Below are 54,798 nucleotides of genomic sequence, written 5' to 3' on the forward strand. Positions count from 1 at the left end.
TGGCGGGCCGACGTGCTCCTAAGCAAAGGGGCTGCTCGCATCGCCATCGAGGTACAATGGTCAAAGCAGAGCCAAGAGGAGACGGCTCGCCGACAATCCCGCTACGCTTCGTCCGGGGTCCGCGGTCTCTGGCTTTTCCGGCAATCGCGTTTTCACGCATCAAAGGACATTCCCGCTGTCCGGGTCAGTGGCGCCCCGCTCGATGGCTACGAGGTCTTCGTACCGACCGGTGCCGGCGAGCAGGCCTTGCCGCTGGCATCATTCATTACAGCAGCTCTGAACCGGCAGTATATGTTCGGCCTGCCGCTCGGCGCGCCGGCGGACGTTGAGATCCGGTGCGGCAACTTGGATTGCTGGAAGTGCGGGGCCGAGACGCGGATCATCACCGGACTCGATGTCAGCATTGGTCCCCATACGCTTTCGGCGACCATCCCCGATCTCAGCGGTTGCCCTGATCTCGTGCGGAGGACCTTGCAGGCGATCCCTGCACAAGCATCACTTGGCCGGATCACGCACCGCGACAGCCGAGAGTCTGGTTCTCGTTACCTGAGCAACGGATGTGCCCACTGTGGCGCTCTAATCGGCGCTCACTACGAATATCAGGCCTGGGACCACCAGGATGTCGTGGCGAGGTTCCGCACCGTTGTCGATGATCGGATGCGGCAATTGGCGATCGACCTTGGTGAAGAGCCGGGATGGGGCGTCCACATGGAAATTTCGTTGACCTGAAACATCCCATTTCAATCCTCGGCAAATCGCCATCCGTCAGCGGCAGTTACGACCGCTTTTGACGGACGACTGAAATATGAGACGATGATGAGCGAATTGTTCCTCCCAGGCGTGCCAGCCGACCTGGTCCGCCTGTCCCTAGATAGAGCTGGTGGCAACGAATTGGCCTCTGGCAAATTTGCTAGTCCAGAAAGTAGCGCCGCATTGGCGGCGAATGGGTTTGGTTGGTTCATCGAAAGACCAAGCCTACTTCCGGCTTTCCCTGGCCTCGATGACATCGAATGGCCAGCTGCGTCGGTCGAGATTGAACGGCAAATGCGCTTTCCCTGGCAAGGCGGTCGTCACCCATGGCTTGATGCAGCGGTTGTTACCGGCACCCATCTCATTGGCGTGGAGTCCAAGCGGTTCGAACCATTTCGAGATCAGAAGCAAGCCGTTCTGGCCCAAGCGTATGATCGCGATGTTTGGGGCGAGACGATGGAGCCTTGGCTGGTCATGCGCGATGCCTTGCGAGAGGATCCGCTTTCCTATCGCTATCTTGATGCCGCGCAGCTCGTGAAGCACGCTTTTGGGCTCTCGACCGAAGCCAGGCGGGTCAATCGGGCGCCGGTCTTGCTGTACCTCTACGCCGAGCCACCAAGTGTGCCTGCCTCTGCTTGTTCAGGGCACCGCGCGGAAATCGAGAACTTCTCAGCCGCGGTGCGCGGCGCGCGTGTCCGATTCGCCGCGACGAGTTGGGCTGACTGGCTGGATCGCTTTGCTGTGGCGACCGCGCCCCCTGCGGTAAGGGCGTATGCCGAAGCTCTGCGTCTCAAATTTCAGCCATAGATCGACGAACCAAGTGGCATCCTAGGTGCCAAGACCCGTGTTCGCGCCGATGCTGCTCTTCCTGCCCCCCCGCGACGCCAGACAGTGGGTCATTGCGATGCCGGGATTCTCTCGCGCAGCCGCAACCGAAAAAATATGCGACAGCTGGCCGTGCTACCTAGCCTGCTACCTAGGCGGAAGACGGACCGTCGCGACCCAAATTTCAGGCCACGTAAGTTATTGATTTTATGGAGGAAGGTGGTGGACGCACTAGGGCTCGAACCTAGGACCCGCTGATTAAGAGTCAGCTGCTCTACCAACTGAGCTATGCGTCCACATGCCGGTTTGCGGCGTTCTTCATCAGTGGCTCTGGAGCCTTGCGCTGCGAAGAGAGCGGCCCGCTATCATGGTGCTCAGCACATGGCAATGGCCTTCGCCGATATTTTTTCGGCCGAAAGCGCATGAACGTTCCTGGAAATGCTGGACACGCCTCTGGTTCCCTATGAAGCGCTGCGCGAGCTTTTGACGCGCAAGGCTCCTTGGAAGCGCTGACGATTCCATATGGGCAGCGGCGGGATCACAGCGCCTGCGCGCCTTGCCGCAGCGCATGAACTCTCTGATTTCACGGATGGCCGGCATCCATCGCTGGATAATTGGTTGCGCGAGCGAGTCCTGGTTAGCGAAGGTGTTTCTGCCCGGACATATGTGGTTTGCGATAAGGAGCGGCCACAGAGCGTTGTGGGTTACTATGCGATCTCCACCGCCATGGAGCAAAGGGCTGTTCTACCTAGTGCCGGACTCCGGCGAGGACAGCCGGATCAGGTTCCCTTGTTGCTCATCGGACGCCTCGCCGTAGACGCATCTTTTCAGGGGACAGAGTTGGGAGCCGCCTTGTTGGCCGATGCCATGCGACGATGCCTTGCCGCTGCCGAAATCGCCGGGGTAAGGGCGGTCGCTGCCCACGCAATCGATGATGAAGCGGTTGGCTTCTACGAGCATCACGGCTTTCTCCGTTCGCCGCTGGGCGACCGAGTCATGCTGTTGCCGCTCGAAGCAGCCCGAACGCTCATGCCGGCCTGATTGACGCTAATGGAATTGGCATCGACTTCGAGAAGCTGAACAATGCTAACGACCTGAAAGCATCTCCTCTTGCGCGCCAGGCACGAGAACCCCATCGTCGCACTGCCTCAACTAAAGATCTCGAAATGCGAAAAACTCTAACGACCAAGGCCATAGCGGCTCTGGTTCCGGACAAATGTGGCAAGCGCTACGACGTCATGGATGCGGCTGCCCCCAATCTGGGGTTCGCGTCATGCCGGCCGGAACCAAGACCTTCGTGTTCGTCTCGGGGTTTCCGGGAAACCGCAATACGACGCGTCGGATGATCGGCGATACCTCCGAGATGTCCCTCGCCGTGGCGCGGGAACCTATCGGGCAAGCTTGGCAGATGAACGAGCCATAGCCAAAAAAGGGGGCTCAGTGGGCGATGCGGCCCATGTCCGCTATTGGTAACCCGGGAGCCAAAACCGGACTGTCTGAAAGCGGCCATTCTTGGCATCGGCATTGTCAGATTTCGACAGCGACCCGAGCGGTTAGTTCAGTGCGTCAGCCGAAAGAGTCCGACAATTGACGGAGCCCGGCTTTGGAAGTGGCGCGTCGGCGGTCGGATCCTTGCGCAGCCCAAGCGCCGTGCCGATCGAGCGTCCGACGGCACCCAGCAGGCCGCCGGTCTTGCCGCCCCTGTTCGCGGGGGCGAAGCTGATTTCGGGCTTGGAGAGGGTGCCCTGCACTTTCAGGGGATCGACGAGTTTGAGCGCGGCCTTTTCGCTTCCCGCCCCGGTCATCGAGAGCGCAACCGTTTCGCCGTCGAGATCGATCAGCCCGCGACCGCGGGCGCGCGTGATAGCCGTGTCGATGACGAGGGGAGCAGGGGCGAGCTTGCCATCCTTCGCCGAGAAGTTGAAGATCGCGCAGCGAATGGGCGTCATCTGCTCGTCATCTCCGAGCTTCTGGCCGATCGCGCCACCGAGATCCTGCCCGATGACATAGGCTGCGGCGCGGTTCATGGCCCCGGCGTTCGCGACGAACGCGATCTTGCCGCTGCCGCCGGCAAATGCGTCGCGGACCGTGTCGCCGCGGCCAGTGATCCGGATCAGCCCCTGGATCGGGCCGCGTATCATGTCGGGCTGGCCGATGAAGGCATCGAGCGTCGCGTTCTCGATCCGGAGCTCGGTGGTGAGAATTGGCGATGCGTTTCGGGAGTCTACCTTGACCCAGCCCGTCATCTTTCCGCGTTCGAGTCTGGCAACCGCATTGTCGAGGCGAAGGACACGGTGGTCGAGCTTGAGTGTGCCGCTCAGGCTCTTGAAGACCGAACTGCCCTTGACCAGCAGGCTCGCGATCGAGACGCGGATCGTACCGTCGGTTGGCCCCATCTTTTCGAGATTGATCCGCGTGTCGGGGAGGATGCGCGGACCGATCCGGGCTTCCTTCGCACGAGCGGCAGCGAGACCTGCGTCGTCGGCGAGGTCGTCGAAGTCGAGCTGTGGCGCGTCGATGGTCGCGTCGATTTTCGTTCGGCCGTCGCGCTTGAGGACGGTCGCCTTGGCGCGGATCGCCGAGCGGCCGATGCTACCCTGCAAGCGGTCGATGAACCAGTCTTCGCCGTCGCGGCGAACGTCGCCACCCAGATCGATGGCTTGCGTGCCGAAGAGCCCCGCCTCGACGATATGATCGAGCTGTTTGAGGCTTGTTCCCCGCGCACGCATGGTCATTGTCATCGCGCTCGTGTCGAGCGGGGCCGCCATCGTGCCTTTTGCGGTCAGGTCGAGAAGATCCGAGGAGAGGCGCGCCGTGAAGGGCCAGCCGGTGGAAGCGTTGGGTGGGCCTCCGCCCGTGGCCCGGAGCGTGGCCGGCGCACCGTTGAAGCGGCCGCTCGCCGCAATCGCGAGGCCGGTTTGAGGACCGGCTTCGATGGTTCCACTGACGTCGAGGCGCCGTTTCGCGTCCTTCAGTGTGAAGCGGCCATTGCGGATGCTAAGCTGTGCAAGGCGGAGCGGGCCGCCGCTTTCGCTCTTCCGGCCGGCCCGGCCGCTCCAATTGCTGTTACCCTCGGCGTCGCGAACAAGGGCGAGGTCGAGCCCGTCGATATCGAGGCTGCGCGGCTCGACGTCGCCCGTCAGCATCGACAGGATTGGTACGCGCGCGCTCGCGCGCCCTACTCTCACCATATCGCCTTTGCCCGCCCACGCGGGCTGCCCGATGTGCAGGTCGTGCACTGTGATGAGGGGCGTGAAGGAAAAGACGCTGTTTCGTTCGAGTGCGCCAAGTTCGACGCGCGCGCCGAATTCCTGCGACAGGCTGCGTTCGGCCGCTTCGCGCAACATCCCGACCGGAAACGCCCCGAGCAACAGGACGAGCGCCGCCGACAGTCCGGCCAGCAAGGCGAGCGTCATGCGCGCCCAGCGCGGTAGCGTCGCGAATTTGTCCACGATGGCGGCGCGCCGCCGCGATCCTGGCGCCATGGCTAATCCCAGGTTTGATCGCGACGTGTCGATCACGCGGGGGGCAGCTTGACCTCGGGCAGGTTTGCAAGGTCGGCCTTGGTCATCGACGTCTGAAGATCGGTGTCGTCTCCGCGAACGACGACCTTGAGGCCGGTGATCGGGACATGGACATAGCGATCCGGCCCCGCGCCATCGAGTTCGACGAGCAGGCGATCGACCTTGTTGTCGGCCCCGCGTTCGACCTTCGCGACGTCGGCAAGTTCCTTGCCGTCGGGACCGACGATATCGGCATCGAGCAGCTGTGCTTCGCTGAGGCCGAGGGCTGCGGGTACGGGACCCGCGACGGTGGCGCTTGTCTCGGCGGAGCGCTCAAGCTTGTCTTCGGCTGCTTCATTCTTGTCGGAGCAGGCGGCGAGGAGGATGGCCGGGGCGGCGAGGGTGAGAATCATGCGCATCGTCATTCCTTTGCTTGCGAACAAGTTGAACGTCTCCCCGCGAAGAGGGTTGCAGGCTTTGCCGTTTCCCTGTCAGGCCTGTTGCGGGCGGATTTCGAACCCGATGATATCGGCGTCGGCCGACCAGTCTGTTGCAAGCTCCTCCGCGCGGCTTTCGGTGTATCCGCCCGCGATCGCGGTGAAGCTGTGCTGATCGCCGTCGAGCGCCTGGTCGATCGTGATCGACTTGAGGTGCTTCGCTGCGAGCAGGTCGCCAAAGCCGCCCAGCGTCATGGCGCTGCCGCGACGATATATGGCCCTGATATGCGCGATCCGTCGCTGAGGCGCGTAACGTTCGGTGACCGAGACCGCCGCCAGCACGGCGAGCGTGGCGGCGCCGCCGAAAATCGCGAGCTGATAGAAGCCTATCCCGAACAACATGCCGAGCGTTGCCGTGGTCCAGAGCGAGGCGGCCGTCGTCAGCCCGCGCACATTGAAGCCTTCGCGGAAGATGACGCCGCCGCACAGGAAGCCGATGCCGGTCAAGATGCCATGCGCCATGCGGACCGGGTCGATGCGGATGACATCGGACGGCGCATCGTTGAGCCACGCCATCTGATGCACGGCGGACAGCATCAGCAGGCAGCACGAGAGCGAAACGAGGATGTGCGTGCGGAGACCCGCAGGGCTGGCTCGATACTCGCGTTCGGCGCCGATTATCGCGCCGGCCAGCGTGGCGCCGGCGATCGGCCAGATCAGGTCGGGGTCAAAAAGGTCCATGTTCGGTTACTGCTCAGGGCGAACTTAGGTTCCTTGGCACGAGTATAACGCATCGTGGTGCCCGGCCCAAAAGGTAAAGCCCCGCTGCACGAAGCGGCGGGGCTCTCCTGAAGTCCGATCCGGAGATCGGGACTTGCAGAAAAGAAACCGGTGAGAATGCGAAAGGTTGCATGACGCGTCAGAAACTTTGCGTTCGGAGGGGAAGATGGCGCGGCCTGCTCGGCTGCACGACGGCCGCATGATGGCGATGGCCAAGAAAACGGCCCGCCGAAGCGGGCCGAGGACGCAGCGCCGAGGTCGGCTGCGAGGGGAAAGGTTCAGTTTTCGGTGCCGGGCTTGCCGGTTTTGGGCGGCTTGCCATCCTCGATCCGGCCTTCGTTGCGAAGGTCGCGGCCTTCCTGCGCCTTGCGCTGGCTTTCGGGGGAATCGCCATTTTCGTAGGCTTCTTCCTTCACATAGCCGGCGGCTTCCTTGGCTTTACCTTTGATGCTCATGATGATCTCCTCTTGCAGGGGCATGAGGACAACTGGCGTTGCCGTTGCGAGTTGCGTGTCGACAGGGAGTCGCACGAGAGAATTTGCATTCGTCCTAACCTAGATCAGGTCGGCGCCTGCGGAGGGAACAATGATGGCTTTCATGCGTCGTTGCCGGTTCCGTTCTTCCGACTTGATCCAGGTTGTGTCGCGAGACGCGCGATGCGCTTATCACCGCTGCTCTTCATGCGTTCCTGGCGACCCGGGAGCGTTCGAGGGGGGCTTCCGGCGCATAGCGATATGCCTCTGGACCCGGAAAGGCTCCGCCGGAAGGCGGGGCCTTTCTCGCGGGGTCAGACGCCGCGCATCAGGCCGGGGACGAGCGGCAGAATTTCGCGCGCGAGATAGCCGATCGGCCCCATGGTTTCGGAAAGGCGGCGTCCGGCCTCGCCATGCAGCCATATGCCCCATGCGGCCGCTTCGAGCGGCGGCAACCCTTGGGCGCCGAAGCTCGCGATGAGCCCGGCAAGGATATCGCCTGAGCCGCTGACCGCGAGGCCGAGGCCGCCGCCGGCATAGCGGAGGCAATGTCCGTCCGCCATCAGATGGCTCGTAGCACCCTTGACCATGATCGCTGCGCGAAACAGGTTTGCGGCCTTGTCCAGCGCCGTCAAAGGTCATCCGCTACCTCTTTGCCGAGCAAGGCCCTGAATTCGGCTTGTGGAGGTCTCCCGCGGCGTCGGCGGCATCGCGCGCGACATTGCCCGCGCTTTGCTCATGCCGGACGACCCAAAGGATCGAGGGCCAGCGCGGCGTCATAGGGGGAGACTGAATGCCGTCACCGAGCTTCAACGCTGCGTATCGGTGAGGCGTTGGGTTTCGGCGCGTGTGCCCGGTTGCCAATCGACGCTGATCGCGTTGAGGACGATTGCGAAGCGGAGGTGGCCGTCTTCGGCAGTGACGTTGATGCGCAAATTCTCGTCGGCGAGGAGCAGGTCGGGGTCGTCGCCGAGCAATCCGCAGCAATAGTGAACCGCCTCTCGCCGGGCGGCCAGGTCATCGGCAAGCTCATGACCCTGCTCGTCGATGTCCTGCGTGCCGTCGCAAACATGAAAATAATATCGGGGCATCGCAGGCTCTCTCCTGATGTCTTGCCGCCCCGGTTGCTAAACGAGCGAATCCAACGTTCGATGCAGGTAAACATCAGAAAAATCGGCTATTCGTCGCAACGTGTCGACATCGCCGATCGTGAGGCGGCGCGATACGCGTTTGACCGCGCCTTCCTTCTCCAGAATCTTGATCGTGCGGTTGATGTGAACGGGCGTCAGGCCGAGCAGGTCGGCGAGTTGCTCCTGAGTCAGCGGAAATTCAAAGGCGCCAACTTCTTCGAGCGCGATCTGCTGCACGCGATAATAAAGCTCGCACAGCAGGTGAGCGAGGCGCCCGAGGGCGTTGCGGCGGCCGATATTGAGCAGCCACTCGCGGCCGATCGAGCCTTCGATCAGAATGTCGACGATGATGGCGCGCGCGATATTGGGCCTTGGCGCGACGAGCGCTTCAAAATCCTTCTGGGCGAAGACCGCAAGTTCGACAGGGGTGAGGGCCTGGAGGTTGTGGTCGGCGATATCGACGTAGAGGGACTGGAAGTCGAGCGCATCGCCCGGAATCTTGAGCGCGACGATCTGGCGTCCGCCATCGGCCGAGGTCTTCTGGCGATACGCAAAGCCGCTGAGAAGCACGGGGCAAACTTTCGCGAGGTCGCCTTCGCGCAAGATATACTCGTTCGGTTCGAGCCGTCGCAAGCTGAAGGGCAAGGAGGCTATCGCCTGCTGGTCGTCGGCCGACAGCCGGCTGTGGCTGAGCAGTTTGCGAATGAAGATACCGAGCCGGTCCTCCTTGGACTTGAAGGGATCGTCACCCATCCAGCGTACCGATGAGGGCATAAGGCGTTTCGAACCCGTTCCAGAATTTCCGATCGTGCATGCCATAAGAACATCGGCAGGGCCGATGCGGTTCCGGCCCGCAGCATGGCGGACCATGCCGACACGCTATGGCCGCGTATGCGGAAGGGCGAAGCAACATGGGTTAAGTCGAAACCGACCTCCCTCGATATTATCCCAACCGCGCAGCATGAATGGGCGAGGGGCTCTGATGCACGAGGACGACGAGACGCTGTGGAATGCGGTCATCGCAGCCGAGGTCGCCCATGGCGAGACCGCGTCCGGATGTGGTAGCTCCCGGCAGCGCGGATCGCGGGTCGCCGGAGTTCCCGGACTGATCCGCTTCATTCGCAGAATTTCCGGGATCGCTCGCTCAATAGGTCGCGGGCGGATCGCTGGCCGGGAACGATTCATCGGCCGCCTGATCGACCCGGTTCCAGCTGCGACGCGGCGTGTCGCGCATGCCGCCCGGGCCGGCGCTTCGCGTCTGATCGAAATTTTCCGGATGCGTCTCGCCGTCGGAGAAGGCGGCTGAATGGCCGTCGTCTTTCGCGGTCCGCTTCTGACCGCGGTGTGTGAACCAGACGAGCGCGCCGAGCACGCCGACGCCAAGCAGCTTTCCGAACCCCGATGTCCTTGCCTGTGATATCATGTTCCTGTCCTTATCGCCTGTCGTTGCTGCATGCCTGCGCGCCGCCCGTTCAGAATATCCGACGGAATCCGAAAAGGTCGCTGTCGGGATCGCGCGCCCCGCAAATTTCCGAGCGCAATATCTGAGCGGCCATCATCGAGAAGGTGATGCCATTGCCGCCATATCCCATCGCCGAATAGCAGTTCGGCATCCGCGGCACGCGCCCGACGGTCGGTGTCCCGAGCGGGCTATTACCGAAGCTGCCTGCCCAGGCGAAGGCGGGCGCGGGATCGATCGCGGGAAGCAAGGCCGCGAGCTTGCGCGTCAGGATTTTCGTCTTGGCCGCAAGCCTGGCGTCGCGTTCGCCGGCGCTCGCGATTTCCTCATCTTCCCCGCCGCAGATCACCGCGCCCTCGGGCGTTGTCCGGATATAGAGATAAGGATCGGACGCCTCCCAGATCATCGCACCGTCCCGCCAGAGGGCTTCGGGCTGTGGCCGCGTCGCGATTACCCAGGTCGACATGATATGGTTGCCGAGCCTCGGTACGCCCTTCATCATCTCATATCCGGTCGCAAAGACGGCATGCCGAGCCTGCACATGTGCGCCCCGATCACTCTCGAGCGTCACGCCCTTTTGCGCCGCGTCGACGCGCACGATCTCGCTATGCGGATGGATCCGTGCACCGCGCTTCGCGGCGACTCCCAGATAGGCTGCTGCCATCGCGCGCGGGTCGGCGCTGTAATTGCCGAAGCCGACGATCGCATGGCGCCGCCTGATCCCGTAGCGCCGCTCGGTCTCGGTGGGTCCGATGAGTTCGACCTCGAATCCGGCCCTGCGCCTTGCGTCGGCCTCGGCCGCCAGCTGTGCGGGATCGAGGAGGTTGCCGTCGAGATAGAGCGAGGGACGCGTCGCAGCACCGACCTCGAGTCCGAGCCGCTCTGTGCGCGCGCGAAGGGCCTCGACGGCCAGGTAGGAGCGCCGCCAGATGCGCATCGCCCGCTCCCAGCCGATGCGCTCCGCCATCTGCGAGAGCGGCGTATCGAGTTCATATTGGAGTAGCGCGGTGGAAGCCGGGGTCGATCCCTCCGCGATGCCGCGCCGGTCGAGGATCATCACGTCGAGCCCCGCCTCGGTCAGGGCCTCGGCAATCAGCGCGCCCGATATACCCGCGCCGATCACCGCGACGTCGCAACGCGAGCGGGACGGGAGGGGAAGGGTGGGAACCGGGGGGCGGCGGTGCTCCTGCCAGATGGTGCGCCCCGTCCTGAGGTTGCGCTCCTCGCTTGCCGACCTGCCGTCATCGCTTTTCATGATGGTCTCGGAAGAATTGTCGGTCCTCTATCGGCAATCGTCTCGTCCTCGATTGGATCGCCATTTTGAGCACGGTGAGGGCAGCAGAAGCATGATTGGGCCGACCTGTCACAGCAAAAACCGGGTCGCGCGGGAGCGACGACCCGGTCCGGAGAGCGCGACCAGCGCGCCCGCCTGTTGTGCCAGGGGTTAGCGGTTCTGACGATTCCCGTCGTCGCGGCCACCCTGATTGCCGCTCTTGTCGGCGTCGCGATCGTCGCCCTGCTGGCGGCGAGCCGGATCCTGCTGTTCCTGCTGACGGTCCTGGCCGGGGTTCGGATTCGGCTGGTTGCCGCCCTGTTGATTATTCTGCGCCATGATGGCCTCTCCTGATGATGATCTGCCCGGGGGTGGGCATGGGAGAGACGCTTGGATATTCCAGATTGTTCCTCTAATTTCATGTACTTAACATAGGTTATGACGTTCGTGAATTTTATCGGGGCTGGAACCCCGCGGCCGGAACCTTTCACTCCAGATGCTCCAACCGCCATAAGACTGCGAATGCTCTTTGTGCGGAGCGGCTCGCCGGCTTGCTTCCCGACGCTGGTCAATGAGACCTATCTCCGGGCGGTCATCAGCGGCGCAGTCGTGCCGCGATGGATCGTCATGGTCACGGCGCCGAGACCCGCGGCGGGAATCACCCTCATCCTCTCGTTGGCGATCCCGCGATCTTCGAGGAGGCGCGCGAGCGTGGTTGCCTGCGCCTCGTCGCCTGCGAGTTCGATCGTCGCGGCGGGCGCGGCGCGCAGGATCGTCGCGAGATCGGCGGCACGGCCGAGGCCCTTGCTGGTGAGTGTGGGCTGCGTCTCGTGAAATCCGGTGAACTGAAAGTCCGCGCTGCCGCCCTCGCGGTTTGCCAGCCATTCGGAGACGCGCCGGGACAGCGAACCTGTCGCCGCGGCCATGGTCGACCCGTCGGGCAGGACCACTAGACTGTTGGCCGGACGAACGGAGGGCGCGGCCTCGACGCTTTCCGCGCCACACGACTGGAGAGCAAGTGTGGCCGCGGCGATCGAAAGTGCGGAGGTCATGAGAAGTAGAAAACGCGTCATCTGACTATCCCGTTGATACGAGATTTGAAACGCACGGAATCGCTCGGTGTTGCGCCGAGCGCGGGGCGTTTTTCGGTCTTCATGTCCCGCTATGGGCCGCTAGGCGAGATCGCGCACTTTCGGCTCGCGGTCCCAGTGGCGCTGCGTCCCGGTCTTGATGAAATCGGCAAGCGCGACGATACCTTCGTCAGGCTCGACCCCGGCCTTGTCGAGCAGAACCTGGCTCGCTTCGTCGTGCGCGATGGTCTTGCAATGGCCATAGGCGTCCATGAACCATTGGACGGCGGCACCTTCATGCGTCAGCTTTTCGGCGGCGGCTGCGGTGAGCACCGAGGCGACGGCGTCGAACAGCACCGATGGCGATCCCGCCAGCTGACCATCGGCCTTGAGCAATCCGGTCGAGACCGGAATGCCCCCGACCTTAGGAGCGACGAGGAAGGCGCTTCCGCCCACTTTCTCGATCTGTTTCTTGAGCTTGTCGATGGCAGAAGCGTCGGAGCCCTCTGCGAACAGGATCGCGACCTTGCGCCCCCTGATGTCGGGCCGTGCGTCCTTCTGGATCGAGAGCGCGTCGGAAGGTGCCATGTCGATGGGCGTCTTTGCCGGCTTGATTCTGGCAGGCAGATCGATCGCGAGTCCGTTGGCGACACGCTTCGCGAGATCCTCGTCGATATTGCGGAGCTGACCGATGACGCGCGCGCGAACATGATCGAGCGTGACCTTCGAGAGTTCGAATACCAGCGCCGAGGCGATATGCGCCTGCTCATTCCCGGTCTGCGAGCGGTAGAAGAGCCGCGCCTGGCTGAAATGATCGGCGAAAAGGGCTGCGCGGACGCGCAGCTTCTCGGTCGGGTCGTTGCGCTCGCCGTTGGCCGGGAAGGTGGTGAAGCCCGTTTCCGGGCAAGCGCGCGGCCCGGCATCCTCGCCGGCTTCGGCGAGGCTGTTCGGCTCGTAATTCGCGCGACCCTTCGGAACGAGCGTCTGCATCATCCCGTCGCGCTGAAAATTGTGGAACGGGCATTTCGGCGCGTTGATCGGAATCTGGTGGAAGTTGGTCGTACCGAGCCGCGACTTCTGGGTATCGAGATAGGAGAAGAGGCGGCCCTGCAGCAGCGGGTCGTTACTGAAATCGATGCCGGGGACGATGTTCGAGGGAAGATAGGCGACCTGCTCGGTCTCGGCGAAGAAATTGTCGGGATTACGATTGAGCGTCATCCGCCCCACGATTTCGACCGGGACATCTTCTTCGGGGATGAGCTTGGTCGCATCGAGCACATCATAGGGCAGCTTGGCGGCAAAAGCCTCGTCGAAGACCTGGATGCCAAGATCCCATTGCGGGAAGTCGCCGGCATCGATGGCCTCATAAAGATCGCGGCGCAGATAGTCGGGGTCGGCGCCTGCGATCTTGACCGCCTCGTCCCACACCGTCGACTGCAACCCGAGCACCGGCTTCCAGTGGAACTTCACGAACCTTGATTGGCCCTTCGCATTGACGAAGCGGAAGGTGTGGACGCCGAAGCCCTCGATCGTGCGGAAGCTCCGCGGGATCGCTCGGTCGGACATCGCCCACATGATCATGTGGAAGCTCTCGGGCATCAGGGAGATGAAATCCCAGAAAGTGTCGTGGGCGCTCGCCGCTTGCGGATAACCCCGGTCGGCTTCCATCTTCACGCTATGGACGAGATCGGGGAATTTCATCGCGTCCTGGATGAAGAAGACCGGGATATTATTGCCGACGAGGTCCCAGTTCCCCGCCTCGGTGTAGAGCTTTACTGCAAAGCCGCGCACATCGCGCGGCGTGTCGACCGAGCCGGCGCCGCCAGCCACGGTCGAGAAGCGCACGAAGACCGGGCAGGTCTTGCCGACCTCCTGAAAGATGTCGGCCTTGGTGAGCTCGGGGATTGCGTGCGTGCATTCAAAGACGCCGTGCGCGCCCGAGCCGCGCGCATGCACGATACGCTCGGGAATGCGCTCATGATCGAAGTGGAAGATTTTCTCGCGGAGGACAAAATCCTCGAGCAAGGTCGGGCCGCGTTCGCCCGCCCTGAGGCTGTTCTGGTTGTCGGCAATGCGGTGACCGAAATTGTCCGTAAGGTGCGCGCGGCCATCGCGCTCATCGTCGGCGGTGATATGCTGGTGAAGTTCACCCGCATTCCCCTTGTCGACCTTGAGCGCCATCTGGCCGCTTCCGGGCTGGTGCGCGGCAAGGCTATTGTCGGTCGCGGGCGAGGGGCGGGGCTTCTTCAGCATCGGGCAGGTCCTTGATGGTTTCTTTGCCAAGCCAACGCCTGTTTTCCGCACTGGTTTCATCGCCGCGCGAATTGCGTGAGCGGCACATAACATATGTTAAGGAGCTTGATGCCCTTGCTTGCCTAAAGGCGGATTTTAAGACATCGATCAGGCCGCAAAGGATCGGGCCGAGGGGCAGCCAGATGGAATCGGCCAGATTATCGGCGCTTGGGCGCGACACGCGCGCGAGCCGCCTCATCATCCTTCTTCTGTCGGTCGGCTTCGCGGCGTTGCTCGTCGCGGCTGCGACCGCCTTTTACGTCCAGCGCCAGAATGAAGCTGACGCGGGGATGGTCGCACACACGCTGGCCGTCGAAGCCAGCCTCGGTGCCTTCGCGAGCGCCACCGAGCGAATGGAAACCGCGCGCCGCGGTCTCATCCTCACACAAAATGCCCAGTTCGCGACGATCATTGAGGAAGCGGAGGCTCGTTCGCGGGCGCAACTGGCTACGCTTGAGAAACTGATCAGCGACAACCCCGAGCAGCAGATGCGTGTCCGGACGCTGCGCGGGCACCTTGATGCCTACGCCGAGCATTATAGCAAGACGCTCGGACTGCGCGGTGCCGACCGGCAGTCGCTGATCGACAGCTTCTCGAACGACCGCGGGGTGCTCGAGGTGCGCGCCTCGCGCGTGGTTGTCGAATCGATGCTTGCCGACGAGTTTGCCCTGCTTCGCGAGCGGGAGGAGCGGCAGCAACGCACGCAGCGTCTTTTCACAACGACCCTGATCGCGACAGGCATCCTCCTGCTCGTGGTTGCGGCGGCGACCCTGCTTCTCGTCCGGCGCAATCTGGCGGAGCTGCGTAGCTCGCGCATGGAGCTTCGACGTCTCAACGAAGGGCTTGAGGAACTGGTCGATGCCCGCACCGGCGAGCTCCAGCGCGCCAATGCCGAAATCCAGCGCTTCGCCTATATCGTGTCGCATGACCTCAGGTCGCCGCTCGTCAACGTCATGGGCTTCACCGCCGAACTCGAGACCGCGCGCAAATCTATCGCGGGCTATCTTGAGAAGGGCGAGTCCGAAGGCTGGCAAGCGCCTGACGCCGCGACGCGTCTCGCGATCGAGGAGGATCTTCCGGAATCGATCGGGTTCATTCGCACCTCGACCCAGAAGATGGACCGGCTGATCAACGCCATCCTCAATCTCTCGCGCCAGGGGCGGCGCACGCTGGCTCCGGAAACGCTCGATCTTGGCGGCGTCGTGCGCGCGATCGTCGGGAGTTTGCAGCACCGGATCGACGAGACCGGCACTGTGGTGACGGTGGAGGAGCTTCCGGTAGTCGTGAACGACCGTGTCGCGGTCGAACAGATCCTGTCGAACCTCGTCGAGAATGCGCTCAAATATCTTCAGCCGGGGCGCGCCGGGACCATAAGCGTGACGGGCGGCACCGACCTTGGGCGCGCCTGGGTATCGGTGACCGACAACGGTCGCGGCATCGAGCCGCGCGATCACGAGCGCGTGTTCGACCTCTTCCGCCGATCGGGCGTGCAGGATCAGCAGGGCGAGGGGATCGGCCTTGCGCACGCTCGTGCGCTTGCCTATCGCCTCGGCGGAAATATCGAAATCCAGTCCGAATTGGGTGTGGGGTCCACCTTCCGGCTGATCCTGCCACTCGTGTGGCAAAGTGGAGAAGAGGATGACTGACCAGCAGCCCGTCAATATCGTGATGATCGAGGACGACGAGGGCCATGCGCGCCTCATCGAGAAGAATATCCGCCGTGCGGGCATCTCGAACACGATCCACCATTTCCTCGACGGTACATCGGCGCTCGAGTTTCTGTACGACGCGGCCGAGGGGCCCGTTCGCAACGGGCCGGCGCTCGTGCTGCTTGACCTCAATCTGCCCGATATGAGCGGAACCGATATTCTTGCGAAGCTCAAGGCAGACGGAAGTCCGCTACGGCGCACACCGGTCGTCGTGCTCACGACGACCGACGACAAGGTCGAGATCCAGCGCTGCTACGACCTCGGCTGCAACGTCTATATCACCAAGCCGGTGAACTACGAGAATTTCGCCGATGCCATCCGCCAGCTCGGCCTTTTCCTGTCGGTGATCCAGGTCCCCGATCCCGATCCGGCCTGAGAATTTTTCTGTCCCACATTCTGTACATTGACGACGACGATGGCATGCGCCGGCTCGCATCTCGCGCGCTCGGCCGCAAGGGCTATGACGTCAGTCTCGCGGCGAACGGCGCCGAGGGCGTCGATATGGCAAAGGCGACGGCCTTCGATCTGATTGCCGTCGATCATTATATGCCCGGACAGGACGGCCTTGCTACGCTCGAAGCGCTTCGTTCGCTCCCGGCTTGTCCGCCGGTCGTCTATGTCACCGGCTCCGAGGAGAGCCGGATCGCGGTCGCGGCGTTGAAATCGGGGGCCGATGATTATGTCGTAAAGTCGGTCGGCGAGGATTTTTTCGACCTGCTCGCGTCAAGTTTCGGACAGGTTCTCGAGCGTGCCCAGCTCCGCCGCGCGCGCGAGGAAGCCGAGGCGGAACTTCGCGCAAGCAACGCGCGGCTCGAAGCACTTCTCAAGGAAGTGAATCACCGCGTCGCGAACAACCTCCAGATGGTCATGTCGTTCGTCGCGCTCCAATCGAAGAATTTGTCCGATCCCGGTGCCCGGGAGGCGCTCCAGAAGACCCAGCAGCGGATCGCTACCGTCGCGCAGGTCAATCGGCGTCTCTACACGACCAACGATGTCGAATTCGTCGCGATGGACGACTATCTGTCAGGCCTCGCCACCGATCTTTCCGATACTTGGTCGAACGGAACGGGCGAACGACGGGTGTCTGCATCGGCCGAGGCTCTGAAGGTCGCGACCGACAAGGCGGTAGCCCTTGGAATGATCGCCAATGAATGGGTCAGCAACGCTTGCAAATACGCCTATCCGGCGGGCGAAGCCGGGGAGGTCCGGATCATGCTCAACAGATTGGGGGCGTCGACCGTCGAGCTGGCGGTGGAAGATGACGGCGCCGGGATGCCGTCTGACGGCATTGCCCGGGGCACCGGGCTTGGAACTCGTCTCATCGAAGCGCTCGCACGAACGCACAAAGCGATCGTGCGATACGAGCCCGTGCATACCGCACGGGACAATCCTGGGACACGCGCGTCAATCTCGATCGAACTCCGATCCCACGAGCTTAAGGTGCCTGGTTGAAGCCGGAAGGCAACTTACGCTCAGTGCCTGGATACGGAAAGCCCACGTAATTGCCGTTCATGGGCGACTTCTGGTTCAAGCTGATGCGAGCGATTGCGGCTCAGCAGTTTCCTTTAACGCCATCAGCGCAATCTCCAGCGGATTCAATGTCTTTGCCTGCACCTTCGATCGTGTTGCAGGCAGACAGGATCAGGATTGAACCGCTAAGGGCGAAAATAGTCAGAAACCTTCTCATTTTCTCTCTCCGGGGGGTGCGGGCAAACGACCTTTCATTTGCGTTCCAATATTGCGACAACCGCCATCCGCAATCATTGTTCCCGTGCACGGCGTCACACTAGCCGAAGCGTTCAAAATGATCGCTAGGCTGGAAAAATAACTGGGCGCTGCTTGCAAAGCGATCCGCCGGAGATTGTATCTAAGCCATCGATTCCGAATGCGGCGTCAGGTCCGCTTCATTGCGTCGATCCCCCAAAAGCGGATCGGCCGCAACCGGCCATTCCCTCGCGACGGGGGGCAACGCGCATGTCACCATGGTCATGAACAAGGCCGGTTTCGTGGCCGCGTGACGCCCGCGGGCCGGCATGACAAGGCAAGGAATCAAGGAGCGCAAGTCGCCGGTGAGTTCTGCCCTGCTGGGCACCGCCGGGGCGCTTGGCGCCGGCTTGGGAACGCCGCTCGCCAAGCTGAAGGCGGGCGAGTTCACGGTCGAGGTGAGGCCGTCGGGACAGGCGTTCTGGGCCATCGTTCGCCGCGGCAGCGACGGCGGGATGACGCTTCGCGGCGATCACTATATCGCCGCCTCCGGCGAGGCCGATCTCGCATGCCGTATCACGCACATCCCGAAAGCGCATTTCGGTTTGTGATGCGAGCCCGAAAGCAGAGTAGTTTGCCGAATTTGGACTTGGCCCCGGACCGTCAATCGCGGTACCGCTGATGACGGGCAATGGAGAAAGGGGTCCGGTGCGACTATCACGACGGGAATTCTCATGGGCGCTGGCGGCCGGTCTGGTCGCGGCGCCGGCGGCGCGGGCGGCGGGCAAGGCCGGGGAGAGCGACGCGGCGCTTACGGCCTTTCTCGATGCGGCCTTCGAGGCCGAGATCGCACTCGACCCCGAACAGCTCACCCAGCTCGGCCGCAAGGAGCAGCAGGACCGGTTCACCGATCCCAGCGATGCGGCGGCGGCGGCGCGGCTCGCGTGGCGGCGAAGCAATGTCGCCGCGATGAAGACGCAGTTCGATCGCGCGGCGCTCGGCGAAGACGCGCGGGTGTCCTACGACATGTGGGTCCTCGAACTGGAGCGCGCCGAGGCGTCGACGAAGTGGCGCGGACATAATTATATCTTCGACCGCAACGGGCCGCACACCGGGCTGCCGAACTTCCTGATCAACCAGCATCGCGTCGATACGCCGGCGGACATGGAAGCCTATGTGGCGCGTGTCACGGCGCTTGGTCCGACGCTCGACGCCTATCTGGAGCGGGCCACGGCGGCGGCGGCGAAGGGCGTGCGCATGCCCGGATTCGCCTATGACCAGTCGATCGAACTCGTGGGGCGCGTCATCACCGGGGCACCGTTCGGCGATGGTCCCGATACGGCGCTGTTCGCCGACGCGAAGGCGAAGGCGGCGGGCCTGGTCGCGTCGGGGCAGATCGATGCCGCCGCAGCCGGCCGCTATGTCGCGCAGGTCGCCGCGGCGATGACCGGGTCGATGCAGCCTGCTTACGAGCGGCTGCGCGCCTGGCTCGCCGCCGACCGCGCCAAGGCCGCGTCCGAACCGCTCGGCGCGGGCGCACTGCCCGATGGCGCCGCCTATTATGATGCGATGCTGCGGCTGCAGACGACGACCGGCATGACCGCCGACGAGATTCACGCGCTCGGCCTGTCCGAGGTCGCGCGCATCCGGGCCGAGATGGAGACGCTGAAGGACCGGATCGGTTTCGAGGGGAAGCTCGAGGATTTCTTCGTCTTCCTGCGCAGCGACGATCGTTTCTATGTCGCCAACGACGATGCCGGCCGCGCGGCCTATCTCAAGATGGCGGAAGCCTATCTCGACGGCATGCGCGCGCGGCTTCCCGAACAGTTCGGGCGGCTGCCCAAGGCCGACCTGATCGTCAAGCGCGTCGAGGCGTTTCGCGAGGAACCGGGCGGCGCGGCGCATTATTCGCCGGCGGCGCTCGACGGGTCGCGGCCCGGCATCTTCTATGTCCACCTCGCCGACACGCGCGCGACGCCGATTTATGAAATCGAAGGCACCGTCTATCACGAAGGCCTGCCCGGCCATCACATGCAGATCGCGCTCGCGCAGGAGATGACCGGCACCCCCGAATTCCGGAAGAATTATTTCTATGGCGCCTATGGCGAGGGCTGGGCGCTCTATGTTGAGCGGCTGGCCAAGGAGATGGGATTCTATACCGATCCCTACAGCGATTTCGGTCGGCTGGGCCGCGAGATATGGCGCGCGATCCGGCTGGTGGTCGATACCGGCATCCACGCCAAGGGGTGGAGTGAGGCGCAGGCGCTGGCCTATTATACCGCCAATTCGCCGCAGCCCGCGGCCAAGATCCGGTCCGAAATCCGCCGCTATTTCGTGAGTCCGGGGCAGGCAACCTCGTACAAGGTCGGCATGCAGCGCATCCTGGCCCTGCGCGATCGGGCGCGGACGGCGCTGGGCGCGCGATACGACCAGCGCATGTTCCACGAAATCGTGCTCGGCCGGGGCTCTGTGCCGCTGCCTGTGCTCGAAGCGCAGGTCGACCGCTGGATCGCCGCACCCGCCTGATCGCATGGGTCTCTAGCGGGGCGGCAGTAGCTGGAGATGCGCGGAATCGATATGCCAGCGAAGCTGGTCGGCGGTTGCCCCGTCCACGTCGTTGACGCGGCGCACGATATAGTGTCCGCGAAACCGCTGTAGCTCGCCGGAATCGAGCGTGGCCTCGACCCTGACGGGGACGGTCAGATAAAGCGACCCGGCGGCGCCTTCGGCCTCACCCGCCGAATCGATCGTGACGTGCGTCGACCGGGTGTGGGCGAAGCCCTGCCTGAATTTTTCGAGGGGCTGGTTCGGGGGGCCGTCCTGGCCCCACTGCAGCCAGGCGGTGGCATAGTCCCGGGCATCGAGGGCCGCATAATAGCGCTTGACGACATCGACGGCGGCCTCGCTGCTTCGGGGGGCGGGCCGGCAATCGGCGGGCGGCGATCCCGCCCGGCTCAGCAGCGCGCAGCTTCGGGCGATCTCGTCGTCGATCATCGCGCAGCTGTTGGCGACGTTGCAGGGCGGATGGGTCGCCGGGGACAGGGTGTGGCAGAGCTGTGCGCGGCGATCCGCCGCCTGCCTGCCGATCTCCACGGCGCAGGACCGTGGCTCGTCGGTCGCGGCAGGCGTCGAAGGCGAAGGTGCGGCGCGCGCGGCAGTATCGGTTGCGGGGCGCGGCGTTTCGGCCGGCTCGGGGGCGCCGGCTTGTTGATCGGCCGGTCCGCCGCACGCCGCGAGCGCCAGCGTCAGCAAAGCGAGCGGGCCCGCACATATCCGATATCGTCCGGTCATGGCGTTCGAACGCGTCGCGGATTTCAACGGTTCCTCATGGAGCCACCGATGCGCGCGACGGTCCCGGTTGCGCGCCGAAACGCCGGCTTTGTACGCCCGGAGGAGCAGAGCCGTCGTCCGCGGGTCGCGACCGAAGCTTCAAAAACCGCTCCTCGTGCCTACATTATGCGCATGACCGATCGTTCCTTTCCGATCGACAGGCGCACGCTCATGCTGTCGGGAACGGCGACGGCCGCTGCCGCCTTGCTCGGCCGGTCCTCGACCGTCACCGCGCCGCTTGCTCCCCATGCCCGGAGTGTCGGAACCGTGCCGCCGTCGACGTCCGCATCCGTGGCTCCCGCGTCGTTCGATCCGACCTTGCTGCGCAAAGCCCTTGCCGCGCTGGATCGTCACGCCGGGGCGGTCGTCCATCGCGACCGCATCGCGATCGTCGACTTCTCCGCGCCGTCATCGGAAGCGCGTCTGCATTTTCTCGACGTCGTCAAGGGAGAGCGGTCGAGTCTGCTCGTCGCCCACGGCGCGGGTTCGGATCCCGGGCATACGGGTTTCCTGCAGCGCTTCTCGAATGATTTCGGTTCCAACGCGTCGAGCGAAGGGGCCTTTCTGACCGGCGATTATTATGTCGGAAAGCATGGGCGGTCGCAGCGGCTTGCCGGACTCGACCCGACGAACGACAATGCCCGGGGGCGGGCGATCGTGATCCATTCGGCATGGTATGCGAATGCCGACATCCTTGCCGCGCATGGGAAGCTGGGGCGCAGCCAGGGCTGTTTCGCGGTCGGCGAACATGAACTGGATCGCGTCTTCGGCTTCCTGGGCGAGGGGCGGCTTCTCTATGCCGCAAAGGCCTGAAACGACCACCGCTTTTGCATCTCGCGGGAACGCTGCCTGAGCGCCTCGCGTTATCTCCTTCCATTGCAAGGAGATATTCGTGCGGAAATTGATGTTGGCCGGCTCGCTGCTGGCGCTGGCGCTGACCGGATGCGGCAATCCTTCGGCGAACGGCGATGCGCAATCGAACGCGGCGGCGGCCACCATCCGCTGGAACGAGGCGGCGGTCGGGCAGTTGCGCAAAGCTATCGAACGGCGCGCGGCGCACGGTCTCGACCATATGCGCTTCGCGGTCGAGGGACAGGTGGGAAGCGCCGAGGGCGAAAAGGCGTTGACCCAAAGCGCACTCCGCTACGCCGCGGCGGTCGCGCGCGGTGCGACCGATCCCGCCAAATTGCAGGATATCTATACGATCCCCCGTCCCGAAGCCGATCTGCGGCCCGGTCTGGCCGGGGCGCTGTCCGATGGAAAGCTGGATGATTGGATCGACAGTCTTGCTCCGCAAAACGACCAGTATCGCAAGCTTTCGAAAGCCTATCTCGCGCTGCGGGGGTCGGGGGACAAGGCGGCCGCCATCCCCGATACCAAGCCGCTGAAACCCGGCGCGACCGATCCCCGCGTCCCGGCCATCGTGGCGCAGCTCGTCGCGTCCGACTATCTCGACCGCGCAGAGGGGCAGGGGACCCTGTACACGCCGGCGATGGTCCGTGCCGTCCAGCATATGCAGATCGATTACGGCATCGAGCCCGACGGGGTGATCGGCGGCGAGGCGCTCGAAATCCTCAACCTGTCCGATGCCGACCGGGCCCGCGCGCTCGCGGTCGCGATGGAACGCATGCGCTGGCTCGAACGGACGCCGCCCGCGACGCGTATCGACGTCAATATCGCCGCGGGGCGGCTGGCCTATTGGCGCGATGGAAAGCTGGCCGATACGCGCAAGGTGGTCGTGGGAAAACCGGGGAAGGAAACGCCCCAGCTCGGATCGCCGATCTACCGGCTCGTCGCCAATCCGACCTGGACGGTGCCGCGCTCGATCCAGAACGGGGAGATCGCGAAGAAGGGATCGGCCTATCTACGCCGCAACGACATGGCGTGGAAGGACGGCTGGATCGTGCAACAGCCGGGGCCGCAGAATGCGCTGGGGCTGGTCAAGTTCGACATGAAGAACGAGCATTCGATCTATCTGCACGACACCCCCGCAAAATCGCTGTTCGACGAGGTGCAGCGACAGCGCAGCCACGGCTGCGTCCGGGTCGAGGACGCGCTCGGCTTCGCGCAGATGCTGGCGCGCGACGAGGGTATCCTCGACGAATGGCAGAAGGCGCGCGCGACGGGGAAGGAAAGCTTTGTCGACCTGCCCCGTGCGATACCGGTAAGGCTCTATTACCAGACCGTGCTGTTCGACGATGCGGGCGAGCCGGTCGTTCGCGCCGATCCCTATGGCTGGAACGACGCCGTCGCCGCGGCGCTTGGATTTCCCGAAAGGCAGGGCTTCAGATTGCGCGCCTCCGGCGACGATATCGGGCCGTGAAATCGACGACAGGAGCTTCCGTTAGCGAAGGTCGATCTCGAGCAACGCGAGCGTCGAATCGCCGTCATAAGCGCTCGACGTGAACCCGAGCGTGCGCTCGACCTCGATCGCCTCGCGATTGGCGCGGCTTTCGACCGAGCGCAGCCGCCCTATGCCGCGCGCCTTCGCAAGATCGACCGCATGGTGGAGCAGGTTCCACCCGATACCGCGGCCCTTGTAGGCAGGGGCGACCGCGATGGCGACCTCAGCCATCTCGAACGATTCATCGGCCGCGATCAGCAAGGCCGCCACGAGTTCGCCGCTTGCCTGTTCGAAGGCGAGAAGATGTTCGCGGTGGCGGTGATCGACGGCGATCATCGCCGCAAGCTGCGAACTCGACAGGTGCGGCTGCGCGCTGAGAAAGCGGAATTGCATGTCGGCGGGAGACAGTCCGTCGTAAAAGCGGGAGAGAAGTTCGGCGTCGCCGGCACCCACGGGGCGGAGCGTGATTTTCACGCCGCCCCGCGTGTGAAGGGAGATGGGGCCTTTCTCGGAAAGTGTCATATCCACTGATTGACCGGTCATGGCATTGATCCTTGTTCAGAGAAGCGGACCGGCCGCCGCGCGCGGAGCGACAGGGTTCCCTCGATCCGACGACGGGCCGACCTGGCGGACAGGTCGTCGGGACGATCGATATCGCGCAGGCGGCCTCCGGCGGCGCGGCTTGCGGGTGCCGGGGGCGTGGGGACGACGGTCATATCCATGGTCAACCTCCTTGGTCGCCGCAGAGTCTAGGCTGCGTTCCCGATGGCGCAGTTCGTATTGTTACGGAGTCGGACGCGCCGGCCGTCGGGGAATCTACGGATGTCCCGGCGTCCATATTCGAAGCTATGGCGTCGCGAAGAGGCGTCCGGAATGGCGCCGCTTTCTTCCGAAGCGGAGGCGATATGAAAGCGCTCGTCTATCATGGCCCCGGCACGAAATCGCTCGACGAGGTCGAACGGCCCGCCATCGCCGCGCCGGGCGACGCCCTTGTGCGCATCACCCACACCACGATCTGCGGAACCGATCTTCATATATTGAAGGGCGACGTTCCGACCTGTGTGCCCGGGCGGATACTCGGGCATGAAGGCGTCGGCGTCATCGAGGAGATCGGATCGGCGGTCACCGCCTTCAAGGTCGGCGATTCCGTGCTGATCTCGTGCATCACCTCCTGCGGCCGGTGCGCGAACTGTCGTCGCGGAATGTATTCGCACTGCGCCTCGGGCGGGTGGCTGCTCGGCAACATGATCGACGGCACCCAGACCGAATATGTCCGTATCCCGCACGCGGAAACCAGCCTCTACCCCGTGCCGGCCGGTGCGGATCCGGAAGCGCTGGTGATGCTCAGCGATATCCTCCCGACCGGTTTCGAATGCGGCGTGCTGAACGGCAGGATCGCGCCGGGGGGCTCGGTCGCGATCGTCGGCGCGGGGCCGATCGGCCTCGCGTGCCTGCTCACCGCGCAATTCTATTCCCCTGCGACGATCATCATGATCGACATCGACGACAAGCGCCTCGCGGTCGCCCGCGACTTCGGCGCCACGCATCTCGTCAACAGCCGGCGCGATAATCCCGTTACGACGGTCGCTGCGCTGACCGGCGGGCAGGGAGTGGATACGGCAGTCGAAGCCGTCGGCGTGCCCGCGACCTTCGAACTGTGCCAGGACCTGGTCGCGGCGGGCGGCGTGATCGCGAATATCGGGGTTCACGGCGCGAAGGCCGACCTGCATCTCGACCGCCTCTGGTCGCGCAATATCGCGATCACGACGCGGCTCGTGGATACGGTCAGCACGCCGATGCTGTTGAAGACGGTCGCGGCCGCACGGCTCGACCCGTCGCGCCTCGTCACCCACCGCTTCGCGCTCGCCGATATCATGGAGGCCTATGACGTCTTCGAACGCGCATCGCAAACCGGCGCCCTGAAGGTCGTCATCGCGCCATGACCATTTGCGGAACAGCGCAGGTTTCGCGCAGCAGGTAACGGCGGCTATCGCCCCGAGCGACCGTTCTTCGCCATGGTCTGCAGCCATGCCTCGCGGGCGGCGCCGTCGCCCTCGACATTGCCGATGATGGTTCGGCGGATGGGGGCGATGCCGACGAATTTCAGGATATTGCGTTCGAGGCTCTTGAGGCTGTGGGCGCGATAATAGAGGCGGTAGGCAAAGGCCGGCATGCCCATCGTCACCACGACATGCGCGCTGCGCCCCTTCAGCGCCTTTTCGGGAAAGCCCTTGTCGCGATAACGGAAGGCGAAACCGGGCCGCATCACCTGCTCGAAGAAGGCTTTCAGCAGCGCCGGCATGTCGCCGAGCCAGAGCGGATAGAAAATCACGATATGCTCCGCCCAGACCAGCGCGCTCTGGGCATCCGCGACGGCCGATGGCGGATCGGCCTTCTCCCATTGGTGGCGGGTGATCAGGGGTTCGGGGGCCATTGCCGCGATGTCGATGCGGCGAACCCGGTGACCGGCTGCCTCGGCGCCCCCGGCATAGCGATCCGCCAGCGCATGGACGAAGCGCGCCCGGTCGGGATCGGGATGGCCATCGATGAGAAGGATGCGTTTGGCCGTCACGGAAAATCCCCGATGAGAGGCGGCGTCCTTGCCGACGCATCGGAACCATGGCGTGCAACGCGCGATTCCGCCTATCAGTAGTTTCCCCTATGCAAGCGACCGGACCGGCCGGCTAGCATCGCAGGAAAGCTCCCCGAGAAGCGGACTCGCGCTGACCGATGCCGCGCGTTTCGCGCGCCGCGAAAAAAGTCTATGATGCCGGGGTTTTCGGGGGAACGGGGCGCGCCGCGACGCGGCGGCGCAGAAAGGCCGGTACGGGCGGAGGCCGCGGTGCGGATGGCGAATTGGCAGCGAAGTTTTCCCGCGCGCGTCGCGCTTGCGCTGGCGATCGTCGGCGTGGCGGCGCTGGTCCGCTATGCGCTCGATCCCTGGCTTGGCGATCATGCGCCATTCCTTCTCTTCACCCTCGCCATTCTTGCCGCATCGATCGTGGCGGGCGCGGGCGCCGCATCGATCGCCGCGCTGCCGTCGCTGGCCCTCGGCATGGCCTTTACCGGCGTTCGGGGCCTGGACACCGTCGATTGGGTGGAGACGGGCGTTTTCCTGCTGACCTCCGCCGGCATCGTCGCCCTGTCGCACGCGGGAGACCGGTGGCGCAGCCGCATGCGCGAGAGCGAGACGAGGGCCGCCCGCCGCGATGCCGAGGCGAATGTGCTGGCCGAAGAGCTCAATCTCCTGATCGATGGAGCGCAAGGGCACGCCATCTACCTGCTCGACCCCCAGGGGCGGGTGACGATCTGGAACAAGGGCGCGGAACGGCTCAAGGGCTGGACAGAGGCCGAGATGATCGGCCGCGATGCCTCGATCTTCTATCCCGCCGACGCGATCGCGGCGGGGAAACCCGCGGCGGACCTCGCAAGCGCCGCGCGCAACGGGCGCTTCGAGATCGAGGACTGGCGCGTGCGCCGGGACGGCTCCGAATTTCTTGCCGACGTTTCGATCACCGCGCTGCGCAATCCCGACGGCAGCCTTCGCGGCTTTGCCAAGATCGTTTCCGACATCACGAGCCGGCGGGCCGCCGAAGAAGCGCTGCGGTCGCAGGAGAGCCATCTGCGCTCGATCCTGTCGACCGTTCCCGATGCGATGGTCGTGATCGACGATCAGGGCCTCATCCTCTCCTTCAGCGCCGCCGCCGAGCAGTTGTTCGGCTACACCGAAGCCGAATTGCTCGGCGCCAACGTCAGCCGGCTGATGCCGTCGCCCGATCGCGAACGGCACGACGGCTATATCCGGCGCTATCTCGAAACCGGGGAGAAGCGGATCATCGGCATCGGCCGCGTCGTCTTCGCCCAGCGCAAGGATGGCTCGACCTTTCCGATGGAGCTTTCGATCGGCGAGGCGCGGGGCGACGCCCACCCGCTCTTTACCGGTTTCATCCGCGACCTCACCGAGCGGCAGAAGACCGAAGAACGCCTCGAAGCATTGCAATCCGAGCTGATCCACGTCTCACGCGTCAGCGCGATGGGAACCATGGCGTCGACGCTCGCCCACGAACTGAACCAGCCGATCACCGCCGTTGCCAATTATGTCGAAGCGGTGCGCGACCTGCTGGTCGATCCCGATCCCGAAGACATGCCGATGATCCGCGACGCGCTCGACGATACGGCGAAGGAAGCGTTGCGGGCCGGGCATATCGTGCGCCGCCTGCGCGATTTCGTCGCGCGCGGCGAGGTCGAAAAGACGATCGAGAAGCTGCCGCTGCTGATCAACGAGGCGGCCGTGCTCGGGCTGATGGGCGCGCGCGAGAAGGGGGTCGCGCCGCGCTTCGACCTCGATCCCTATGCGTCGCCCGTTCTCGTCGACAAGGTCCAGATCCAGCAGGTGCTCATCAACCTCGTCCGCAACGCGGTCGAGGCGATGGCGGACAGCCCGGTGCGCGAGCTTGCGTTGACGAGCCGTCCGGACCAGCAGGGTTTCGTCCGCGTCATCGTCTCCGATACGGGGCCGGGCGTCGACCCGGCGGTCGCGGCCCAGCTCTTCACCGCCTTCGTGAGCACGAAGAACGAGGGCATGGGCCTCGGCCTCTCGATCTGCCGGACGATCGTCGAGGCGAACGGCGGCCGCATCTGGATGGAGCCGCGCAAGGGCGGCGGCACCGAGTTTCATTTTACGCTGGTGAGCGCGAAAGCGGAGGAGCGGGATGACGAATAGAAAGCTCGTGTACATCGTCGACGACGAAGGGGCGATACGACGCTCGGCCAGCTTCATGCTCAAGACGTCGGGCTATGCGGTGCAGACGTGGCCGACGGGCGTCGCCTTCCTCAAGGAGGTGCGGCATATGCCGGCGGGGTGCGTCCTCCTCGACGTGCGCATGCCCGAAATGGATGGCCTCGAGGTGCAGCAGGCGCTCATCGAGCGGGGCGTGACGATGCCGGTCATCATTCTGACGGGGCACGCCGATGTGTCGATCGCGGTCCGCGCGATGAAGGCGGGGGCGGTCGATTTCCTGGAAAAGCCGTTCGAGAAGGCGGTGCTGATCGGTGCCATCGAAAACGCCTTCGCCCGCATCGCCGCCACCGATGGCGCCGCCGCCCGCGCCGCCGAGGCCGACGTCGTTCTGGGTGTCCTGACCCCGCGCGAGCGCGAGGTTCTCGAAGGGCTCGCACAGGGCCTGCCCAACAAGACGATCGCCTATGATCTCGGCATCTCGCCGCGCACGGTCGAGGTGCATCGCGCCAACCTGATGGCGAAGCTGGAGGTGCGGAGCCTGTCCGACGCGCTGCGCCTGGCGTTCGCCGCGGGCATGGGCGCCTGATCCATCGGGACATTACGTAGCGACCCGCGCGTCCCCGCTACCTAAACCGCTCGCGACGCGGAGGCGCGAGGCGATGGCGGAGATTGGTGGACGAGCGAAACTTCGCAAGCGGCAGGCGCCGCAGCTGGCGATCGAGCGGCTGACCGCGCGCGAGCGCGAAGTTGTGGCGGGCCTCGTCCGCGGCCTCACCAACAAGCAGATCGGTGCGGAATTGGGGATCAGTCACCGGACCGTCGAGATTCATCGTGCCCGTTCGATGCGCAAGCTGGGAACCCCGACGCTTGCGGCGCTGCTTGCCGTCGTGCTGCCGCTGCGGGCCCGGCTCGGACGGCGATCGCCTTCGCCGTAGGGATCGTACTTTATCGCCGCTGGGTCAGGGCAGCAGCAGGGGCAGAAGGGTAAGGCCGCCCGCAACGCTGACCACGAGCGGCCATGCGATGCGCCAACCCGCACGCGGTCCGGCGATGGAGAGGGCGACGCCGGCCTTGAAGAGGGTGTTGGCGAAGATCGGTGCGGCCAGCACGAGGCCGGCGGTGCGTCCGTCGAGGGTGCCGGGCGGCAGATTGCCCATTGCGATGATCGCGGAGTCGACGTCGGCAAGCCCCGAAAGCGCGAGGACCGCGGCCACTCCGGCCTCTCCGATGCGATCCATCATCCACCGCGCAAGCCATGTCAGCAGCATGACCAGCGCCATCAGGCCGATCGCCGGCAACAGGCGGAACGGATTCTGCAGCGCCAGCGGCGCGATTTGCGAGGCGTCCGTCCGGCGCGCCGCACGCACGGCCCGGACGGCGGCCAGCGCGCTGACGAGCGCGGCGGGCCCCACCATGCTGCCGAGTGCGACCAGCGCCGCGGGCGCGAGAACCGCCACCAGGCACAATGCGCGGATCAGCATGACGGCCGAAGCGGTGGCGACGCCGGCGGTCAGCATCGGCACATTCTCGCCCGGATCGCGCAGTCGCGCGGCGAGCATCGCGGTCACCGCCGTCGACGACACCATTGCCCCCGCCGCCGCCGTGGCGAGCGCGGCCCTCGCAGCGCCGAAGCGCTTGGCGGCCAGATAGCCGATGAAGGAAAAGCCCGAGACGAACACGACGACCAGCCACAATTGCCTGGGGTTCCAAGCCTGATAGGGACCATAGGACCGGTCGGGGAGAAGCGGCAGGATGGCGATCGAAATCAGCGCGAAGCGGACGATCGCGTTGATCTCGGTTTCGGTCAGCCCCTCGACCCAATCGTGAAGCCGTGTCCGCATCGCGAGGATGATCGTCATCGCCACCGCGATGATCGTCGCGACCGGCATCTGCCCGCTGACCGCCAGAAACCCGCAGCCGAAGGTCAGCAGCGCGACGAGGCTCGCGGTGCCGCTGAGCTGATCGGGAGCGCGCGCGGACTTCGCATAGCCGATGAGCACGAGCAGCGCGACCGCTGCGGCGCCGATGGCGGCAAGACGGGGATCGATCCGCTCGACGATGCCGGTGAGCGCGCCCGCGAGGCCGAGAAGGGTGAAGGTCCGAATCCCGGCAAAGCGCGCGCCCGGCGCCTCGTTCCGCAAGGCCCAGCCGCGCTGGACCCCGACGAGCAGGCCGAGGACGACGGCAAGGCCGAGACCGGTCAGCACATCGAGGTCGATGTTCGCCTCCAGTGCCGCCGTCCACTCGGTCATGGTCCGTTCCCTGCGATCGCCGACATCGTGTCGGCGTTATCGCGAAGCAGGGGCCGGGGCGCCAAGCTCCCGTTCGCAATCGATGCAATGGGCGGCGGTGGGAATCGCTGCGAGGCGGCGGGCGTCGATGGGGGTATCGCATCGGGTGCAGATGCCATATCGGCCGGCATCGAGCCGCGCGAGCGCCCGGCGCGTCGCGCTCATCTCCCGAAGCGCGGCCCGCTCGACCGCATCGATCGCCTCGTCGTCGGCGCGTTCGATCGCCTGGTCGGAAAAATCGTCGTCGAGCGGCTCGTGCTGTGATGCTTCGAGGTGCCGCACCTGTGCTTCGAGCTGTTCGAGCCTTGCCACGAACCGGCCACGGATTGTCGCGATATCCTGCATCATTCGACCTTTCGTGCAGCGATCATCGCCATCACTTCGTCGAGAAGCCTGAGCCGCTGCTTCTTCAATTCCTCGAGCCGCTCGTCCGACGCCGCTCCCAGCCCCGCCTCGAGGCGCTGGATCTCGACCTCGATCGCATGGTGCCGGTCGGCGAGGTCCCGAAACCGCGCATCCTCTACCTTGAGCGCGTGGAGGATGGGCCCTTCGTCCGGGAACAGGGCGTGCAGATCATGTCTCGCTTCGCTCATCCGATCATTCCTTTGCAAAGGCGCCGACCTGGTCCGGAAATTGCGATGGCGTCCCGGTCCATGTCGCTACGCAATTGCCCTTATGCCGGGGTGTGTCGCGGCGACTCCCGCTTGCGGCGGCTGCGCGCCTGCCGGTAGCTGTCGAGAACCGCCCGCATCGCATCGATCGCCTGCTGACGGGCTTCGGCATTCCCGATCTCATCCAGCCGCTGCTTCAGCTTTGTCGCAAAGTCGGCGTAGCTGTTCTGCCAGTCGCGGCCCGTCGCGGCCTGAACGGTGGGATCGCCGGTTTTCGTGCGCGCGGCGGGTTGCCCCGCCGGCAGGCGGTATTCCTCGCCGATCAGCGGCGTGACGATGGTGCGTCCATGGCCGTGCCCCTGCGCGAGCCGTCGGAGCGCTTCGGCCGAATCGGGTTCGCCGTGCGTCAGGAAAAGGCTTCCCGCGATCGGCTGGCGCGCGGCGATCCAGGCCAGAAGATCGTCCTGATCGGCGTGCGCCGAATAGGTGTCGATGCGCCGGATCTGGGCGCGCACCGCGACCTCCGCTCCCGATATCCGCACGCGTTCCGCGCCGTCGAGGATGACCCGGCCGAGCGATCCCTGCGCCTGAAAGCCGACGAACAGGATCGTCGATTCGCGCCGCGCGAGATTATGCTTCAGGTGGTGCCGGATGCGGCCCGCCTCGCACATGCCCGACGCGGCGAGAATGATCGCGCCGGTCAGGCTGTTGAGGCGGATCGATTCCGCGACGTCGCGGACGAAATGAAAGGCGCTGTCCTTGAAGACGTCGCCTGCCTCCAGGTCTTCGAGCGTGCCGGAATAACGGGAGAAGACCCTCGTCGCGCGCTCGGCGAGCGGGGAGTCGATGAAGATGGGGACTGCCGGAATCCGCTTCGCGCGGATCAGCATCGCCATGTCGAGCAGCAGCTCCTGCGTCCGTTCAAGCGCAAAGACGGGAATGACGAGGTTGCCGCCGCGCGCGAGCGCGCTCCCGATCTCGGCCTCCAATATGCTGCGCCGCTGTTCGAGCGTCAGATGCTCGCGCTTGCGGTCGCCATAGGTCGATTCGCAGATGACATGGTCGAACCCCGCCGGGCTCTCAGGCTCGGGATGGAAAGCCTTGTGCTCGGGGCCGAGGTCGCCCGAACACAGGAGTCGGACGCCGCCGATTTCGAGTTCGACCGAAGCCGAACCCAGGATATGCCCCGCGTTCCAGAGGCGCGCGCGGACGTCCGCGACCGGTTCGAACCAGGTCCCGAGCGCCACCGGTCGGCTCTGTCGCCAGGCGGCGATCGCATCCGCCTCGGTATAAAGGGGCTCGAACGGCTTCTGCCCCGCGCGGTCGCGGCGGCGGTTGCGCTGCGCCACCTCGCTTTCCTGAATGCGCCCCGCGTCGGCGAGCATGAACTCCAGAAGGTCGGAGGTCGGCCCGGTGCACCATATGTCGCCTTCGAAACCTTCGGCGACGAGGCGGGGCAGAAGGCCGCAATGATCGATATGCGCGTGGGTCAGTACGACGGCGTCGATCTGGCGGGGGTTGAAGGCGAAGGGCCTGTGGTTGAGCGTCTCCAGCGTGCGCGATCCCTGGAACAGCCCGCAATCGACGAGCAGCCGCCGTCCGTCGTGGCGCAATTCCATGCACGATCCGGTGACCGTGCCGGCGGCCCCGTGGAAGGTGATCGAGACATTGTCGGCCATGACGCCTCCCCGAAAAGCACGGCTCATCGCCGGTTCCGGCGGCGACAATGGGCCTTTGCGGGCGTGCGCCGAATACGTACTGTCCCTTACTCACCCCATGCAGTGGCGGCGCTAGAAGATTCGCATGATCGCTCCGCCATCCGTTTTCGCCCGTTCGGCCGGCGCCGCGACGATCCTGATCGGCGCAATATTGCTGCCCTTGGCGGCGGCGGCGGCGCAGCCGGTCGCGGCCGATAGATCGGTGATCGGCGCGGCAGAGGCGCTGAAGCCCGGCGAATATCTGTGGGCGCCCGACGTCGCGCCGCGCGGCCCGCTGCTGCTGATCGTCAGCCTGGCGACGCAGCGCGGCACCCTCTACCGGAACGGCATCCCGATCGCGATCACCACCGTCTCGACGGGAAAACCCGGCCACCGGACGCCGACCGGCGTCTTCACCATCCTCCAGCGCGAGGTCGAGCATTATTCGAACCTCTACGATCATGCGCCGATGCCATATATGCAGCGGCTGACATGGGGCGGGGTCGCCCTTCATGGCGGGACATTGCCGGGCTATCCGGCGTCGCATGGCTGCATCCGCCTGCCGCACGCCTTTGCCAAGCTGCTCTATGGCGTGACGCGGCTGGGCATGACCGTAGTCGTCACCGAAGAAGCCGCAATTCCCCGCGTTGCCCCGGGCGATCCGTTCGTCTGGGACGGCGCGCCGGGCAAGGGCGATGCGATCGACTGGCATCCCGAGCGCGCGCCCGCGGGGCCCGTGTCGGTCGTCGTCAGCGCTGCCGACCGGCGCGTCGTCGTGCTCCGCAATGGAACCGCGATCGGCTCCGCTCCCGTCCGCATTGACGGGAAAGTAAGCGGAACGTCCGTCTTCATGCGGCAGGGCGCCGGGAACGACTGGGTGCGGGTCGCATTGCCGGAAGCGATAGCGTCGCCGCGCACCGGGAGTTTTCGGGGCCGGATCCATATCGCATCCGACTTTCGCGCGCTTGTCGAACCTCTGCTCGAGCCCGGATCGAACGTCGTCATCACCGGCGACTCGCTTCGTTCCGGAAGCCCCTCCGTACCCTTCGTCATCGAGGGTGACGAAGGACCCCGCCGATAGGCGAAGGCCTAGGCCCCGGGACGAACCGCGGCCAAGGCCATTCCGTGGGCAGCGCGGCGCCGGGCCGGCGAGGCAGCGCCCGGCCGGCCCGGCGGACGTCAATCGCCGATCCGGATCTTGCGCACACGCTTGCGCGCCTCCGCATTCTTGCCGATCTCGAGCGTCAGCAGGCCGTTCCTGAACTTCGCCTTGACCTTCTCCTCATCGGCATCGGCGGGAAGCGCGATCTGGCGCTGGAAATGTCCGTGTCGCCGCTCGTTGATCAGACAGCCCTCGGCACGGCGTTCCGCGGCCTCATCCTTTTCGGCGGCGATCGTGAGCACGCCGTCGCCGATCTCGACGCTGACGTCCTTGTCGGTGAGTCCGGGCAGTTCGGCCGAAAGGCGATAGCTGCCGCCGGCATCGGTGAGTTCGATCGCCGGCTTCGGCATGACGAGGCGGGGCACGAAGCTCAGCAGGCTGCGGCCGGGCTTTCCGACCTCTTCGAAGAACCGGTCCACTTCGGCGCGGAACCAGTCGACGGCACCCGTTTCGGCGGGAGCGGGCGGGGTGGCGGTCGCACTTTCGGTGCGTGTCGGGGTCATGTCGTTCATGAACTGTCTCCTGTGCGAAGGGCTCCTCGCGCGATGACAGGGAGCCGGCGTCTCGCCGGAAGCGAGCGAGCTATGTCTAGGATCGTCGGGGGAGGGGCTGAATCGGGGAAGCTACGTAAGGCGGCCGCTAGGCCGGGCAAACCCCGCCCGCCACAGTGTGCGCACTTGGTTCGAGAAACCGCGAAAGCCGGGAGGGCGCGTCGAGGATCATATCAGCGTCGCCTTCTGACCGCGGCCCTCCAGGGCCTGCCGCGGCCGCTCCGGATCGGGGCGGCCGCTTCGCATCCGTATCATTGCGCATATCGGGCGATGCCGCCGCCCCCTAGCCTTCACGGAACGAAGGAGACGGCCGATGAGGAATATTCTGTTGCTGGTGCACCATGACGACGGCCAGGAGGCCCGCCTGCAGGCGGCGCTCGACATCACGCGCGCGCTCGGCGGCCACCTCGTCTGCCTCGACGTGACCCCCTATCCGGTCATCGCGGGCGATGTGTTCATGGGATATGGCGAGGCGACGGTGGTCGTCGACGAACGCGAACGCGAGGCACAGAACAAGGCGGCGCTGACCGACCGGCTGTCGCGCGAGGATGTGAGCTGGAGCTGGACCGATGTGATGGACGAGATGGCGAACGCCGTCCTCGATGCCGCCGATCTGGCCGATCTCATCATCCTCAATCGCGCCCTCGACGGCTACCCGCTTCCCGACATGCGCGACATCACGAGCCGCATCGTCGCGCGCACCAATGCGGCGGTTCTCGCGGTTCCGGAAACGCTCGAGCGTTTCGCGTTCGACCGCGCGCTGATCGCATGGGACGGCGGACGATCGGCGGCCTCGGCGGTGCGGGCGGCGGTCCCGCTGCTCGCGCTCGCGGGCGACGTCGAGATTTTCACGGCTCGCGAAGACGACATGCGCATCGATCCCGAACAGGCGGCCGCCTATCTGTCCCGCCACGGCATTCATGCCGGGATCAAGCTGGTCGACAGGGGTCGCAGCCGCCCCGACACGCTGATCGCCGGCGAGGGAGAGGCGTGGCGCGCCGACTATATCGTGATGGGCGCCTATGGCCGCGGGCGGCTGATGGAGACATTCGGCGGCGTGACCAAGCGCATGCTGCAGGACAGCAGGCTGCCGCTCCTCCTGGGGCATTGAGCGGCGGACACCGGCCATCGGACGCACGCTCCCTTCGGGGTATTACGTAGCGACCCGGCGATCCTCGTGCGGCAAAGGCATTGCTGGGGGCCAGACAATGTCCAAGGAATATCAGGACGATATAAAGGCGCCGCCGCGGATTCTGATCGTCGAAGACGATCCGGGCGCGCGCCGGTCGCTGCTGCTGCTGCTGAAGGGGAGGGGGTTCGACGCGGTGGCCTATCCCACCGCGATACAGGCGCTGGTCGATGCCGTGGCGCATCCGCCTGCCTGCCTCGTCGCCGACTATCGCCTCGTCGAAGAGGATGGCATCGCGTTGCTGGGACGGATGCGCGGCGACGGCTGGGCCGGGCCGGCCATCCTGATCTCCGCCTTCGGATCGGAGCGGTTGTCGCGCCAGGCCGCGGCGGCCGGCTTCACGCTGATATTCGAAAAGCCGCTGCGCGAGCATGCGCTGGTCGATGCGATAAGGCGGCTTACCTGCGATCCGGCGGATTGAAGCGACGGGGGCTTGCTAGCCCTGCCCCCGTCGGACGACGCGTGTCAGGCCGCCTTCTTCCAGTTCGGTTCGAGCGTCACGTGCGGTGGGCATTCGGCGATCCGGCCGACCGGGAGGCCCGCAAGCTCGCTGGCGAAGCCGTGGTTCACGTCGCGGTGGTGGGCTTCGTCGGCGCGCACGACCAGCACCACGTCGCGAAGCGTCGCGTCGTCGGGCAGACCCCAATATTGCCTGGCGATCGCGGGCGCGGGGACGTTGGGACTGCGCCCCTCGTCGATCTCGGCCAGGTAGTGCGTATAGCTGATCACCGCCTCTTCCTCGAAATAGCCGACCACGCGGTGCGCCGTCTTCGAACTGACGAGATAGAGTGCGAAGAAGCAGAGGTAGAACACCCACTGGACGCCGATGATCACCGCCCGCTCGAACAGCGTCGGCTTGGAGATTTCGATGAACGTCATCAGGTGCATGCGTTCATTCTCGGCCTCGTCCATCAGCGTCTTGATCCAGCCCTTGTCGTCGCACATGCGGCGGAGGCAGGCGAGGTGGTTGATCGTCGCGCCGACCATGCCGGGCACCGCGGCGACCGTTTCGAGCACGACCGCGCGGTGGCCGTAGCGCTCGGCGAAGAAGGTGTCGGCGCACCAGCGGAGCGCCTTGGTGAAGCCATAGGCGATCCGGTCAGAGAAGCCCTGCGGCTTGTGATGAACGCCAAGATCGATGAAAGGTACGGACATTGGAATATCTCCACGGGACGGCGCGGGGGTTGCGATGCCGTCGATGGAGGCCGATTTAGGGACTGTGTCGGATCGCGAACATTCGGATGATGCCCCTAGCGTGCATCCCCTAGGGGATTTCCCGGAGGCGCAGCGGGCGCGCTTCACGAGCCGTTTCCTTCCGCGCCTTTCGGCCGCGGCGGGATTCGCGGTCGCGCTGTTCTTCCTCGCCGGCGGCATCGGGGTGCGCCTGATGTTCGCCGATGCGCTCGGACCGCGCGCGACCTTCATCTTCTTCGTTCCCGGCGTCGTCGTCGCGGGCGCGCTGTCGGGGCTTCGCGCCGGCGCGCTCGCCGCGCTCGCGGGGGCGGCGGCGGGGCTGTGGTGCGATGCGCAGGCGGGGCCGGTCGAAGGCGGCAGCCTGATCGCGGCGGGCGCCTTCGTCGCGATCTCGCTCGCGATCGCGACCGGCGGCGAATGGTTCCAGCGCGCGCGGATCGAAACCGAGGCCGCCGCGGCGGGGCTCGCCAACCGCGAGGCGCATCTGCGGTCGGTCCTCGAAACGGTTCCCGACGCCATCGTCGTGATCGACGAGGCGGGCCAGATCCGCGATTTCAGTCCGGCGGCCGAGCGGATGTTCGGTTGGCCGGCCGGCGAGGCGGTCGGGCGCAACGTCCGCATGCTGATGCCCGAACCCTATCGCAGCGCACACGACGGCTATCTGGAGCGCTATTACCGGACGGGCGAGAAGCGCATCATCGGCAAGGGTCGGGTCGTCGTCGGCCAGCGGCGCGGCGGCGCGACCTTTCCGATCGAGCTGTCGGTCGGCGAAATCCGGGCGGGCGGCGAGCGGCATTTCACCGGCTTCATCCGCGACCTGACCGAGCGCCAGAAGGCCGAGGCGCGGCTGCAGGAGCTTCAGGGCGAACTCGTCCACGTCTCGCGGCTCACCAGCCTCGGCGAGATGGCGTCGGCGATCGCGCACGAGATCAACCAGCCGCTTTCGGCGATCGCGAACTACCTCAAGGGCAGCCGCATGCTGCTCGGGCGCGAGGAGGTGCCGCGCGAGCGGGTGGCCGAAGCGGTCGAGCGGGCGGCGACCGAAGCGTTACGCGCCGGCGACATCATCCGGCGCCTGCGCGAATTCGTGGCGCGCGGCGAGACCGAGCGGACGGTCGAAAGCCTGCCCAAGCTGGTCGAGGAAGCGAGCGCGCTCGCGCTGGTGGGCGCCCGCGAACATGATATTCGCGTCCGCTTCGTCTTCGATCCCACAGTCGAACTCGTGCTCGCCGACAAGGTGCAAATCCAGCAGGTGGTGCTCAACCTGGTGCGCAATGCCGTCGACGCGCTCGCGGAATCGGGGCGGGCACCGCGCGAGCTGGAGGTGCGGATCGACCGCGAGGGCGACATGGCGCGCGTCGACGTGACCGACAATGGGCCGGGTATCGCCCCCGATATCGCGGCGCGGCTGTTCCAGCCCTTCATCACCAGCAAGCGCACCGGGATGGGGGTGGGCCTCTCCATCTCGCGCACGATCGTCGAGGCGCATGGCGGCAAGATCTGGGCCGAGGAAGCCTCCGGCGGCGGCGCGCGTTTCAGCTTCACGTTGCAGATGGTGGACAGGAAGGAACTGGAAGATGGCGAGTGAACCGATCGTCTATGTGATCGACGATGACGACGGCGTTCGCGGCTCGCTCGAATTCCTGCTCGATTGCGCGGGCCTGCGCGTTCGCGGCTTCGCATCGGCCGATGCCTTCCTGAAGGCGTCGCCGCCGCTGGACGGTGCGTGCGTGGTCACCGACGTCCGCATGCCCGGAACCACCGGCATCGAATTGCTGGAGGCGCTGCACGCGCGCGGCGGCGCCCCTGCCGTGATCGTGGTCACCGGCCATGCCGATGTTCCGCTGGCGATCCAGGCGATGAAGGCGGGAGCAGTCGATTTCATCGAAAAGCCGTTCGACGACGAGGTCATCCTGTCGGCGATCCGCCGGGCGATCAGCGACCGGGCGGCCGACGCCGACGCGCGGGCCGAGCGGAATGCGATCGCCGGCCGGATCGCGACGCTGTCGACGCGCGAGCGCCAGATCATGGACCGCCTTGTCGAGGGACAGGCGAACAAGGCCATCGCCTTCGATCTGGGAATCAGCGCGCGGACGGTCGAGGTCTATCGGGCGAATGCGATGATGAAGATGCAGGCGAGAACCCTGTCCGACCTCGTCCGCATGGCGACGATCGCGCGGGTCGGCGGGGTCTAAGAAAGCGCGCTGAAGCGACGTGCGCTAGGCCGCGTGGACAAATTTCCATGTCTGAAAGCGACCGATAAGCGACGCCAGCAGGATCGTCACCCCGGACTTGATCCGGGGTCCATTCGCGCTGCGCTGAGAGAATGGATTCCGGATCAAGTCCGGAATGACGAAGATAGGAGATGTCTGGTTGCGACCGTTTGCGGTCATTCAGGAAACTGACGAACAATCTCAATCGTGCCCACTATCGCAGCATTGAAGGCATCGAGTTGCTCGGAAGGTATCCAGTATTCTTGATGAGCCTTGCCGCCAGCGTCCTGAACTTCATAGCTATCCAAAAATGCCTTATCGACTTCAAACCTAGTTACAAAACCCGAACCGCTCGCCGGGACATTCCAATCCCTCGCGATCTTCACGGCGTAACCTTCGGTTGTGACCGGATAGAAGATCGGCTGTTCTGGCAAGCGAGGTGGAAATGCGCGCATCCCAGTCTCTTCGATCAAACGAAGTTCTTCCGGGCCTACCGGACGCCAAAGTGTTACCGTGCCTTGTGTCATGAAGAAACACTAGCTCTGTCGATGTCCGCTTCCCACCCCAAATCAGACATTCCGGCGCGGCTTGAATTTGTCCACGCGGCCTAGGGTATCGTGCCTTCTGAATCGTTTGCCCGGAGCTTGCCGAAGGGCGGTCTTTCTTTCGAGGACGCAAGAAAAAGGACGGTGCTTCGACAAGCTCAGCACGAACGGCAGAAAGGATGATGCAGATTCAACGCACGATGCTTTGGGCGAATGCGCCCGGTCACGTGGGCATCGCAGGCAGTCGCCCTATTGGCCGACGCGGCCGGTCGACCATGTCGCCAGCGTTTCGCCGCTGACCGGATTGGCGATGCGGACCGATTCGATGCGGACGTCGATCGCGCAGATCGGGCGCTGCTCGGTCCCGGCGGGCTGTACGCACCGGATCGGCGCGGACGCGCCGGGGTTCGCGATGCGCCCCGACACCAGCAGCCGGAACCCGCGCGAGCCGTCGAAACGCTCCTTCGGTACGCGCTGGACGATCTCGTAGGGCCGGCCGCCGCGGTGAAGATCGCGATCCGCCTCGTTGCCCGCGAACTGCGCGATGGCGAGCGTCTGGCCGGGCAGCGTCACGGGCTCGACGCCGCGCGCCATCGCCCGATCGCCGCGTAGCGGGCAGTCCGGGCTGCTCATCCACGGACGGCTGATCCAGAATCCTTCGGCAACCTCGGCATCCGCCGGGCCGGACGATCCCCAGTCGCCGCCCTTCCACGTCTCGGACCGGACCGAGATGCGCAATATCTGTTCGCCCTCGTCGTAGCTCCAGCGCATCGGCAGGCCGCTGTCGGCATCGGCCGGACCGCCGCAGCCGAAGGGCAGGGTGAGGTCGAAGGCGCGGCCGGCGGCATCGGTGACCGCCTTCGGTGCCGCCTGGCCGGAGGCGAAGGCGTCCGCCGCCTGCTGCGCCAGTGCGAGCAGATCGCCGCGTTCGAGCGTCTTCACGACCGGCTTCGGCGCCGGCGTGGGGGCGGGCGCGACCGGTGCCGGTACCTTGGGGGCCGGTGCGGTAACCCGGCCGAGAAAGAATCCGCTGCCGCCGATCGCGATGATGGCGGCGAACCCGGCGGCGATGGCGAGCCGGCTCGTTCTGACGCTGGGTTCCTGCATCGGACTTGGATAGCAAATCCTCGCTCATCCTCCAGACCCAAATGGATATTTTTTCACGAAGCGATTGACAGGGGGACGCTGGCGATTGACGCAGGGGCGATGTCGGTGGACCAAGTTCTGACCCTGCTCGTCCTCGCGGCGGTGGTTGCGGCCCTCATCTGGGACAAGGTGCGCGCCGACGTGGTGGCCCTGACCGGCGCGGCCGTCCTGCTGATGACCGGCGTCGTGCGGCCGGTCGACGTGCAGGGGGCCTTTGCAAGCCCGGCGATCATCGCGCTGGCATCGCTGTTCGTCATCGCCTACGCGCTCGAACTCTCGGGGCTGCTCGACCGGGCGATCGCGGGGGCCGTCGCGCTGTGCCGGCGGATGGGGGCGACGGGGCTGTGGCTGTTGCTGTCGATGATCGGCAGCGTGTCCTGCTTCCTGAATTCGACCCCGATCGTCGTGCTGGGCGCGCCGGTCATCCGCGACGTCGCGACGACGCTGCGCCTGTCGCCCAAGCGCTTCCTGATCCCGCTGTCGTACATCACCATCCTGACGGGCTGCTGCACGTTGATCGGGACGTCGACCAACCTGCTGGTCGACGACATGGCAAGCCTGGCCGGGCAGGCGCGCTTCGGCATCTTCGAGATTACGCCCGTCGGCCTGCCGATGGCGCTGATCGGCGGCCTCTACCTCTTCCTGTTCAGCGGCCGGCTGCTCGGCGGCAAGCACGAGGCGGACGAGCGCGCGGGCGACGCGCCCGAAATCGACCAGGCGCATATCGCCAACGCCCAGGTCGGCGACGCCTCGCTGTTCGCGCAGGAACGGCCGTTCCGCCCGCTCAAGGCCGCGATCTCGCTGGCGATCTTCGTGGCGGCGGTGGCGCTGGCGACCGCCGGCGTCGCGCCGATCGCGGCGACGGCGTTCGCGGGCGCGGTGCTGCTGATCCTGCTGCGCGTGATCAGCGCCGACGAGGCCTATAGCGGCCTGAAGCCCGAGATATTGATCCTGATCGCCGGCATGGTGGTGATCGGGATCGCGATGGAGAAGAGCGGGCTCGCCGCCGCGGCCTCCGAGCGGTTGATCTCGGGCGTTCACGGGCTGAACCCGCTGGCGGCGTTGATCATCCTCTATCTGGTGACGATGGTGCTCACCGAACTGCTGTCCAACGCGACGGTGGCGGTGCTCGTGACGCCGGTGTCCGTTGCGCTCGCCGAAAGCCTTTCGGTCAGCCCGCGGCCGTTCCTCGTCGCCGTGATGATGGCCGCGAGCGCCGCCTTCGCGACGCCCTTCGGCTATCAGACCAACGTCATCGTCTACCAGATGGGCGGCTATCGCTATCTCGATTTCGTGCGCATCGGCCTGCCGCTCAACCTCATCACCTTCGTGGTCGCGATCGCCTCGATCCGGTTCTTCTTTCCCTTCTGACTCCGGGCCTCGGCCGCACCCGCAACCTGCGACGCGCATGGGCGTTGAAGGCGGGGGCGGCTTGGCAACGGAGAGCAGACAATGTCGGTCGATGCGGTATTCACGAAGATCGCCTCGCGATGCGCCCATATCATGGGGCAGCCGCAGACGTTCATGATCGCCATGGCGCTGGTCGTGATCTGGGCCGCAAGCGGCCCCGTGCTCCACTATTCGGACACCTGGCAGCTGATCGTGAACACCGCGACGACGGTGCTGACTTTCCTTGCCGTCTTCCTGATCCAGAACAGCCAGAACCGCGACGGCGCCGCGATGCAGGCCAAGCTCGACGAGATATTGCGATCGCTCGAAAAGGCGCGCGAGCAGTTCGTCGGGATCGAACATCTGACCGACGCGCAGATCGAGGAGATTCGGCACGCGCTGGAACAGGACATAGAGGCTGGCGACAGCAGGAACCGCACCACGATCCCCTCGGTCGAGCGCCTGTTGCAGCGCTATTGATCCCCCGACGAGCGGCGAAGCGAACGGATGTGGAGAGCGAAGATGCGCCTGCTGAAAGACAATAGCCTGACCCTCGTCCTGCTGCTGCTGTTCGCCGCGAGCATCGTCGGCCAGTGGCTTGCCGGCTGGCACGTCGCGATCGAGGATGCCACCCGCCATGGCGCGGTCGCTCCGTCGCTTCTGTCCTATACGATCAGTCCCGAATTCCTCTCGTCGGTCTTCGAGAATTGGGAGAGCGAGTTCCTCCAGATGTCGGCCTATGTCGTGCTGACCGCCATATTGATCCAGCGCGGCTCCGCGGAATCGAAGGGCCCCGACAGCCCGCCGCGCGATGCCGATCTGGCCGTGCAGGCGATGAAGCCGGGCGCCCCCGCGATCCTGCGCAAGGGCCGGCTGGCGCGCGCGCTCTATGCCCGGTCGCTCGGGATCGTCCTCTTCATCCTCTTTCTGCTGTCCTTCCTCATGCACTGGACCCAGAGCGCGAAGGCCGCGGCGCAGGAGGCGGCGGAGCATGGAGAGGCCGCGCTGTCGACGATCGCCTATCTCGGCGACCCGCAGCTCTGGTTCGAATCCTTCCAGAACTGGCAGAGCGAGTTCCTGTCGACCGCCGTCCTCGTCGTGCTATCGATCTTCCTGCGCCAGCGCGAATCGCCAGAATCGAAAGCGGTTGCCGCACCGCACGCGCACACCGGCGCCGAGTGATCGCCGCCGGGCGCGGGCGAAGGCGGCCGATCAGTAGGCGGGCGGGTCGCTTGCCGGAAAGGATTCGTCGACCGCCTGATCGACCTTGCTCCAATCGCGGCGCGTTTTATCGCGCATGCCCTCGGGCCCGGCGGAGCGGGTCTGGTCGAAATTCTCGGGGTCGGTCTCGTTATCGCAGAAGGCGGCCGAATGCTCGTCGCTCTTGGCGGATTCGGCCGCCTTGGGCCGCCGGGCGAACCAGAAAAGCGCTCCCACGGCGAGAGCGCCGATCATTTTGACGGATGTCCGTATCATGTGTCGTTCCTCTTCCACGGAGGCAACGGCGGATCGGACACAAGGTTGCGCCGATCCCCACGTCTCGTCGGATTATCGGGGCGCTGCGTGTCCTGCACGATCTCGTCGTGACGCGGCGCGGAGAACGGAACGTGGATTGCGGCAATCGAACCCCAGGGGAGGCATTCGACCACCGGCCGTCCGTCGATCCGCGTTTCGAACGCGGCGCCCTGCGGGTCGAGCGCCATGAGCCGTCCCTCGCGCCATTCGGGCTCGGCCTCCGCCCTGCTCAGATATCGGACCAGCGGCGGGCGGGCGCGATCGCCGGCCAGCAAGCGTCCCAGAAATTGCAGCATGCCGTCTCCCTTCGAGGCTGCGCCTCATGGCCTATCGCGGCAGCGCGGCTTCGGTCCGGCAGGCGCGCGCCGCGCTTGTCACCAGCGCCAGCGCCGCCATCACCGCATGGTCCAGCACCCGTTCGCGCCCGAGGTCGCCGAAATGGCATGTCTGTTGCGCCAGCCCGGTCCGGCCGCTCGCGCAGGCGAGATAGACGAGACCCACTTCCTCATCTTTCTGCTGCGGCCCGCAAAAGCCGGTCACGGCAATCGCGATGTCGGCGCCGCTGCGCTCGAGCGCGCCGGTCGCCAGTCCTTCGGCAACCTCGGCATTGACGGCTTCGCAGCGGGCGACGTCGGCGGGCGGAACCCCCAGCATCTCGGTCTTGGACTGCGCCGAATAGACGACGAAGCCGCGATCGAGATGCGGGCCCAGGCCGGGATCGCTCGCCAGCAGCGCGGCGAGCTGGCCGCCGGTACGGCTTTCCGCGGTCGCGATGCGGAGATCGCTGCCGGCGAGAGTCGCCGCCAGTTCCGTCTTGCGAACCTCCATTTCGGGATGTGGTGATGCACTCATCGCGCGTCACATCGCGGCGAGAGTATGGGTGGCGTCGGTATCGGTCCTGTCGGTCACATCGGCCTCCATCGTCGGCCCGCCCGCGAGAGCGAAACGACGGGGCGGGGCCATGGTTGCGCGCGCCGTTCCTTTTTGACGGGGCGAGATTGACGAAGAGCGGATTCGCCGCAGCGGCGTCTTGTCACGCCATCGCCCCTCTTATAGGATGCAGCAGATAAATAGATGCGATTTGCGATTGAAAGAAAAATTGTTGATGGATGTCGGCGTCGCCCGCACCTTTCTGGAAATCGTGAAAACCGGCAGCTTTGTCGGTGCGGCGGCCGATCTCGGCCTCACGCAGACGGCGGTCAGCGCGCGGGTCCGGGGGCTGGAGGCGCAGCTTGGCCGGCCCTTGTTCGTCCGCAACAAGGCGGGCGCGCGCCTGACCCCGGCGGGCGAGCAGTTCCTGCGCTTCGCGACGACGATGGTTCAGGTGTGGGATCGCGCGCAACAGGCGGTGGCGCTGCCGCCCGGACGGCACACGGTGGTGACGATCGGCGCGGAACTCAGCCTGTGGAGCCCGCTTCTGCGCCATTGGCTGATCTGGATGCGTCGCGAATGCCCCGACATCGCCGTCAGTACCTCGATCGACGCCTCCGACCGGCTGCTCGACCGCGTGCAGGACGGGTCGCTCGACATCGCCGTGCTCTATGCCGCGCCGCGCCTGCCCGGTGTCGTTGCCGAACTGCTGTTCGAGGAGAAGCTGGTGCTCGTCCGCACCGCGCCGGTCGACCGCCCGCTCGCGGCCGACGATCATGTACGCATCGACTGGGGCCCCGATTTCGCCGCCGGCTATCAGGCCGCCTTTCCCGACCAGCCCAATGCGGTCGTGTCGATCGACTATGGGCCGCTCGCGCTCGATTATATCCTCGCGACGGGCGGCAGCGGCTATTTCCGCGAAGGTTTCATCCAGTCGCATATCGAGCAGGGGCGGCTCGCGCGGGTGCCCGACAGCCCCGAATTTTCCTATTCGGCCTATGCCGTCCATTCGGCGACCGCCGATGCGGGGGTGATCGAGCGCGCGCGGCGCGGCCTGCACGCGGCGGCGGCGGCATGAGCGACGAACGCGCCTCGCCCGTCTGCTACGGCGCCGAAGCCGACGACGTCTATATGGGCTATGCGTCGCGTGACGAGATACTGGCAGCGCTCAACGAATTGCTCGAGGCCGAACGCGCCGGAGCGCGCGTCGCGCTGGCGAGCGTCGGCGATGCCACCGGGCCCGAACATGCCGCGATGATGCGCGTCGTTCGCGCCGACGAGGCCCGCTGGTGCGCGATGCTCTCGCGCCAGATCCGGCGGCTCGGCGGCACGCCGTCGCGCCGGTGCGGCGCCTTTCACGGCAAGGCGATGGCGATCACGGACCCTGTCGAGCGGCTCGCCTTCCTCAATCGCGGTCAGGCGTGGGTGGTGCGCAAGCTCGCCGATCTGACGCGGCGGGTGCGCGACGATGCGCTCCACGCCGACCTGCGCCGCATGGCCGACAGCCATGTGGTGAATATCGACAGCGCCGCGGCCTTTCTGGACCGGGTGCGCCCGCCGGAGCACGGGGAATAGGAAGCGCTTCATTGCGATGCGGCCACACGGAAGGATATAAAATGACGGAGCGGGCAGAGGGCTTGCGGCCAGAGACGATCGCGGCCGCGCACGGCGTCGCAAGCGACGTGGCGTTCGGAGCGATCGCGCCGCCGCTCTATTTGTCGAGCACCTACGAGTTCGCGGGGTTCGAACAGCCGCGCGCCTATGATTACGGCCGCGCCGCCAATCCGACCCGCGACCTGCTGGCGACCGCGCTGGCAAAGCTCGAAGGCGGCGCGGGCGCGATCCTGACGGCGAGCGGGATGGCGGCGCTCGACCTGATCGTGTCGCGGCTTCCCGCCGGCGCCGTCGTGATCGCTCCGCACGATTGCTATGGCGGGACGATGCGCCTCCTCAAGGCGCGCGAGCAACTCGGGCAAGTGTCGCTGCGGCTCGTCGACCAGCGCGACGGGGATGCGGTGGCGGCGGTACTGTCGGGCGCGCCCGCGCTGATGCTCATCGAAACACCGAGCAACCCGTTGCTTCGCGTCGTCGACATCGCCGCGCTGGCGGCGCGGGCGAAGGCGGCGGGGGCGGCGGTCGCGGTCGACAACACCTTCCTGTCGCCGGCGCTCCAGCGGCCGCTCGCGCTCGGCGCCGACTATGTCATCCACTCGACCACCAAATATCTGAACGGCCATTCGGACGTGATCGGCGGCGCGGTTGTCGCCGCCGACGCCGAACAGGCCGCCAGCCTGTCGCAATGGGCGAATATCGTCGGATGCGGCGGATCGCCCTTCGACGCATGGCTGACGCTGCGCGGCCTGCGCACGCTGTTCCCGCGCATGCGCCAGCAACAGGCGAACGCGATGGCGATCGCCCGGATGCTGAGTGACCATCCGGCGGTCTCCGCGGTCCATTATCCGGGGCTGGAAACGCATCCCGACCATGCGCTCGCGGCGCGTCAGCAGCAGGGATTCGGCGCGATGCTCAGCTTCGATCTGGCGGGCGGCGCCGCGGCGGCGAAGCGGCTGGTCGCGGCGCTGCGCGTCTTCACCTTTGCCGAATCGCTCGGCGGCGTCGAAAGCCTGATCGTCCATCCCGCGACGATGACGCACGCCGACATGGGCGACGATGCGCGGCGCGTGGCCGGGATCGGCGAAGGCCTGCTGCGCGTGTCGGTCGGGATCGAGGCCGAGCACGACCTGATCGAGGATATGAAGGCGGGGCTGGCGGCCTGCTGACACCGCCGCCATGCGGTTTGCCATCGCCCAATTCCGTTCGTGTCGAGCGAAGTCGAGGCACCCATCGACCTTACATCCTGCCGATGGATGGCCGTGCTTTAGACTCCGATGACTTTGGATTGGCCCACTTCGTCATTGCGAGCGGAGCGAAGCAATCCAGGGCGGTCTAGGCCCACTCTGGATTGCCGCGCGGCTCTGCCGCTCGCAATGACGGGGCCGTCTGATGTCATCATGGTCCAAGCCGGAATCTCAGTGAAAGCGGCGCACGCCGGTCCGGCTGTCGTTCTCGATCGCCAGGACGATGCCGACGCAGGTCATGATCGTCAGCATCGACGACCCGCCATAGGAAAAGAGCGGCAGCGGGATGCCGACGACCGGCGCGAGGCCCATCACCATCATCAGGTTGATCGCGATGTAGAAGAAGATCGTCATGGTCAGCCCGGTCGCGACCAGTTGCCCGAAGCGGGTGCGCGCATTCATCGCGACGCGCGTCGACCAGCGCAGCAGCAGGAAGAAACCGAACATCAGCGCCAGCCCGCCGATCAGCCCCCATTCCTCCGCCATCGTCGCGAAGATGAAGTCGGTATGGCCTTCGGGCAGATAGTCGAGATGGCTCTGCGACCCATTGAGGAATCCCTTGCCGCTGATTCCGCCCGACCCGATCGCGATCTTCGACTGGCTGATGTGATAGCCGGCGCCCAGCGGATCGCTTTCGGGGTCGAGAAAGATCAGCACCCGTTTCTGCTGATAGTCGTGCAGCATGGAAAAGAGGATGGGCAGGGCGGCGGCGCCCGCGATCACGGCGCTGCCGAACCACCAGAGCGGCAGGCCGGCAACGAACATCACGATCGCGCCGCTCGCGCAGATGGCGAGCGCGGTGCCGAGGTCGGGCTGCAGCATCACCAGCGCGGCGGGGATGCCGATCATCACCAGCGCGGGCCACAGCGCGGTCCAGCTTCGCGTCTCGCCGGGCGGCAATTGGGTATAGAAGCGCGCGAGCGCGAGGACGATCGCGACCTTCATCAGCTCGGACGGCTGAAGGTTCATGAAGCCCAGGTTGAGCCAGCGCTGACTGCCGCCGCCGACGAAGCCGAGCAGTTCGACCGCGACCAGCAGCACCGCGACCCCCAGATAGCCGAGGTAGGAGAAATCCTCGAAGAACCGGAGCGGAATGCGCCCGATGGCCAGCGCCATCGTCAGGAAGATGGCGAAGCGGGTGCCCTGCTGCAACGCCCAGGGCGATGCGTTGCCGCCCGCCGCCGAATAGAGGACGAGCAGCCCGAAACCGGTGATCGCGGACAGCAGGGCGATGAGCTTCCACGGAATGCGCTGGATCGCTGGCGGAACCGGGATCATCGCGGCGCTCCCGGTTCGGGGTCGCTCGACGCGCCCGCTTTCCACGCCGCATAGTCGCGGTTCATGCGCTCGGTGATCGTGCCGCCCCAGCCGGCCTCGAAGCCTTCAAGCGCCGCCATCGCCTTTTCGCGGTCGTAGAGGAAGGTGAAGATGTCCTTCGCCACCGGCGCCGCGGCGCGCGATCCGCCCATGCCGTGCTCGATCACCACCGACGCGGCATAGCGGGGATTGTCGACCGGCGCGAAGCAGACGAACAGGCCGTGGTCGCGATATTTCCACGTCCCGCCCTTGCCGTTGCCGCCCGAGGCGAGCCCGCGCACCTGCGCGGTGCCGGTCTTGCCCGCCATCGCGATGCCGTCGAGCGGCAGGCGGCTGCGCACCGCGGTGCCGGGACCGTTGACGACGCGGTTCATGCCTTCGCGCGCGACCGCCAGATGCTCTTCGGCGAAGGGCAGCGGCTTGTTCTCGAACTGGCGGTTGATCAGGCGCGGATAGAGCGCGCGGCCCGATGCGATGCGTGCCGCCATCACCGCGAGCTGAAGCGGGTTGGCGAGTACATAGCCCTGGCCAATCACCGCGTTGAGCGAATCCGACGCGCTCCATTCGCGGTGATATTTGCGCATCTTCCATTCGCTGTCGGGAATGGTGCCGTATCGCTGTGCGCTGCCCGCGAGCTGATATTCCTCGCCCAATCCCAGCAGGCGCGCGGTCGGCGCGATCGCGTCATAGCCGAGCCGGTGACCGAGCCAGTAAAAATAGCTGTTACAGCTTTTTTCGATCGCGGTCGGCATGTCGATCGTGCCGTGCCGGCCAAGGCAGCGGAAGAAGCGGCTGCCGAGCCGGTAGCCGCCGATGCACGTGTGCTTCTCGCCCGGGTCGACGCCATGTTCCATCGCCGCGATCGCCGCCATCGGCTTCAGCGTCGATCCCGGCGGATAGAGGCCGCGCGTCGCCTTGTTGATCAGCGGCTGGTGGTCGTCGGCGCGCAGCCACGCATATTCCGAATTGCTAATCCCGTCCGAAAAGCTGTTCGGGTCGAAGCTGGGCATCGACACGAAGGAGAGGATGTCGCCGTTCAGGCAGTCGATGACGATCGCCGCCCCCGATTCGCGCCCCATCCGCCGCGCGACATATTCCTGCAGGTCGGCGTCGATCGTCAGGTGGACCGTCTTGCCCTGCACGTCGGGCTGGGTGCTGAGGTCGCGGACGACCTTGCCGCGCGCCGTCACCTCGACGCGCCGCGCGCCGGGCTTGCCCTTCAGCACGTCCTCGAAATATTTCTCCAGCCCGTCCTTGCCGATCTTGAACCCCGGCGTGATGTAGAGCGGGTTCTTCGCCTTTTCATATTCCTCGGCATTCGGGGCGCCGACATAGCCGATCAGATGGCCGACCGCCGCGCCGGTCGGATAGTTGCGGGCAAAGCCGCGCGCGGGGGCGATGCCCGACAGGTCGGGCAGGCGGACGAGCACCGCGCTATAGTCCTGTTCGGTGACGTCTTCCGCCACCGCCACCGGCTGAAAGCCCGACGCGGCCTTCAGGTCGCGTTCGATCCGGTCCATCGCGTCGCCGTCGAGGCGCAGCAAAGTGCGAAGCTGGCCGAGCACCAGATCCTTGTTGTGCAGCCGGTCGGGGATGATGTCGATGCGCAGGCTGACGCGGTTGTTGGCGAGCGCCTTGCCGTGGCGGTCGACGATCCAGCCGCGGCGCGGCGGGACGAGCGTCAGGTTGACGCGGTTGCTTTCCGATTCGAGCACATAGCGGTCGTTGTCGACGACCGAGATATAGGCCATCCGCGTCGCGAGCGCGGCGCCGACGGCCATCTGCCCGCCGCCGACCAGCAGCGTGCGCCGCGTGAAGGTCATTCCCCTCCAGGCTTCGGTGATCGGCATCGTCTGACGCGGATTTTTGCGGCGCATGGGGAGTTATCGGCGTTTCAGGCGGAAATTGTCAAACGCGCCGGTCAGGCGCAGGAACAGCGGCACGAGCAGCGCCGAGACGATGATCTGCGGCACGACGAGGCCCAGCAGGTGCCCCGCCGGCGCGTGCGGGTGCGCGATCAGCGCCGCCGCCGCCTGGACCGCGGCGGCGAGCAGCGCGGCGATGCCCCAGTCGTGAAAGAAGCCGCGCCAATAGATGCGCTGCGAGAAATAATGGATCGCGATGCTGGCGAGCGTCCACAGGCCGATCGCGGTGCCGATCGGCGCGCCGCTGAACAGGTCGTCCCACAGCCCGAGCGGCAGGCCGATCCACACCGGCCACATCTCGGTGCGCAGCAATTGCCAGCACAGGAAGAAGAGCAGCCCCATCGGGGGAAGCACGGGCGAGCTGGCGACGAGCGGCAGCATCAGCGGCAGCGCCGAGGCGAGCATCACGCTCGCGATCGGCACGATCCGCATCCGCCAGAGCGACGCCGGCTCGCCAAGGCGCGGTCCGGCGCGGTTCATGGCGTTCCGGCGGGGGGCGCCGCGGGCGCCGCCCGCGCTTCCAGATTGTCGGGGGTATAGGGCCGCAACACCGCGACCGCATCGACCTTCGCCGGGTCGGCGAGCGGCCGTGCGAGCGCGCCGTCATCCTGCCGCCGTACGACGATCGCGACCGGGATGTTGGGCGGATAGAGGCCGCCGGTGCCCGAGGTGACGAGGATGTCGCCCGGCTTGAACGGGTTGTTCGCGATGTTGAGCGTGCGGATGTCGAGATCGCCGTTGCCGCGCCCGTTGGCGAGCGCGGGCAGGCCGTCGCGCGCGCGGCGGACGGGCACGACATTGTCGACGTCGGTCAGCAGCAGCACCTGCGACACCGACGGTCCGGCGGTGAGCACGCGCCCGATCAGCCCGTCGGCGCCGCGCACCGGCTGCCCCGCCGCGACCCCGACGTTGCGGCCGATGCTGAGCAGCGCGAGGCGTCGGCTGCTGGTCGAGGTCGAGGTGAGCAGATAGCCGTGCGCGAGCGCCGCCTTGTCGGTCTGCTGCAACTGGAGCAACGCCTTGAGTTGGCGGTTCTCCTCTTCGAGCGAGGACGTCGCGACCAGCTTACGCCGCGTCTCCGCCAGTTCCTTGCGCAGCCGCCGATTCTGCGATCCCGCGCCGACATAGGCGGAGACCGCGTCGTCGATGCCAGAGATCGACCCCGTGACCGACCGGGTGACGCGCGCGATGGGCGCGGCGACCTCATGGCTCGCCACGCGAAGCGTGGTAAAGCCGACGGGATCGACCACCGACAGGATCGCGAGCAACAGGCCCGCCACCGCCCCCGTCACCGCAATGACATAGGCCGCGAACAGGCCGTACTGGGCCTTTCGGGATTGCCCCGGACGTCGATGTGCCGGGCGGACCATGGGGGAACCTCTACCGTTCGATCAGGCTTGCTGCAGCACGCCGCGGAAGGCGGGGTCCTCCATCGCGCGGCCGGTGCCGATCGCGACGCAGGTCAGCGGATCCTCGGCGACCGTCACCGGCAGGCCGGTCGCGTCGCGCAGCAGTTCGTCGAGTTCGGCGATCAGCGCACCGCCGCCCGTCAGCACGATACCCTGGTCGACGATGTCGGCCGCGAGTTCGGGCGCGGTATTTTCCAGCGCGATGCGCACGCCCTCGACGATCGTGCCGATCGGTTCGGACAGCGCTTCGGCGATCTGCGCCTGGTTGATCGAGATTTCCTTGGGCACGCCGTTGACGAGGTCGCGGCCCTTGATGTGGATCGTCAGCCCGACGCCGTCCGACGGAATGCGCGCGATGCCGAAATCCTTCTTGATCCGCTCGGCGGTCGATTCGCCGATCAGCAGATTGTGGTGGCGGCGGACGTAGGAGACGATCGCCTCGTCCATCTTGTCGCCCCCGGCGCGGACCGAGGTGGTGTAGGCGAGGCCGCGCAGCGACAGCACCGCGACCTCGGTCGTGCCGCCGCCGATGTCGACCACCATCGACCCGATCGGCTCGGTGACGGGCATGTCGGCGCCGATCGCGGCCGCCATCGGTTCCTCGATCAGCCAGACCTGGCTGGCCCCCGCGTTCGACGCGGCGTCGCGGATCGCGCGGCGCTCGACGCTCGTCGAGCCCGACGGCACGCAGATCACGATTTCGGGGCTGCGAAAGGCGTTGGGCTTGCCGCCGTGGACCTTGGTGATGAAATGCTTGATCATCTGCTCGGCGACGTCGATATCGGCGATCACGCCGTCGCGCAGCGGGCGAATCGCCTCGATCGTGTCGGGTGTCTTGCCCATCATCAGCTTGGCGTCGTCGCCGACCGCCTTTACCCGCTTGATGCCGTTCAGCGTCTCGACCGCGACGACCGAGGGTTCGTTGAGAACGATGCCCTTTCCGCGCACATAGACGACGGTGTTCGCCGTGCCGAGGTCGATCGCCATGTCTTGGGAATTGAATTTCAGAAACCGGGAAAAGAAGGACATCTATACTGTTCCTGCCATCGAAGCCGCTCCCCCGGACGGGGGCGCCCCTGTCGCCATTCTCGCCGCTTGTCCGCCCGCAGCCAAGACCATATCAGAGGGAGATTCCGGCTCGACCAAAGGAGGGCTGGCTGGATGGAGCGATAGGACTGTGCGGATGGGTCGCGATTTGCGTCCGACTGCGCTAGGAGAGCGGTCATGTCAATACGCCGCCTGCCGGAAAAGCTCGTAAATCGGATCGCGGCCGGTGAAGTGGTCGAAAGACCGGCTGCGGCGCTGAAAGAACTGGTTGAAAACGCCATCGACTCGGGCGCGACCCGCATTTCGGTGCGAATCGCCGAGGGCGGGATCGCGCGGCTGGAGGTCGAGGACGACGGCTGCGGGATGACCCCGGCGGAGATGGCGCTGGCGCTCGAACGCCACGCGACGTCGAAGCTGCCGGGCGACGCGATCGAGGATGTCACGACGCTCGGCTTTCGCGGCGAGGCGCTGCCTTCGATCGCCAGCGTCGCCCGCATGACGCTCGAAAGCCGGGTCGCGGGCGGCGACGGCTGGCGGCGGGTGGTCGACAATGGCGCGCTGGCGGGCGAGGGGCCGGCGGCACTGGCGAAGGGCACGCGCGTCGTGGTCGAAGACCTGTTCGCCCGCGTCCCGGCGCGGCGCAAGTTCCTGCGCAGCGCGCGTAGCGAATATGCAAGCTGCCTCGACGGGGTGAAAAGGCTCGCGATGGCGCGGCCCGACATCGGCTTCACGGTCGAGCACGACGGACGCCGGGTGCTCGACGTGCAGGGCGGGCAGGACCGGCTCGCGCGCGTCGCGGCGCTGACCAGCCGCGAGCTGGCGGACAACAGCATCGGCGTTGATCTCGATCGCGGCGAGGTGCATCTGGGCGGCGTCATCAGCCTGCCGACCTACAATCGCGGCATCGCCGATCATCAATATCTGTTTGTCAACGGCCGGCCGGTGAAGGACCGGCTGCTCGTCGGGGCGCTGCGCGGCGCCTATGCCGACCTGCTCGCGCGCGACCGCCATCCGGTCGTCGCATTGTTCCTAGACCTGCCGACCGGGGAGGTCGACGTCAACGTCCACCCCGCCAAGACCGAGGTGCGTTTCCGCGACCCGCAACTGGTGCGCGGGATGATCGTCGGCGGCCTGCGGCGCGCGCTCGACGAGCATGGCTTCCGCAGCGTCCAGCGCCCGGCCGAGGCGGCGCTCGCCGCGTGGCGGCAGGAACCGGTCGCATCGATGCCCCATCCGGCAATGGAACAGCCGATGACGGGTTTCCTGTTCGGCCATCGCACCGAGCCCGCCGTGCATCTGTTCGGCGCCGATGCCCCGCCGCCGGCCGAGGACGTCGCGCGCGTCTATGACCGGCTGACGCCCTTCTCGGGCGCCGCCGCACCCATCGCGGGCCGCGCCGAGGTCGCCGAGGCGCCGCCGCCCGCGGCCGGGGCGCACCCACTCGGAATCGCGCGCGGGCAGATTGCGAAAACCTATATCGTCGCAGAGGCCGAGGATGGGCTGGTCATCGTCGATCAGCATGCCGCACACGAGCGCCTGGTGCTCGAGACGCTGCGCCGCGGCATGGCGGGACAGGGCGTCGCGTCGCAAGGGCTGCTGCTGCCCGAAGTGGTCGAACTCGACGAACCCGCCTGCGACCGGCTCGAAGCGGCGTCGCCGCAGCTTGCGGCGCTGGGCGTCGAACTCGAACGCTTCGGTCCCACGGCGGTGATGGTGCGCGCGACCCCCGCGATGCTGGGAACGATCGACTGCCGCAAGCTCGTCACCGACATCGCCGACGATCTCGCGGGCTATGACGCCGCACTCGGCCTTTCGGAAAAGCTGGAGCTGGTCGCGGCGACGATGGCCTGCCACGGTTCGGTCCGCGCCGGCCGGACGCTGGCGGTCGCGGAGATGAACGCGCTGCTCCGCCAGATGGAGGTGACGCCGCATTCGGGCCAGTGCAACCACGGTCGTCCGACCTGGGTGAAACTGGCGATGGACGACGTCGAAAAACTGTTCGGCCGGAAATAGGGGCGGGACGATATCGCCGCCGAATGAAAGGGGCGG

58 protein-coding genes and 1 tRNA gene (1 of these 59 running past the window's edge) are annotated in these 54,798 nt (G+C 65.9%); 26 read left to right on the forward strand and 33 right to left on the reverse strand.

Annotated elements, in window-relative coordinates; translation table 11 throughout:
- Together SGRAN_RS08830 and SGRAN_RS22190 are read left to right on the forward strand one after the other, a co-directional pair.
- Positions 1–729, forward strand: the 3' portion of a protein-coding gene (locus SGRAN_RS08830; protein WP_148650835.1) for a competence protein CoiA. 318 nt of this gene lie to the left of the window's left edge; only the last 729 of its 1,047 coding nucleotides appear in the window; its start codon lies beyond the left edge, outside the window; it ends in the stop codon at positions 727–729.
- A gap of 87 nt (positions 730–816) precedes the next feature.
- Entirely contained in the window at positions 817–1,557 is a 741-nt protein-coding gene (locus SGRAN_RS22190) for a PGN_0703 family putative restriction endonuclease (protein ID WP_148650836.1), read from the forward strand.
- A 238-nt stretch (positions 1,558–1,795) separates the two neighbouring features.
- On the opposite strand, the gene SGRAN_RS08840 is transcribed toward SGRAN_RS22190, so the two are convergent.
- Positions 1,796–1,871 (reverse strand) — tRNA-Lys (locus tag SGRAN_RS08840).
- A 226-nt stretch (positions 1,872–2,097) separates the two neighbouring features.
- Here SGRAN_RS08840 and SGRAN_RS08845 point away from each other — a divergent pair.
- Positions 2,098–2,616: a GNAT family N-acetyltransferase gene (locus SGRAN_RS08845; protein WP_067182710.1), complete on the forward strand. Its 519-nt coding sequence runs from the start codon at positions 2,098–2,100 to the stop codon at positions 2,614–2,616.
- Between the two features lie 512 nt (positions 2,617–3,128).
- Here the strand turns inward: SGRAN_RS08845 and SGRAN_RS08850 are convergent.
- From SGRAN_RS08850 to SGRAN_RS08900, 12 genes are all read right to left on the reverse strand, one after another.
- A complete protein-coding gene (locus SGRAN_RS08850; RefSeq protein ID WP_067182713.1) occupies positions 3,129–5,060 on the reverse strand; it encodes an AsmA family protein in 1,932 nt (643 codons plus the stop codon).
- A 32-nt stretch (positions 5,061–5,092) separates the two neighbouring features.
- Positions 5,093–5,497 carry a hypothetical protein gene (locus SGRAN_RS08855; protein ID WP_082737444.1) on the reverse strand — a complete coding sequence of 135 codons (405 nt, stop codon included), beginning with the start codon at positions 5,495–5,497 and terminating at the stop codon, positions 5,093–5,095.
- Positions 5,498–5,569: 72 nt separating this feature from the next.
- Complete coding sequence (locus tag SGRAN_RS08860; RefSeq protein WP_067182717.1) at positions 5,570–6,256, reverse strand: MgtC/SapB family protein; 687 nt, start codon at positions 6,254–6,256, stop codon at positions 5,570–5,572.
- A gap of 317 nt (positions 6,257–6,573) precedes the next feature.
- Positions 6,574–6,825, reverse strand: a complete 252-nt coding sequence (locus SGRAN_RS08865) for a hypothetical protein (protein ID WP_148650837.1) — start codon at positions 6,823–6,825, stop codon at positions 6,574–6,576.
- A 257-nt stretch (positions 6,826–7,082) separates the two neighbouring features.
- Complete coding sequence (locus SGRAN_RS08870) at positions 7,083–7,403, reverse strand: NAD(P)H-hydrate dehydratase (protein WP_067182723.1); 321 nt, start codon at positions 7,401–7,403, stop codon at positions 7,083–7,085.
- A 174-nt stretch (positions 7,404–7,577) separates the two neighbouring features.
- Positions 7,578–7,859, reverse strand: a complete 282-nt coding sequence (locus SGRAN_RS08875; protein ID WP_067182726.1) for a DUF6894 family protein — start codon at positions 7,857–7,859, stop codon at positions 7,578–7,580.
- A gap of 36 nt (positions 7,860–7,895) precedes the next feature.
- Complete coding sequence (locus SGRAN_RS08880) at positions 7,896–8,651, reverse strand: Crp/Fnr family transcriptional regulator (protein ID WP_067182729.1); 756 nt, start codon at positions 8,649–8,651, stop codon at positions 7,896–7,898.
- A gap of 391 nt (positions 8,652–9,042) precedes the next feature.
- Positions 9,043–9,321: a hypothetical protein gene (locus tag SGRAN_RS08885; protein WP_067182731.1), complete on the reverse strand. Its 279-nt coding sequence runs from the start codon at positions 9,319–9,321 to the stop codon at positions 9,043–9,045.
- Positions 9,322–9,370: 49 nt separating this feature from the next.
- Positions 9,371–10,612, reverse strand: a complete 1,242-nt coding sequence (locus tag SGRAN_RS08890) for an NAD(P)/FAD-dependent oxidoreductase (RefSeq protein WP_067182733.1) — start codon at positions 10,610–10,612, stop codon at positions 9,371–9,373.
- 189 nt (positions 10,613–10,801) lie between these two features.
- Positions 10,802–10,969, reverse strand: coding sequence for a hypothetical protein (locus SGRAN_RS22570; RefSeq protein ID WP_172709588.1), 168 nt, complete (start codon positions 10,967–10,969; stop codon positions 10,802–10,804).
- Between the two features lie 239 nt (positions 10,970–11,208).
- Positions 11,209–11,703 (reverse strand): hypothetical protein, encoded by a 495-nt coding sequence (locus SGRAN_RS08895; protein WP_148650840.1) that lies wholly within the window; start codon positions 11,701–11,703, stop codon positions 11,209–11,211.
- Positions 11,704–11,802: 99 nt separating this feature from the next.
- Positions 11,803–13,953, reverse strand: a complete 2,151-nt coding sequence (locus tag SGRAN_RS08900; protein ID WP_082737169.1) for a catalase — start codon at positions 13,951–13,953, stop codon at positions 11,803–11,805.
- A gap of 182 nt (positions 13,954–14,135) precedes the next feature.
- Here SGRAN_RS08900 and SGRAN_RS08905 point away from each other — a divergent pair, with 182 nt between their 5' ends.
- Genes SGRAN_RS08905 through SGRAN_RS08915 form a run of 3 tightly spaced genes read left to right on the forward strand, consistent with a single transcriptional unit; the run spans position 14,136 to position 17,153 of the window.
- Positions 14,136–15,638, forward strand: a complete 1,503-nt coding sequence (locus SGRAN_RS08905; RefSeq protein WP_067182739.1) for a sensor histidine kinase — start codon at positions 14,136–14,138, stop codon at positions 15,636–15,638.
- Positions 15,631–16,077 carry a response regulator gene (locus SGRAN_RS08910; protein ID WP_067107910.1) on the forward strand — a complete coding sequence of 149 codons (447 nt, stop codon included), beginning with the start codon at positions 15,631–15,633 and terminating at the stop codon, positions 16,075–16,077. The genes SGRAN_RS08905 and SGRAN_RS08910 overlap by 8 nt, the downstream gene beginning before the upstream one ends.
- Positions 16,078–16,103: 26 nt before the next feature.
- A complete protein-coding gene (locus SGRAN_RS08915) occupies positions 16,104–17,153 on the forward strand; it encodes a response regulator (RefSeq protein WP_404950420.1) in 1,050 nt (349 codons plus the stop codon).
- Positions 17,154–17,253: 100 nt separating this feature from the next.
- On the opposite strand, the gene SGRAN_RS22990 is transcribed toward SGRAN_RS08915, so the two are convergent.
- Positions 17,254–17,388 (reverse strand): entericidin A/B family lipoprotein, encoded by a 135-nt coding sequence (locus SGRAN_RS22990; RefSeq protein WP_082737170.1) that lies wholly within the window; start codon positions 17,386–17,388, stop codon positions 17,254–17,256.
- Between the two features lie 382 nt (positions 17,389–17,770).
- On the opposite strand from SGRAN_RS22990, the gene SGRAN_RS08920 reads away from it, so the two are divergent.
- Together SGRAN_RS08920 and SGRAN_RS08925 are read left to right on the forward strand one after the other, a co-directional pair.
- Positions 17,771–18,016, forward strand: coding sequence for a hypothetical protein (locus tag SGRAN_RS08920; RefSeq protein ID WP_148650841.1), 246 nt, complete (start codon positions 17,771–17,773; stop codon positions 18,014–18,016).
- 97 nt (positions 18,017–18,113) lie between these two features.
- Positions 18,114–19,931 (forward strand): DUF885 domain-containing protein, encoded by a 1,818-nt coding sequence (locus SGRAN_RS08925; RefSeq protein WP_067182748.1) that lies wholly within the window; start codon positions 18,114–18,116, stop codon positions 19,929–19,931.
- Positions 19,932–19,943: 12 nt separating this feature from the next.
- On the opposite strand, the gene SGRAN_RS08930 is transcribed toward SGRAN_RS08925, so the two are convergent.
- Positions 19,944–20,696, reverse strand: a complete 753-nt coding sequence (locus SGRAN_RS08930) for a hypothetical protein (protein ID WP_067186991.1) — start codon at positions 20,694–20,696, stop codon at positions 19,944–19,946.
- A 171-nt stretch (positions 20,697–20,867) separates the two neighbouring features.
- On the opposite strand from SGRAN_RS08930, the gene SGRAN_RS08935 reads away from it, so the two are divergent.
- Positions 20,868–21,548: a murein L,D-transpeptidase catalytic domain family protein gene (locus SGRAN_RS08935; RefSeq protein WP_067186992.1), complete on the forward strand. Its 681-nt coding sequence runs from the start codon at positions 20,868–20,870 to the stop codon at positions 21,546–21,548.
- Between the two features lie 79 nt (positions 21,549–21,627).
- Complete coding sequence (locus SGRAN_RS08940; RefSeq protein ID WP_237233978.1) at positions 21,628–23,058, forward strand: L,D-transpeptidase family protein; 1,431 nt, start codon at positions 21,628–21,630, stop codon at positions 23,056–23,058.
- Positions 23,059–23,079: 21 nt separating this feature from the next.
- On the opposite strand, the gene SGRAN_RS08945 is transcribed toward SGRAN_RS08940, so the two are convergent.
- Positions 23,080–23,553: a GNAT family N-acetyltransferase gene (locus SGRAN_RS08945; RefSeq protein ID WP_172709639.1), complete on the reverse strand. Its 474-nt coding sequence runs from the start codon at positions 23,551–23,553 to the stop codon at positions 23,080–23,082.
- Between the two features lie 431 nt (positions 23,554–23,984).
- On the opposite strand from SGRAN_RS08945, the gene SGRAN_RS08950 reads away from it, so the two are divergent.
- Entirely contained in the window at positions 23,985–25,022 is a 1,038-nt protein-coding gene (locus SGRAN_RS08950; protein ID WP_067182756.1) for a zinc-dependent alcohol dehydrogenase family protein, read from the forward strand.
- 44 nt (positions 25,023–25,066) lie between these two features.
- Here SGRAN_RS08950 and SGRAN_RS08955 read toward each other — a convergent pair whose 3' ends face one another.
- Positions 25,067–25,651 carry an NAD(P)H-dependent oxidoreductase gene (locus SGRAN_RS08955; protein WP_067182758.1) on the reverse strand — a complete coding sequence of 195 codons (585 nt, stop codon included), beginning with the start codon at positions 25,649–25,651 and terminating at the stop codon, positions 25,067–25,069.
- A 276-nt stretch (positions 25,652–25,927) separates the two neighbouring features.
- On the opposite strand from SGRAN_RS08955, the gene SGRAN_RS08960 reads away from it, so the two are divergent.
- The 3 genes from SGRAN_RS08960 (at position 25,928) to SGRAN_RS08970 (ending at position 28,755) form a co-directional block, all read left to right on the forward strand.
- Positions 25,928–27,802: a PAS domain S-box protein gene (locus tag SGRAN_RS08960; RefSeq protein ID WP_067182761.1), complete on the forward strand. Its 1,875-nt coding sequence runs from the start codon at positions 25,928–25,930 to the stop codon at positions 27,800–27,802.
- Complete coding sequence (locus SGRAN_RS08965; protein WP_067182763.1) at positions 27,792–28,406, forward strand: response regulator transcription factor; 615 nt, start codon at positions 27,792–27,794, stop codon at positions 28,404–28,406. The genes SGRAN_RS08960 and SGRAN_RS08965 overlap by 11 nt, the downstream gene beginning before the upstream one ends.
- A 73-nt stretch (positions 28,407–28,479) precedes the next feature.
- Complete coding sequence (locus SGRAN_RS08970) at positions 28,480–28,755, forward strand: response regulator transcription factor (protein ID WP_067182766.1); 276 nt, start codon at positions 28,480–28,482, stop codon at positions 28,753–28,755.
- 24 nt (positions 28,756–28,779) lie between these two features.
- Here the strand turns inward: SGRAN_RS08970 and SGRAN_RS08975 are convergent, their stop codons facing one another.
- From SGRAN_RS08975 to SGRAN_RS08990, 4 genes are all read right to left on the reverse strand, one after another.
- The gene (locus SGRAN_RS08975) at positions 28,780–30,072 is read right to left on the reverse strand and encodes an MgtC/SapB family protein (protein ID WP_237233988.1); all 1,293 of its coding nucleotides are present in this window, start codon (positions 30,070–30,072) and stop codon (positions 28,780–28,782) included.
- A 36-nt stretch (positions 30,073–30,108) separates the two neighbouring features.
- Positions 30,109–30,459, reverse strand: a complete 351-nt coding sequence (locus SGRAN_RS08980; protein ID WP_067182769.1) for a TraR/DksA family transcriptional regulator — start codon at positions 30,457–30,459, stop codon at positions 30,109–30,111.
- Positions 30,456–30,704: a YdcH family protein gene (locus SGRAN_RS08985; RefSeq protein ID WP_067182771.1), complete on the reverse strand. Its 249-nt coding sequence runs from the start codon at positions 30,702–30,704 to the stop codon at positions 30,456–30,458. Before SGRAN_RS08985 ends, SGRAN_RS08980 begins: the two co-directional genes overlap by 4 nt.
- An 80-nt stretch (positions 30,705–30,784) precedes the next feature.
- A complete protein-coding gene (locus SGRAN_RS08990; RefSeq protein WP_404950409.1) occupies positions 30,785–32,428 on the reverse strand; it encodes an MBL fold metallo-hydrolase RNA specificity domain-containing protein in 1,644 nt (547 codons plus the stop codon).
- A 97-nt stretch (positions 32,429–32,525) separates the two neighbouring features.
- On the opposite strand from SGRAN_RS08990, the gene SGRAN_RS08995 reads away from it, so the two are divergent.
- Positions 32,526–33,500 carry a L,D-transpeptidase family protein gene (locus tag SGRAN_RS08995; protein WP_082737172.1) on the forward strand — a complete coding sequence of 325 codons (975 nt, stop codon included), beginning with the start codon at positions 32,526–32,528 and terminating at the stop codon, positions 33,498–33,500.
- A 98-nt stretch (positions 33,501–33,598) separates the two neighbouring features.
- Here SGRAN_RS08995 and SGRAN_RS09000 read toward each other — a convergent pair whose 3' ends face one another.
- On the reverse strand, positions 33,599–34,093 hold the full coding sequence (locus SGRAN_RS09000) for an Hsp20/alpha crystallin family protein (protein ID WP_067182774.1): 495 nt from the start codon (positions 34,091–34,093) through the stop codon (positions 33,599–33,601).
- A gap of 352 nt (positions 34,094–34,445) precedes the next feature.
- Here SGRAN_RS09000 and SGRAN_RS09005 point away from each other — a divergent pair, with 352 nt between their 5' ends.
- On the forward strand, positions 34,446–35,243 hold the full coding sequence (locus SGRAN_RS09005; RefSeq protein ID WP_067182776.1) for a universal stress protein: 798 nt from the start codon (positions 34,446–34,448) through the stop codon (positions 35,241–35,243).
- Between the two features lie 97 nt (positions 35,244–35,340).
- Positions 35,341–35,742, forward strand: a complete 402-nt coding sequence (locus SGRAN_RS09010) for a response regulator (RefSeq protein WP_067182778.1) — start codon at positions 35,341–35,343, stop codon at positions 35,740–35,742.
- Between the two features lie 44 nt (positions 35,743–35,786).
- On the opposite strand, the gene SGRAN_RS09015 is transcribed toward SGRAN_RS09010, so the two are convergent.
- Entirely contained in the window at positions 35,787–36,476 is a 690-nt protein-coding gene (locus tag SGRAN_RS09015; RefSeq protein WP_067107924.1) for an alternative oxidase, read from the reverse strand.
- A 100-nt stretch (positions 36,477–36,576) separates the two neighbouring features.
- Between SGRAN_RS09015 and SGRAN_RS09020 the strand changes: the two genes are divergently transcribed.
- Both SGRAN_RS09020 and fixJ read left to right on the forward strand, forming a co-directional pair.
- Positions 36,577–38,103 (forward strand): two-component system sensor histidine kinase NtrB, encoded by a 1,527-nt coding sequence (locus SGRAN_RS09020; protein WP_237233990.1) that lies wholly within the window; start codon positions 36,577–36,579, stop codon positions 38,101–38,103.
- Positions 38,093–38,710, forward strand: a complete 618-nt coding sequence (gene fixJ, locus SGRAN_RS09025; RefSeq protein WP_067182781.1) for a response regulator FixJ — start codon at positions 38,093–38,095, stop codon at positions 38,708–38,710. The genes SGRAN_RS09020 and fixJ overlap by 11 nt, the downstream gene beginning before the upstream one ends.
- 194 nt (positions 38,711–38,904) lie before the next feature.
- Here fixJ and SGRAN_RS21665 read toward each other — a convergent pair whose 3' ends face one another.
- Together SGRAN_RS21665 and SGRAN_RS09030 are read right to left on the reverse strand one after the other, a co-directional pair.
- Complete coding sequence (locus tag SGRAN_RS21665; RefSeq protein ID WP_082737173.1) at positions 38,905–39,255, reverse strand: ADP-ribosylation/crystallin J1; 351 nt, start codon at positions 39,253–39,255, stop codon at positions 38,905–38,907.
- Between the two features lie 267 nt (positions 39,256–39,522).
- Positions 39,523–40,380 carry a hypothetical protein gene (locus tag SGRAN_RS09030; RefSeq protein WP_067182784.1) on the reverse strand — a complete coding sequence of 286 codons (858 nt, stop codon included), beginning with the start codon at positions 40,378–40,380 and terminating at the stop codon, positions 39,523–39,525.
- 99 nt (positions 40,381–40,479) lie between these two features.
- Between SGRAN_RS09030 and SGRAN_RS09035 the strand changes: the two genes are divergently transcribed.
- The 3 genes from SGRAN_RS09035 (at position 40,480) to SGRAN_RS09045 (ending at position 42,990) form a co-directional block, all read left to right on the forward strand.
- Entirely contained in the window at positions 40,480–41,790 is a 1,311-nt protein-coding gene (locus tag SGRAN_RS09035) for an SLC13 family permease (protein ID WP_067182787.1), read from the forward strand.
- An 81-nt stretch (positions 41,791–41,871) separates the two neighbouring features.
- Positions 41,872–42,288 (forward strand): low affinity iron permease family protein, encoded by a 417-nt coding sequence (locus SGRAN_RS09040; protein ID WP_067182790.1) that lies wholly within the window; start codon positions 41,872–41,874, stop codon positions 42,286–42,288.
- Between the two features lie 42 nt (positions 42,289–42,330).
- Entirely contained in the window at positions 42,331–42,990 is a 660-nt protein-coding gene (locus tag SGRAN_RS09045; protein WP_067182793.1) for a DUF6766 family protein, read from the forward strand.
- 30 nt (positions 42,991–43,020) lie between these two features.
- On the opposite strand, the gene SGRAN_RS09050 is transcribed toward SGRAN_RS09045, so the two are convergent.
- The 3 genes from SGRAN_RS09050 to SGRAN_RS09060 are packed head-to-tail and all read right to left on the reverse strand — an operon-like array spanning position 43,021 to position 44,175.
- Positions 43,021–43,284: a hypothetical protein gene (locus SGRAN_RS09050; protein WP_148650842.1), complete on the reverse strand. Its 264-nt coding sequence runs from the start codon at positions 43,282–43,284 to the stop codon at positions 43,021–43,023.
- On the reverse strand, positions 43,281–43,619 hold the full coding sequence (locus SGRAN_RS09055) for a hypothetical protein (RefSeq protein WP_067182799.1): 339 nt from the start codon (positions 43,617–43,619) through the stop codon (positions 43,281–43,283). Before SGRAN_RS09055 ends, SGRAN_RS09050 begins: the two co-directional genes overlap by 4 nt.
- A gap of 31 nt (positions 43,620–43,650) precedes the next feature.
- Entirely contained in the window at positions 43,651–44,175 is a 525-nt protein-coding gene (locus SGRAN_RS09060; protein ID WP_082737174.1) for a CinA family protein, read from the reverse strand.
- Between the two features lie 253 nt (positions 44,176–44,428).
- On the opposite strand from SGRAN_RS09060, the gene SGRAN_RS09065 reads away from it, so the two are divergent.
- Genes SGRAN_RS09065 through metB form a run of 3 tightly spaced genes read left to right on the forward strand, consistent with a single transcriptional unit; the run spans position 44,429 to position 46,973 of the window.
- Complete coding sequence (locus SGRAN_RS09065; protein WP_067182804.1) at positions 44,429–45,271, forward strand: LysR family transcriptional regulator; 843 nt, start codon at positions 44,429–44,431, stop codon at positions 45,269–45,271.
- Positions 45,268–45,768: a DUF6306 domain-containing protein gene (locus tag SGRAN_RS09070; protein WP_067182806.1), complete on the forward strand. Its 501-nt coding sequence runs from the start codon at positions 45,268–45,270 to the stop codon at positions 45,766–45,768. Before SGRAN_RS09065 ends, SGRAN_RS09070 begins: the two co-directional genes overlap by 4 nt.
- A gap of 41 nt (positions 45,769–45,809) precedes the next feature.
- Complete coding sequence (gene metB / locus SGRAN_RS09075) at positions 45,810–46,973, forward strand: cystathionine gamma-synthase (RefSeq protein ID WP_067182808.1); 1,164 nt, start codon at positions 45,810–45,812, stop codon at positions 46,971–46,973.
- A 249-nt stretch (positions 46,974–47,222) separates the two neighbouring features.
- Here the strand turns inward: metB and rodA are convergent, their stop codons facing one another.
- From rodA to SGRAN_RS09100, 5 genes are read right to left on the reverse strand one after another with little or no spacing between them, the layout of a single operon-like run.
- Positions 47,223–48,329 (reverse strand): rod shape-determining protein RodA, encoded by a 1,107-nt coding sequence (gene rodA, locus SGRAN_RS09080; protein ID WP_067111865.1) that lies wholly within the window; start codon positions 48,327–48,329, stop codon positions 47,223–47,225.
- The gene (gene mrdA, locus SGRAN_RS09085) at positions 48,326–50,191 is read right to left on the reverse strand and encodes a penicillin-binding protein 2 (RefSeq protein WP_237233991.1); all 1,866 of its coding nucleotides are present in this window, start codon (positions 50,189–50,191) and stop codon (positions 48,326–48,328) included. Before mrdA ends, rodA begins: the two co-directional genes overlap by 4 nt.
- Positions 50,192–50,251: 60 nt before the next feature.
- Entirely contained in the window at positions 50,252–50,773 is a 522-nt protein-coding gene (locus SGRAN_RS09090) for a rod shape-determining protein MreD (RefSeq protein ID WP_067111828.1), read from the reverse strand.
- On the reverse strand, positions 50,770–51,663 hold the full coding sequence (gene mreC / locus SGRAN_RS09095) for a rod shape-determining protein MreC (protein WP_067182813.1): 894 nt from the start codon (positions 51,661–51,663) through the stop codon (positions 50,770–50,772). The genes SGRAN_RS09090 and mreC overlap by 4 nt, the downstream gene beginning before the upstream one ends.
- Before the next feature lie 21 nt (positions 51,664–51,684).
- Positions 51,685–52,731, reverse strand: coding sequence for a rod shape-determining protein (locus tag SGRAN_RS09100; RefSeq protein WP_067182815.1), 1,047 nt, complete (start codon positions 52,729–52,731; stop codon positions 51,685–51,687).
- A gap of 195 nt (positions 52,732–52,926) precedes the next feature.
- Between SGRAN_RS09100 and mutL the strand changes: the two genes are divergently transcribed.
- Positions 52,927–54,762, forward strand: coding sequence for a DNA mismatch repair endonuclease MutL (gene mutL / locus SGRAN_RS09105; protein WP_067182818.1), 1,836 nt, complete (start codon positions 52,927–52,929; stop codon positions 54,760–54,762).
- The last annotated feature ends 36 nt before the right edge of the window (positions 54,763–54,798 follow it).

The sequence above is a fragment of the Sphingopyxis granuli genome, from assembly GCF_001559015.1.
Lineage (GTDB): Bacteria > Pseudomonadota > Alphaproteobacteria > Sphingomonadales > Sphingomonadaceae > Sphingopyxis > Sphingopyxis granuli.

Bases quoted from the DNA above. Each gene is read 5' to 3' on its own strand.
- SGRAN_RS22190 (WP_148650836.1), top strand. From the start codon at position 817: ATGAGCGAATTGTTCCTCCCAGGCGTGCCAGCCGACCTGGTCCGCCTG.
- SGRAN_RS08845 (WP_067182710.1), top strand. From the start codon at position 2,098: ATGGGCAGCGGCGGGATCACAGCGCCTGCGCGCCTTGCCGCAGCGCAT.
- SGRAN_RS08850 (WP_067182713.1), bottom strand. From the start codon at position 5,060: ATGGCGCCAGGATCGCGGCGGCGCGCCGCCATCGTGGACAAATTCGCG.
- SGRAN_RS08855 (WP_082737444.1), bottom strand. From the start codon at position 5,497: ATGCGCATGATTCTCACCCTCGCCGCCCCGGCCATCCTCCTCGCCGCC.
- SGRAN_RS08860 (WP_067182717.1), bottom strand. From the start codon at position 6,256: ATGGACCTTTTTGACCCCGACCTGATCTGGCCGATCGCCGGCGCCACG.
- SGRAN_RS08875 (WP_067182726.1), bottom strand. From the start codon at position 7,859: ATGCCCCGATATTATTTTCATGTTTGCGACGGCACGCAGGACATCGAC.
- SGRAN_RS08880 (WP_067182729.1), bottom strand. From the start codon at position 8,651: ATGGGTGACGATCCCTTCAAGTCCAAGGAGGACCGGCTCGGTATCTTC.
- SGRAN_RS08885 (WP_067182731.1), bottom strand. From the start codon at position 9,321: ATGATATCACAGGCAAGGACATCGGGGTTCGGAAAGCTGCTTGGCGTC.
- SGRAN_RS08890 (WP_067182733.1), bottom strand. From the start codon at position 10,612: ATGAAAAGCGATGACGGCAGGTCGGCAAGCGAGGAGCGCAACCTCAGG.
- SGRAN_RS22570 (WP_172709588.1), bottom strand. From the start codon at position 10,969: ATGGCGCAGAATAATCAACAGGGCGGCAACCAGCCGAATCCGAACCCC.
- SGRAN_RS08895 (WP_148650840.1), bottom strand. From the start codon at position 11,703: ATGACGCGTTTTCTACTTCTCATGACCTCCGCACTTTCGATCGCCGCG.
- SGRAN_RS08900 (WP_082737169.1), bottom strand. From the start codon at position 13,953: ATGCTGAAGAAGCCCCGCCCCTCGCCCGCGACCGACAATAGCCTTGCC.
- SGRAN_RS08905 (WP_067182739.1), top strand. From the start codon at position 14,136: ATGGAATCGGCCAGATTATCGGCGCTTGGGCGCGACACGCGCGCGAGC.
- SGRAN_RS08910 (WP_067107910.1), top strand. From the start codon at position 15,631: ATGACTGACCAGCAGCCCGTCAATATCGTGATGATCGAGGACGACGAG.
- SGRAN_RS22990 (WP_082737170.1), bottom strand. From the start codon at position 17,388: ATGAGAAGGTTTCTGACTATTTTCGCCCTTAGCGGTTCAATCCTGATC.
- SGRAN_RS08930 (WP_067186991.1), bottom strand. From the start codon at position 20,696: ATGACCGGACGATATCGGATATGTGCGGGCCCGCTCGCTTTGCTGACG.
- SGRAN_RS08935 (WP_067186992.1), top strand. From the start codon at position 20,868: ATGACCGATCGTTCCTTTCCGATCGACAGGCGCACGCTCATGCTGTCG.
- SGRAN_RS08950 (WP_067182756.1), top strand. From the start codon at position 23,985: ATGAAAGCGCTCGTCTATCATGGCCCCGGCACGAAATCGCTCGACGAG.
- SGRAN_RS08960 (WP_067182761.1), top strand. From the start codon at position 25,928: ATGGCGAATTGGCAGCGAAGTTTTCCCGCGCGCGTCGCGCTTGCGCTG.
- SGRAN_RS08965 (WP_067182763.1), top strand. From the start codon at position 27,792: ATGACGAATAGAAAGCTCGTGTACATCGTCGACGACGAAGGGGCGATA.
- SGRAN_RS08970 (WP_067182766.1), top strand. From the start codon at position 28,480: ATGGCGGAGATTGGTGGACGAGCGAAACTTCGCAAGCGGCAGGCGCCG.
- SGRAN_RS08975 (WP_237233988.1), bottom strand. From the start codon at position 30,072: ATGACCGAGTGGACGGCGGCACTGGAGGCGAACATCGACCTCGATGTG.
- SGRAN_RS08980 (WP_067182769.1), bottom strand. From the start codon at position 30,459: ATGATGCAGGATATCGCGACAATCCGTGGCCGGTTCGTGGCAAGGCTC.
- SGRAN_RS08985 (WP_067182771.1), bottom strand. From the start codon at position 30,704: ATGAGCGAAGCGAGACATGATCTGCACGCCCTGTTCCCGGACGAAGGG.
- SGRAN_RS08990 (WP_404950409.1), bottom strand. From the start codon at position 32,428: ATGAGCCGTGCTTTTCGGGGAGGCGTCATGGCCGACAATGTCTCGATC.
- SGRAN_RS08995 (WP_082737172.1), top strand. From the start codon at position 32,526: ATGATCGCTCCGCCATCCGTTTTCGCCCGTTCGGCCGGCGCCGCGACG.
- SGRAN_RS09000 (WP_067182774.1), bottom strand. From the start codon at position 34,093: ATGAACGACATGACCCCGACACGCACCGAAAGTGCGACCGCCACCCCG.
- SGRAN_RS09005 (WP_067182776.1), top strand. From the start codon at position 34,446: ATGAGGAATATTCTGTTGCTGGTGCACCATGACGACGGCCAGGAGGCC.
- SGRAN_RS09010 (WP_067182778.1), top strand. From the start codon at position 35,341: ATGTCCAAGGAATATCAGGACGATATAAAGGCGCCGCCGCGGATTCTG.
- SGRAN_RS09015 (WP_067107924.1), bottom strand. From the start codon at position 36,476: ATGTCCGTACCTTTCATCGATCTTGGCGTTCATCACAAGCCGCAGGGC.
- fixJ (WP_067182781.1), top strand. From the start codon at position 38,093: ATGGCGAGTGAACCGATCGTCTATGTGATCGACGATGACGACGGCGTT.
- SGRAN_RS21665 (WP_082737173.1), bottom strand. From the start codon at position 39,255: ATGACACAAGGCACGGTAACACTTTGGCGTCCGGTAGGCCCGGAAGAA.
- SGRAN_RS09030 (WP_067182784.1), bottom strand. From the start codon at position 40,380: ATGCAGGAACCCAGCGTCAGAACGAGCCGGCTCGCCATCGCCGCCGGG.
- SGRAN_RS09035 (WP_067182787.1), top strand. From the start codon at position 40,480: ATGTCGGTGGACCAAGTTCTGACCCTGCTCGTCCTCGCGGCGGTGGTT.
- SGRAN_RS09040 (WP_067182790.1), top strand. From the start codon at position 41,872: ATGTCGGTCGATGCGGTATTCACGAAGATCGCCTCGCGATGCGCCCAT.
- SGRAN_RS09045 (WP_067182793.1), top strand. From the start codon at position 42,331: ATGCGCCTGCTGAAAGACAATAGCCTGACCCTCGTCCTGCTGCTGCTG.
- SGRAN_RS09050 (WP_148650842.1), bottom strand. From the start codon at position 43,284: ATGATACGGACATCCGTCAAAATGATCGGCGCTCTCGCCGTGGGAGCG.
- SGRAN_RS09055 (WP_067182799.1), bottom strand. From the start codon at position 43,619: ATGCTGCAATTTCTGGGACGCTTGCTGGCCGGCGATCGCGCCCGCCCG.
- SGRAN_RS09060 (WP_082737174.1), bottom strand. From the start codon at position 44,175: ATGAGTGCATCACCACATCCCGAAATGGAGGTTCGCAAGACGGAACTG.
- SGRAN_RS09065 (WP_067182804.1), top strand. From the start codon at position 44,429: ATGGATGTCGGCGTCGCCCGCACCTTTCTGGAAATCGTGAAAACCGGC.
- SGRAN_RS09070 (WP_067182806.1), top strand. From the start codon at position 45,268: ATGAGCGACGAACGCGCCTCGCCCGTCTGCTACGGCGCCGAAGCCGAC.
- metB (WP_067182808.1), top strand. From the start codon at position 45,810: ATGACGGAGCGGGCAGAGGGCTTGCGGCCAGAGACGATCGCGGCCGCG.
- rodA (WP_067111865.1), bottom strand. From the start codon at position 48,329: ATGATCCCGGTTCCGCCAGCGATCCAGCGCATTCCGTGGAAGCTCATC.
- mrdA (WP_237233991.1), bottom strand. From the start codon at position 50,191: ATGACCTTCACGCGGCGCACGCTGCTGGTCGGCGGCGGGCAGATGGCC.
- SGRAN_RS09090 (WP_067111828.1), bottom strand. From the start codon at position 50,773: ATGAACCGCGCCGGACCGCGCCTTGGCGAGCCGGCGTCGCTCTGGCGG.
- mreC (WP_067182813.1), bottom strand. From the start codon at position 51,663: ATGGTCCGCCCGGCACATCGACGTCCGGGGCAATCCCGAAAGGCCCAG.
- SGRAN_RS09100 (WP_067182815.1), bottom strand. From the start codon at position 52,731: ATGTCCTTCTTTTCCCGGTTTCTGAAATTCAATTCCCAAGACATGGCG.
- mutL (WP_067182818.1), top strand. From the start codon at position 52,927: ATGTCAATACGCCGCCTGCCGGAAAAGCTCGTAAATCGGATCGCGGCC.